The sequence below is a fragment of the Pseudomonas sp. HUK17 genome (genome assembly GCF_001566765.1).
This window is the reverse complement of sequence record NZ_LSMW01000008.1, coordinates 1-55,058: the sequence shown is the minus strand read 5'-3', so window position 1 is coordinate 55,058 and position 55,058 is coordinate 1. Positions and strand designations below refer to the sequence as shown.

57 protein-coding genes (1 of these 57 running past the window's edge) are annotated in these 55,058 nt (G+C 65.7%); 16 read left to right on the top strand and 41 right to left on the bottom strand.

From position 1 onward, the window contains the following. The 5 genes from AX284_RS04745 to AX284_RS04725 form a co-directional block, all read right to left on the bottom strand. Positions 1–1,767: the 5' portion of a transglutaminase TgpA family protein gene (locus tag AX284_RS04745; protein ID WP_068383822.1), read on the bottom strand. Its footprint begins 243 nt before the window's first position; 1,767 of the gene's 2,010 nt are visible here — the first part of the coding sequence; the start codon lies at positions 1,765–1,767; the stop codon falls past the left edge of the window. Continuing rightward, positions 1,764–2,747 (bottom strand): DUF58 domain-containing protein, encoded by a 984-nt coding sequence (locus AX284_RS04740; RefSeq protein WP_068383820.1) that lies wholly within the window; start codon positions 2,745–2,747, stop codon positions 1,764–1,766. The genes AX284_RS04745 and AX284_RS04740 overlap by 4 nt, the downstream gene beginning before the upstream one ends. After that, on the bottom strand, positions 2,717–3,634 hold the full coding sequence (locus AX284_RS04735; protein ID WP_026083939.1) for an AAA family ATPase: 918 nt from the start codon (positions 3,632–3,634) through the stop codon (positions 2,717–2,719). The genes AX284_RS04740 and AX284_RS04735 overlap by 31 nt, the downstream gene beginning before the upstream one ends. Positions 3,635–3,737: 103 nt before the next feature. Beyond that, positions 3,738–4,436, bottom strand: coding sequence for an orotidine-5'-phosphate decarboxylase (gene pyrF, locus AX284_RS04730; protein WP_064307442.1), 699 nt, complete (start codon positions 4,434–4,436; stop codon positions 3,738–3,740). Between the two features lie 90 nt (positions 4,437–4,526). Then, positions 4,527–5,402 carry a LysR family transcriptional regulator gene (locus AX284_RS04725; RefSeq protein ID WP_017641900.1) on the bottom strand — a complete coding sequence of 292 codons (876 nt, stop codon included), beginning with the start codon at positions 5,400–5,402 and terminating at the stop codon, positions 4,527–4,529. A gap of 82 nt (positions 5,403–5,484) precedes the next feature. On the opposite strand from AX284_RS04725, the gene AX284_RS04720 reads away from it, so the two are divergent. Together AX284_RS04720 and AX284_RS11695 are read left to right on the top strand one after the other, a co-directional pair. Next, positions 5,485–5,940 (top strand): multidrug/biocide efflux PACE transporter, encoded by a 456-nt coding sequence (locus AX284_RS04720; RefSeq protein WP_068383818.1) that lies wholly within the window; start codon positions 5,485–5,487, stop codon positions 5,938–5,940. Positions 5,941–5,988: 48 nt separating this feature from the next. Continuing rightward, positions 5,989–6,156 carry a DUF2897 family protein gene (locus AX284_RS11695; RefSeq protein ID WP_007160578.1) on the top strand — a complete coding sequence of 56 codons (168 nt, stop codon included), beginning with the start codon at positions 5,989–5,991 and terminating at the stop codon, positions 6,154–6,156. A 60-nt stretch (positions 6,157–6,216) separates the two neighbouring features. Here AX284_RS11695 and AX284_RS04715 read toward each other — a convergent pair whose 3' ends face one another. The 5 genes from AX284_RS04715 to AX284_RS04695 form a co-directional block, all read right to left on the bottom strand. Further along, a complete protein-coding gene (locus AX284_RS04715; RefSeq protein ID WP_068383816.1) occupies positions 6,217–7,326 on the bottom strand; it encodes a Gfo/Idh/MocA family protein in 1,110 nt (369 codons plus the stop codon). Positions 7,327–7,439: 113 nt separating this feature from the next. Continuing rightward, entirely contained in the window at positions 7,440–7,967 is a 528-nt protein-coding gene (locus tag AX284_RS04710) for a hypothetical protein (protein WP_017641896.1), read from the bottom strand. 105 nt (positions 7,968–8,072) lie between these two features. After that, positions 8,073–9,506, bottom strand: coding sequence for an aminotransferase-like domain-containing protein (locus AX284_RS04705; protein WP_017641895.1), 1,434 nt, complete (start codon positions 9,504–9,506; stop codon positions 8,073–8,075). A gap of 217 nt (positions 9,507–9,723) precedes the next feature. Beyond that, positions 9,724–10,653 (bottom strand): electron transfer flavoprotein subunit alpha/FixB family protein, encoded by a 930-nt coding sequence (locus AX284_RS04700; protein ID WP_068383813.1) that lies wholly within the window; start codon positions 10,651–10,653, stop codon positions 9,724–9,726. After that, positions 10,653–11,405 (bottom strand): electron transfer flavoprotein subunit beta/FixA family protein, encoded by a 753-nt coding sequence (locus tag AX284_RS04695; RefSeq protein ID WP_068383811.1) that lies wholly within the window; start codon positions 11,403–11,405, stop codon positions 10,653–10,655. Before AX284_RS04695 ends, AX284_RS04700 begins: the two co-directional genes overlap by 1 nt. 292 nt (positions 11,406–11,697) lie before the next feature. On the opposite strand from AX284_RS04695, the gene AX284_RS04690 reads away from it, so the two are divergent. After that, the gene (locus AX284_RS04690) at positions 11,698–13,347 is read left to right on the top strand and encodes an electron transfer flavoprotein-ubiquinone oxidoreductase (protein WP_064307439.1); all 1,650 of its coding nucleotides are present in this window, start codon (positions 11,698–11,700) and stop codon (positions 13,345–13,347) included. 32 nt (positions 13,348–13,379) lie between these two features. Here AX284_RS04690 and AX284_RS04685 read toward each other — a convergent pair whose 3' ends face one another. The 4 genes from AX284_RS04685 to AX284_RS04670 form a co-directional block, all read right to left on the bottom strand. Next, the gene (locus AX284_RS04685; RefSeq protein WP_068383810.1) at positions 13,380–13,940 is read right to left on the bottom strand and encodes a DUF1285 domain-containing protein; all 561 of its coding nucleotides are present in this window, start codon (positions 13,938–13,940) and stop codon (positions 13,380–13,382) included. An 11-nt stretch (positions 13,941–13,951) separates the two neighbouring features. Beyond that, complete coding sequence (locus AX284_RS04680; RefSeq protein WP_093254574.1) at positions 13,952–14,566, bottom strand: DUF4823 domain-containing protein; 615 nt, start codon at positions 14,564–14,566, stop codon at positions 13,952–13,954. 87 nt (positions 14,567–14,653) lie between these two features. Further along, complete coding sequence (locus AX284_RS04675) at positions 14,654–15,622, bottom strand: GTP 3',8-cyclase MoaA (protein WP_017641889.1); 969 nt, start codon at positions 15,620–15,622, stop codon at positions 14,654–14,656. 64 nt (positions 15,623–15,686) lie between these two features. After that, positions 15,687–16,328 carry a TetR/AcrR family transcriptional regulator gene (locus tag AX284_RS04670; protein ID WP_007160588.1) on the bottom strand — a complete coding sequence of 214 codons (642 nt, stop codon included), beginning with the start codon at positions 16,326–16,328 and terminating at the stop codon, positions 15,687–15,689. Between the two features lie 171 nt (positions 16,329–16,499). On the opposite strand from AX284_RS04670, the gene AX284_RS04665 reads away from it, so the two are divergent. Continuing rightward, complete coding sequence (locus AX284_RS04665; RefSeq protein ID WP_068383808.1) at positions 16,500–17,630, top strand: aminotransferase class V-fold PLP-dependent enzyme; 1,131 nt, start codon at positions 16,500–16,502, stop codon at positions 17,628–17,630. A gap of 215 nt (positions 17,631–17,845) precedes the next feature. Here the strand turns inward: AX284_RS04665 and AX284_RS04660 are convergent, their stop codons facing one another. The 13 genes from AX284_RS04660 to AX284_RS11690 all read right to left on the bottom strand — a co-directional run bounded on the left by AX284_RS04660 (position 17,846) and on the right by AX284_RS11690 (position 27,842). Then, on the bottom strand, positions 17,846–18,628 hold the full coding sequence (locus AX284_RS04660) for a TatD family hydrolase (RefSeq protein WP_017641887.1): 783 nt from the start codon (positions 18,626–18,628) through the stop codon (positions 17,846–17,848). 54 nt (positions 18,629–18,682) lie between these two features. After that, on the bottom strand, positions 18,683–19,039 hold the full coding sequence (locus AX284_RS04655; protein WP_064307436.1) for a PilZ domain-containing protein: 357 nt from the start codon (positions 19,037–19,039) through the stop codon (positions 18,683–18,685). Between the two features lie 39 nt (positions 19,040–19,078). Then, positions 19,079–20,062, bottom strand: a complete 984-nt coding sequence (locus tag AX284_RS04650) for a DNA polymerase III subunit delta' (RefSeq protein WP_068383806.1) — start codon at positions 20,060–20,062, stop codon at positions 19,079–19,081. Further along, on the bottom strand, positions 20,055–20,693 hold the full coding sequence (gene tmk / locus AX284_RS04645; RefSeq protein WP_017641884.1) for a dTMP kinase: 639 nt from the start codon (positions 20,691–20,693) through the stop codon (positions 20,055–20,057). Before tmk ends, AX284_RS04650 begins: the two co-directional genes overlap by 8 nt. Beyond that, the gene (gene mltG / locus AX284_RS04640) at positions 20,690–21,748 is read right to left on the bottom strand and encodes an endolytic transglycosylase MltG (protein WP_064307435.1); all 1,059 of its coding nucleotides are present in this window, start codon (positions 21,746–21,748) and stop codon (positions 20,690–20,692) included. The genes tmk and mltG overlap by 4 nt, the downstream gene beginning before the upstream one ends. Before the next feature lie 3 nt (positions 21,749–21,751). Next, entirely contained in the window at positions 21,752–22,564 is an 813-nt protein-coding gene (pabC, locus tag AX284_RS04635) for an aminodeoxychorismate lyase (RefSeq protein ID WP_177329647.1), read from the bottom strand. After that, entirely contained in the window at positions 22,564–23,808 is a 1,245-nt protein-coding gene (gene fabF, locus AX284_RS04630) for a beta-ketoacyl-ACP synthase II (protein WP_068383802.1), read from the bottom strand. Before fabF ends, pabC begins: the two co-directional genes overlap by 1 nt. A 137-nt stretch (positions 23,809–23,945) precedes the next feature. Next, entirely contained in the window at positions 23,946–24,182 is a 237-nt protein-coding gene (acpP, locus tag AX284_RS04625; protein WP_007160597.1) for an acyl carrier protein, read from the bottom strand. 167 nt (positions 24,183–24,349) lie between these two features. Continuing rightward, positions 24,350–25,093, bottom strand: a complete 744-nt coding sequence (gene fabG / locus AX284_RS04620; RefSeq protein WP_017641880.1) for a 3-oxoacyl-ACP reductase FabG — start codon at positions 25,091–25,093, stop codon at positions 24,350–24,352. 14 nt (positions 25,094–25,107) lie between these two features. Then, a complete protein-coding gene (gene fabD / locus AX284_RS04615; protein ID WP_017641879.1) occupies positions 25,108–26,043 on the bottom strand; it encodes an ACP S-malonyltransferase in 936 nt (311 codons plus the stop codon). Between the two features lie 82 nt (positions 26,044–26,125). Next, on the bottom strand, positions 26,126–27,115 hold the full coding sequence (gene plsX / locus AX284_RS04610) for a phosphate acyltransferase PlsX (RefSeq protein ID WP_346342868.1): 990 nt from the start codon (positions 27,113–27,115) through the stop codon (positions 26,126–26,128). A 6-nt stretch (positions 27,116–27,121) separates the two neighbouring features. Further along, positions 27,122–27,304 carry a 50S ribosomal protein L32 gene (rpmF, locus tag AX284_RS04605; protein ID WP_007160601.1) on the bottom strand — a complete coding sequence of 61 codons (183 nt, stop codon included), beginning with the start codon at positions 27,302–27,304 and terminating at the stop codon, positions 27,122–27,124. Positions 27,305–27,314: 10 nt separating this feature from the next. Beyond that, positions 27,315–27,842 (bottom strand): YceD family protein, encoded by a 528-nt coding sequence (locus tag AX284_RS11690; RefSeq protein ID WP_081594602.1) that lies wholly within the window; start codon positions 27,840–27,842, stop codon positions 27,315–27,317. Positions 27,843–27,941: 99 nt separating this feature from the next. On the opposite strand from AX284_RS11690, the gene AX284_RS04600 reads away from it, so the two are divergent. Beyond that, the gene (locus AX284_RS04600; protein ID WP_068383877.1) at positions 27,942–28,520 is read left to right on the top strand and encodes a Maf family protein; all 579 of its coding nucleotides are present in this window, start codon (positions 27,942–27,944) and stop codon (positions 28,518–28,520) included. Between the two features lie 18 nt (positions 28,521–28,538). On the opposite strand, the gene sppA is transcribed toward AX284_RS04600, so the two are convergent. Genes sppA through rluC form a run of 3 tightly spaced genes read right to left on the bottom strand, consistent with a single transcriptional unit; the run spans position 28,539 to position 31,156 of the window. Next, positions 28,539–29,531: a signal peptide peptidase SppA gene (sppA, locus tag AX284_RS04595; RefSeq protein WP_068383800.1), complete on the bottom strand. Its 993-nt coding sequence runs from the start codon at positions 29,529–29,531 to the stop codon at positions 28,539–28,541. After that, positions 29,524–30,210: an HAD-IIIA family hydrolase gene (locus AX284_RS04590; RefSeq protein WP_068383798.1), complete on the bottom strand. Its 687-nt coding sequence runs from the start codon at positions 30,208–30,210 to the stop codon at positions 29,524–29,526. The genes sppA and AX284_RS04590 overlap by 8 nt, the downstream gene beginning before the upstream one ends. Further along, complete coding sequence (rluC, locus tag AX284_RS04585) at positions 30,203–31,156, bottom strand: 23S rRNA pseudouridine(955/2504/2580) synthase RluC (RefSeq protein WP_017641874.1); 954 nt, start codon at positions 31,154–31,156, stop codon at positions 30,203–30,205. The genes AX284_RS04590 and rluC overlap by 8 nt, the downstream gene beginning before the upstream one ends. 705 nt (positions 31,157–31,861) lie before the next feature. Here rluC and rne point away from each other — a divergent pair. Continuing rightward, positions 31,862–35,164: a ribonuclease E gene (gene rne, locus AX284_RS04580; RefSeq protein WP_082731509.1), complete on the top strand. Its 3,303-nt coding sequence runs from the start codon at positions 31,862–31,864 to the stop codon at positions 35,162–35,164. A 510-nt stretch (positions 35,165–35,674) separates the two neighbouring features. Here rne and rpsI read toward each other — a convergent pair. The 6 genes from rpsI to AX284_RS04550 form a co-directional block, all read right to left on the bottom strand. Beyond that, positions 35,675–36,067 (bottom strand): 30S ribosomal protein S9, encoded by a 393-nt coding sequence (gene rpsI / locus AX284_RS04575; RefSeq protein ID WP_017640910.1) that lies wholly within the window; start codon positions 36,065–36,067, stop codon positions 35,675–35,677. Between the two features lie 15 nt (positions 36,068–36,082). Next, positions 36,083–36,511, bottom strand: a complete 429-nt coding sequence (gene rplM, locus AX284_RS04570; RefSeq protein ID WP_007160609.1) for a 50S ribosomal protein L13 — start codon at positions 36,509–36,511, stop codon at positions 36,083–36,085. A 207-nt stretch (positions 36,512–36,718) separates the two neighbouring features. Next, complete coding sequence (nfi, locus tag AX284_RS04565; protein WP_017640911.1) at positions 36,719–37,420, bottom strand: deoxyribonuclease V; 702 nt, start codon at positions 37,418–37,420, stop codon at positions 36,719–36,721. 54 nt (positions 37,421–37,474) lie between these two features. Next, complete coding sequence (gene zapE / locus AX284_RS04560; RefSeq protein ID WP_017640912.1) at positions 37,475–38,569, bottom strand: cell division protein ZapE; 1,095 nt, start codon at positions 38,567–38,569, stop codon at positions 37,475–37,477. Between the two features lie 86 nt (positions 38,570–38,655). After that, on the bottom strand, positions 38,656–40,002 hold the full coding sequence (locus AX284_RS04555; RefSeq protein ID WP_068383794.1) for a tryptophan--tRNA ligase: 1,347 nt from the start codon (positions 40,000–40,002) through the stop codon (positions 38,656–38,658). Between the two features lie 33 nt (positions 40,003–40,035). Next, a complete protein-coding gene (locus AX284_RS04550) occupies positions 40,036–40,671 on the bottom strand; it encodes an alpha/beta hydrolase (protein ID WP_026083826.1) in 636 nt (211 codons plus the stop codon). Between the two features lie 185 nt (positions 40,672–40,856). Between AX284_RS04550 and AX284_RS04545 the strand changes: the two genes are divergently transcribed. The 5 genes from AX284_RS04545 to AX284_RS04525 all read left to right on the top strand — a co-directional run bounded on the left by AX284_RS04545 (position 40,857) and on the right by AX284_RS04525 (position 44,553). After that, complete coding sequence (locus AX284_RS04545; RefSeq protein ID WP_007160614.1) at positions 40,857–41,297, top strand: YhcB family protein; 441 nt, start codon at positions 40,857–40,859, stop codon at positions 41,295–41,297. Between the two features lie 131 nt (positions 41,298–41,428). Continuing rightward, positions 41,429–41,791, top strand: a complete 363-nt coding sequence (locus AX284_RS04540; protein WP_007160615.1) for an ArsC family reductase — start codon at positions 41,429–41,431, stop codon at positions 41,789–41,791. Positions 41,792–41,864: 73 nt separating this feature from the next. After that, the gene (dapD, locus tag AX284_RS04535) at positions 41,865–42,899 is read left to right on the top strand and encodes a 2,3,4,5-tetrahydropyridine-2,6-dicarboxylate N-succinyltransferase (RefSeq protein ID WP_042137936.1); all 1,035 of its coding nucleotides are present in this window, start codon (positions 41,865–41,867) and stop codon (positions 42,897–42,899) included. Between the two features lie 50 nt (positions 42,900–42,949). After that, positions 42,950–44,158, top strand: a complete 1,209-nt coding sequence (locus tag AX284_RS04530) for an aminotransferase class V-fold PLP-dependent enzyme (protein ID WP_064307426.1) — start codon at positions 42,950–42,952, stop codon at positions 44,156–44,158. Then, positions 44,155–44,553 carry a SufE family protein gene (locus AX284_RS04525; RefSeq protein ID WP_007160618.1) on the top strand — a complete coding sequence of 133 codons (399 nt, stop codon included), beginning with the start codon at positions 44,155–44,157 and terminating at the stop codon, positions 44,551–44,553. Before AX284_RS04530 ends, AX284_RS04525 begins: the two co-directional genes overlap by 4 nt. On the opposite strand, the gene tadA is transcribed toward AX284_RS04525, so the two are convergent. Further along, positions 44,550–45,053: a tRNA adenosine(34) deaminase TadA gene (gene tadA, locus AX284_RS04520; RefSeq protein WP_017640004.1), complete on the bottom strand. Its 504-nt coding sequence runs from the start codon at positions 45,051–45,053 to the stop codon at positions 44,550–44,552. The genes AX284_RS04525 and tadA overlap by 4 nt on opposite strands. 253 nt (positions 45,054–45,306) lie before the next feature. On the opposite strand from tadA, the gene AX284_RS04515 reads away from it, so the two are divergent. Beyond that, positions 45,307–47,529 (top strand): ATP-binding protein, encoded by a 2,223-nt coding sequence (locus AX284_RS04515; protein ID WP_068383792.1) that lies wholly within the window; start codon positions 45,307–45,309, stop codon positions 47,527–47,529. A 207-nt stretch (positions 47,530–47,736) separates the two neighbouring features. Further along, a complete protein-coding gene (locus tag AX284_RS04510; protein ID WP_068383875.1) occupies positions 47,737–48,324 on the top strand; it encodes a LysE family translocator in 588 nt (195 codons plus the stop codon). Here the strand turns inward: AX284_RS04510 and AX284_RS04505 are convergent. Further along, the gene (locus AX284_RS04505) at positions 48,304–49,128 is read right to left on the bottom strand and encodes an AraC family transcriptional regulator (RefSeq protein ID WP_068383790.1); all 825 of its coding nucleotides are present in this window, start codon (positions 49,126–49,128) and stop codon (positions 48,304–48,306) included. The two genes, AX284_RS04510 and AX284_RS04505, sit on opposite strands and share 21 nt — an antisense overlap. A 441-nt stretch (positions 49,129–49,569) precedes the next feature. Between AX284_RS04505 and AX284_RS04500 the strand changes: the two genes are divergently transcribed. The 3 genes from AX284_RS04500 to mqo all read left to right on the top strand — a co-directional run bounded on the left by AX284_RS04500 (position 49,570) and on the right by mqo (position 52,503). Further along, positions 49,570–50,478, top strand: coding sequence for an AEC family transporter (locus AX284_RS04500; protein WP_017640008.1), 909 nt, complete (start codon positions 49,570–49,572; stop codon positions 50,476–50,478). 97 nt (positions 50,479–50,575) lie between these two features. Next, positions 50,576–50,971, top strand: coding sequence for a cupin domain-containing protein (locus tag AX284_RS04495; protein WP_017640009.1), 396 nt, complete (start codon positions 50,576–50,578; stop codon positions 50,969–50,971). Positions 50,972–50,997: 26 nt separating this feature from the next. After that, positions 50,998–52,503 (top strand): malate dehydrogenase (quinone), encoded by a 1,506-nt coding sequence (mqo, locus tag AX284_RS04490; protein ID WP_371099776.1) that lies wholly within the window; start codon positions 50,998–51,000, stop codon positions 52,501–52,503. 33 nt (positions 52,504–52,536) lie between these two features. On the opposite strand, the gene AX284_RS04485 is transcribed toward mqo, so the two are convergent. From AX284_RS04485 to AX284_RS04475, 3 genes are all read right to left on the bottom strand, one after another. Next, entirely contained in the window at positions 52,537–53,418 is an 882-nt protein-coding gene (locus tag AX284_RS04485; protein ID WP_068383788.1) for an NAD(P)-dependent oxidoreductase, read from the bottom strand. A gap of 201 nt (positions 53,419–53,619) precedes the next feature. Next, the gene (locus tag AX284_RS04480; RefSeq protein ID WP_068383786.1) at positions 53,620–54,375 is read right to left on the bottom strand and encodes a molybdopterin-dependent oxidoreductase; all 756 of its coding nucleotides are present in this window, start codon (positions 54,373–54,375) and stop codon (positions 53,620–53,622) included. Then, positions 54,362–54,988, bottom strand: a complete 627-nt coding sequence (locus tag AX284_RS04475; RefSeq protein ID WP_017640013.1) for a cytochrome b/b6 domain-containing protein — start codon at positions 54,986–54,988, stop codon at positions 54,362–54,364. The genes AX284_RS04480 and AX284_RS04475 overlap by 14 nt, the downstream gene beginning before the upstream one ends. Between the last annotated feature and the right edge of the window lie 70 nt (positions 54,989–55,058).

Genomic DNA, 55,058 nt, shown 5'->3' with positions numbered 1-55,058 from the left:
GCGTGCCAGCAAGGGATCCCGGGTCCGCTGCCAGGGCTTGAGCACCAGCAGCGTCATCACCCCGAGCACGCCCAATACCAGCAGCGCCAGGAGCAGCCCCAGCCGTTGCAATGAGCCCTCGCCGAGCAACCGCTTGAGCAATTCGCCCTGGGTATCCTCTTGGTAGTTGAGCACCCAGCGCTGCCAGCCGTAGTTGATCCGGTCCCAGCCCAGACGCAGCTCATTGAGCCAGGCCAAGTCGCGATAGCGATTGGCGGCGAAGGGGTTGTCCGCGAGGAATTCACTGGCCGCGCCCTGGGCCGCCAGAGCCTCCTGCAAGCCGCGCTCCACCCGCTCGGGCGCCACCTGGGCAGTAGGATCGACGCTGATCCAGCCCCGCCCCGGCAGCCAGTACTCCACCCAGGCATGGGCATCGAATTGCTGCACTAGCAGATAGCCACCCGCGGCATTGAATTCGCCACCTTGGTAGCCCGCCACCACCCGCGCCGGGATACCCGCCACCCGCAAGGCGAAGGTCATGGCGCCGGCATAGTGGGCGCAGAAACCGCGACGGTTATCGAAGAGAAAAGCGTCGATGGCATCGACGCTGGCCGTGGGCGGCTGCAGGGTGTAGACGAAGGGCTGCTGGCGGAAATAGGCCAGGATCGCCTGGGCAAGGGCTTCAGGGGTCGGCGCACGCGCCTTGAGCCCGGTCACCCAGGCGCGGGTGCGCGGCTCGCCGCCGCTGGGCAGCTGCAGCGCCCGGCGCTGGCTGGACGCGGACAGCCGCTCCGCCTCGCGGGTCGCCTGTGGCCAACTGGATACCCGATAGAGCAACGCCTGGTCCACCGGACGGCGGCGCTGCAGATGGAAGTCGCTGGCCAGGCGCACGTCACGCTGATCGCTGCGCGCCACGTCCAGGCCATAGAGCCAGGGTCGACCGCTCGGCTCCATCACCACCTGATAGTCCAGCCGGGGTCCAACGGGCGTCCAGGCCGGCTCCGGACTCCAGGCCGTGTCGGGGTCGACCGACCAGCGCGCGCCGTCGAAGCGCTCGTAGGTGGTGGCCCGCCAGTAGAGGTCGCGCTGCGCCGGCCGCTCGCCGTCGAAGCTCACCCTGAACACCCGCTCGGCGGACTGCGACAGCTGGGCGATCTCCCCGGGCGCCATGCTGTCGCCCAGCCCGGTGCGCGCCTGGTCGCCCGGTTGCGGCAGCGACCACAGCGGACCGATACGGGGAAACACCAGGAACAGCAGCAGCATCAGGGGCACCGCCTGCAGCAGCAGCGTGCCGGCGACCCTGAGAGTCGCCAGCGGGCGGCTGGCCAGGGTGCTCTGCTGCAGCCCGATCAACGCCGCCACCAGGGCGGTCACCGGCAGCAGGCTGTAGAGCGCGGCGAGCAGGCCGTCCTCGAACAGGTAGGCGATCACCACGGAAAAGAAACCCAGGTAGATCACCACCAGGGCATCGCGGCGACTGTGCATCTCGATCAGCTTGAGGGCGAAGGTCACCAGCAGCAGCACGGCGCCGGCGTCCAGGCCGATGAAGGAGCCGCGCGACAGCCAGATGCCGCCCATGGTCAAGAGCAGCAGGCCGCCCTTTTCGATCCGCGTCGGCGCCCGCACCCTCATGCGAAACAGCAGCACCCGCCAGCCGGCGCAAAAGGCCCAGAGCAGCCCGACCCAGGGCGGCAGATGGGTGAGGTGCGGCAGGATCACCAGGGCCTGGGCCACTAGCAGCCAGATCAGGGCGATGCGCGGAATGGGTTGCGGCACGGCGCCACTCATGCCGGCCGCCCGAACAGGGCCAGAGCCTGCAGCGCCGCGTCGCGATGGCTTTCGCCGCTAGCCGGCGGCAGCTCTACCCCGGGCACCCTCAGGCCGAAGCGCAGCTGGCGGGCGCTGCAATCGAGCACCGCCTGGCACAGCCAGGACAGCCGCGTCTCGGTGTCGCCATCGAGCACGCTGAAATCCAGCCAGAGTTCGCTACCGGCCAGGGCGGTGAAGTCCTTGACCAGCAGGCCCTGGCCCCGGGAAAAGGCCTTCCAGTCCAGCCGCCGGCGCGAATCGCCCGGCTGATAGGGCCGCAGCCCCTGGAAGTCGTCGGCGCCCTGCCCCGTCTGGCGCTGGCCCTCTTCGCTTCCGGCAGCCTGGCCACTGCGCAGCGGCGTCGTGGTCGCCAGTGGCTGCGGGTAGACCAGGGCGCGTACATCCAGGTCCAGCCAGCTCCAGGCGACGAACAGGCCAAGGGGGAAACGGCTCTCCACCCGCAGTCGCCCGGGCCTCAGCCAGCCACGGCTCGGCGCCGGATGAAAGACCTGCAGGGCGACGCTCTCCCCCGCTGGTACGTCGCTGAGCATCAGCGGCTCGTTGCGCCAGCCCAGGGCGATCCCCTGGTGCGCGCGGCGATCGCTCTCCAAGCGCAGGCGAAAGCCGGCGGCCTCTCCGGCGAACACCGGGCTGGCGCCGTCACTGGCCAGTTGCAGGCCGGCCAGGTTGCGATAGGTGTGCAACATGGCCACCAGCGCCAGGGAAAACAGCAGGAAGGTCAGGCCATAGGCCAGGCTGTTCTGGTAGTTGATGCCGGCCAGCAGCATCAGCAGCAGGGCGATGGCGAAGGCGCCGCCCTGGCGGGTGGGCAGAATGAAGATGCGCCGCTGATCGAGGGTGATGCGCGTGGCCGGGGGAATCCGTCGGGCCAGCCAGCCGTCTCGATAGCGCTGCCAGGCGCCGCCGGTCACAGCGCCGGGACTTCGCGCAGCAGCCATTGCACCAGGGCGCCGCCACCGTGCCCGGCGGGATCGGCGATGTCGCGCAGCCGATGCCCGGCCACCGCTGGCAGCACCGTCTGGACATCCTCGGGCAGCACATGGTCACGGCCCGCCAGCAGCGCCCAAGCCCGCGCCGCGGCCAGCAGCGCCAGGCTGCCGCGGGGCGACAGGCCGAGGGCGAAGGAGGTCTGGGTGCGGGTGGCTTCCACCAGGCGCAGTACATAGTCCACCACCGCCTCGCTGGCATGGATGCGCGGCACCTCGGCCTGGATCAGCCGCAGCTGGGCGTGATCCAGCAGGGGCTCCAGCCGCGGCAGCTGGTCGCGTCCGGAGCCGCCGAGCAGCAGCGCCCGTTCCGCGGCGCGACCGGGATAGCCGAGCGACAGCCGCATCAGGAAGCGATCGAGCTGGGATTCCGGCAGGGCGAAGGTGCCGCCCTGGGAGACCGGATTCTGGGTGGCGATGACGAAGAAGGGATCGGGCAAGGGCCGGGTGGCGCCCTCAATGGTCACCTGTCCCTCTTCCATGGCTTCCAGCAGCGCGCTCTGGCTCTTGGGCGTGGCGCGATTGATCTCATCGGCCAGCAGCAACTCGGCGAACACCGGCCCGGGATGGAAGACGAACTGGCCGCTGTCGCGATCGAACACCGAGGTGCCGAGGATATCGCCGGGCAAGAGATCCGAGGTGAACTGGATACGCTGGAAGGACAGCCCCAACACCTTGGCCAGGGCATGGCTGAGGGTGGTTTTGCCCATGCCGGGCAGGTCTTCGATCAGCAGGTGCCCCCGTGCCAGCAGGCAGGCCAGCGCCAGCCTGACCTGGGTTTCCTTGCCCAACAAAACGCCGTCTACCGCCTTGAGACAGGCGTTCAACCTATCGTGCATACCCTGAGGTCTCTCGCCTTGCGCCGACGCGAGAAGGCGTCGGCCTGCAGAACGAGAATAGCAGCACCTTTTGCTGGCGACCGCCGCCCTGGAGGTTTACCGCTTATTTCAGGGTGGCGAGGATGTCTTCCACGGCGCGCGCCGGATCGGCGGCACGGGCGATGGGTCGACCGATCACCAGGTAGTCGGAGCCGGCGTCCAGCGCCTCGCGCGGAGTCAGGATGCGACGCTGGTCGTCCAGGGCGCTGCCGGCCGGGCGGATGCCGGGAGTGACCAGTTGCAGCGCCGGTTGCGCGGCCTTGAGCGCCGAGGCCTCCTGGGCCGAGCACACCAGGCCGTCCATTCCCGCGCGGGCGGCGAGGCCGGCCAGGCGCAAGACCTGCTCCTGGGGATCCACGTCCAGGCCGATGTCGGCCAGGTCCTCACGCTCCATGCTGGTCAGCACGGTGACACCGATCAGCAGCGGCTTTGGGCCCTGGAAGGCCTCCAGGGTCTCGCGACAGGCGGTCATCATGCGCAGGCCACCCGAGCAGTGGACATTGACCATCCAGACGCCCATTTCCGCCGCGGCCTTGACCGCCATGGCGGTGGTATTGGGAATGTCGTGGAATTTCAGGTCGAGAAATACTTCGAAGCCGCGCGTGCGCAGGGCTTCCACCACCCCGGCGGCGCTGGCGGTGAACAGCTCCTTGCCAACCTTGACCCGGCAGCTGGCGGGGTCGAGGCGGTCGGCCAGCGCCAGGGCGGCGGACGACGAAGGGAAATCCAGGGCGACGATGATAGGAGACGGGCAGGCGGACATGGGCGCTCTCGGCAAAACGGCAAAGGCCGGCATTTTCGCAGAAAAGCGCCGCGTCGGCACTTGGCCGCTGTCTGCATGCACTCCCCTCCTTCAACTTGGCTTGAGCAATCGCTCGCGCAGCCAGTTGCCCGCCGGACCCAGCGGCCGCCGCCGCGACCAGACCACGTCCACCGCCACCCGTTGCGGCCAGCCCGGCACGGCCAGCTCCACCAGGCGGCCCTGGCCGAAGGTCGTCACCAGCCACAGCGGCAACTCGGCCCAGCCGAAGCCCTGCACCGCCATGTCCAGTAGCAGCAGATAGTCCGGGGCCGACCAGCAGCGGCCACGGGTATCCGGCAGACGGCTGACCTGCTGGGAGGCCTCGGTCACGGTGCTCAGACGGAGCAACCGGTAGGGTGCCAGGTCAGCCGGTGTGACCCGCTCCAGCGCGGCCAGCGGATGATCGGCAGCGACATAGAGGCCAAAGGTCACCAGGCCATCCAGGGTCGCCGCTTCGATATCCGCCGGATAGGGTGGCTGACCCGCCAGCAGGCCCAAGTCCGCCCGCCCCTGTACCAAGTTGAGCACATCGGCGTCCTCAGCGATCAGGCATTCGAATTCGAGATCCGGATAGCGCTGGTCAAGCTCCGTCAGCAGCGCCTCATACCGGGTGGGCTGATAGGTATCGGAGATCACCAGGGTCAGGCGTGGCTCCACCCCGGCCGCCAGCTGGGTGGCGCGATTGGCCAGGCGATCGTGAGCCGACAGCACGGCGCGGGCCTGGTCGAGCAGTTGCTCGCCGGCCGCCGTGAGCAGGGGATAGCGGCCCTGGCGATCGAACAGCAGCACACCCAGTTCGTCTTCCAGCCGGGCAATGCTCTCGCTGATACTGGACTGGCGCTTGCCTAGCACCCGCGCTGCCGCACTGAAGGAGCCTGCCGCAGCGGCCTCGACGAAGGCCTCCAGAGCTTCGGCATTGGGATACATATCGGCTCAGCCTATGGATACCATTTTGATCTCCCTAGCTTAACCGATGAGACTGAAGGCCTGTCCATCGTGGAGGCATCTCATGTCCAGCCCGCTCACCCAGCGTCCCGTCAGCGCCCGCATCCTGCACGCCCTGCTGTTCGAGGGAATCGCGGTACTGCTTGCCACCCCAACCCTGGCCTGGCTGCTGGATCGGTCTCTGGGGCACATGGGCCTGCTAACCGCAGCCTTTTCCGCCATCGCCATGCTCTGGAACCTGGTGTTCAATCTGGGCTTCGATCGGCTGCAACAGCGCCTGGGCTTCACCCGTGGCCTGGGTGTACGGCTGCTGCACGCCCTCGGCTTCGAAGGTGGCTTGATCCTGGTGCTGGTGCCCCTGGCGGCCTGGTGGCTGTCCATCAGCCTGTGGCAGGCCCTGCTGCTGGACCTGGGACTGATCCTGTTCTTCCTGCCCTATACCTTGGCGTTCAACTGGCTCTACGACCTGGGTTATGCCGCCTGGCTGAAGCGTACGAACACGACTTGCCGGGCGCACTGATAAGCTCTCCCGTGGTCGAAGCCTTACAGCCACTCAAGGAGAAGAAAGATGCCCTGGTATGCCTGGTTGATCCTGCTGGTCGCCATAGGCTCGGTGGTCGGCAGCCTGCTCATGCTCAAGGACACGGCCCGCAAGGTGCCCTTGACCGACGAACAGAAAACCAAGATCCGGCAGCGCAATGCCGAGATGGATGCCAAGGAGGCCCAGGACCGCTAAGCGCACCCTGGCTCCCAGACAAGGCCCTGCCGCACCAGCGTGCCGCAGGGCCTTGCTTCGTCAGGATTCCAACGGCGCCTTGGTGTTGACGTACTCTGGCACCTGCGCCAGCGGCAGGCTGCGTACCTGCTCACGGGTCGGTCCCTGGCGTTTGGGTAGCGGGTCCAGGCGTTGCGGCTGACCGCTTTCCAGGGCGCGCTCGATGGCCGCCAGCACGCGCACGTCGCGCCAGCCCTCCTCCCCATCCATTTCCGGCTGCCGATCCTGCAGGATGCAATCGGAGAAATAGGCCGTCTCGCCGCCGAAGTGATCCACCACCGGCGCCTTGTGCTCCTGGGTTTCGCCCTCCACGGTCAGGCGGTAGCCAATGGCGACGCCCTCCCCGAATCCAAAGCACGGCGAGGCCTCGATCTCGCCCTTGCGGCCCACCAGCTGGAAACGCTCGGTATTGGGACCACTGAAGCTGACGGTAAAGCTCGCCAGCCGCTCTTCGGGGAAGCGCCGGGTCACGGCCACGGCATCCCAGGTCGTGACATCGCGCCCGGGTGTTTGCACGCCCACCGCACTGACTTCGATGGGTTCGTCGGCAAAGAGCGCCCGCACGGCATTGAGCGGATAGGGCCCCATGTCGGTGACCGGGCCGGCCCAGAAGCCGCTCTGCGCGCGGTGGTTGGCCGTATCGACCGGCTGGGTGAAGGTCGCGGTGAACAGGCGCGGATCGCCGATCTCGCCCTTGCGTACCCGCTCGATCATCTCCACCGTGCCCGGCTCACAGTGCAGGCGGTAGGCGATCATCAGCTTGGCTCCGGAGCGTTCTGCCGCGGCATTGATCGCCTGGCATTCTTCCTCGCTGATCGCCATGGGCTTTTCCAGCAGGACGTGAATGCCGGCGTCCAGCGCCGGTACGGCGAATTCCAGATGGCGGAAATTGGGCGTGGCCAAGTAAATGGCATCGATCTCGCCGGATGACAGCAGCGCCGGGAATTCTTCGTAGCTGTAGCTCTTGAGGCCGTACTTGGCGGCCAGGTCCCGCGCCTTGATGGGATCGCCGGTGACCAGGGCGGTCATCTCGGAATTGCCGGTCTGGCCGACCCCAGGCATGAAGGCGCCCTGGGAAATCCAGCCACCGCCTACTACCGCATAACGAATCTTGCCTGTCGCACTGGGCATGGAACGCTCCCGAATCCAGGCGGACGTTGTGTCCGCCACCTGAACTGTCGGCAAGCGTCGTGGCGAGTAAGTTCCGGACCGCTGTTCAACAACGGCAGGCCGCCCTCATCGGATTAACGGCGAAAGCGCAACTCGACTTCCGCGCCTTCGAAATCGTCGCTGCGATCCCGGCTGATCACTCGACCGCCCAGTTCGAAACGACCAGGGTCGTCCTCCTTGCGAAACAGCTGCGGCAGCAGACCTGCTTCGGCCACGCTGTTTTCAACCCGTTTGGCAGCCCCGGGATGCGATCTCAAGGCCTGAGGCGTATCGGCCTCACTGGGTACGCTGAGGTCGAGCGGATGGGCCGGCGTCGGCGTGGCCTTGGGCACGGCAGGTTTCTTGAGTTGACTGTTCTTGGCCAGGTCCCGCTTTTTCGGCGGCGGCGCAGGCAGCACCAAGGCCTTGGCCGGGAGCGGATCCAGCCGATACGCGCGCAGATCGGCGGCAGTGGCGGGTGGCGCTTTGCTCACCGGCGACTGGGCCATCGGCGCAGGCGTTGGTGCGGAAGAGGTCTTGGCCGTCGTTGGCGGCGAATCATTGTCGCAACCCACCAGCAGCAGGGGCACTGCCAGCGCCATCATCGCCAGGTATTCACGCATGGGCCCACCACTCAAGGCATCGCGCCTGGACCGGAGCGGCAGACGCGACAGGAGTCAGTCACTACAACCGACCCTCCTGCCCGGCGGCGGGTTCCGAGGGCGCCGCTAGGCGGCCAGGGTTTCCTGGCAGAGCTGACGGGCGAGCAGGCCCAGGGTCATCAGCGCCCGCTGGGCATCACGCCCCCAGGGCAGTCCGCAATTGAGGCGGATGCAGTGGTTGAATTGGTCGGTGTTGCTGAAGATCATGCCCGGGGCGATGCTCACCCCCTGATCCAGCGCCCGCTGGTGCAGCAGGCGGGTATCCACCCGCATCGGCAGGCTGACCCAAAGGATGAAGCCACCCTTGGGCCGACTCATCTGGGTACCCTCCGGGAAGTGCTCCTGGATCGCCAGCTGGAAGGCGGTCATGTTGCGCCGGTATTCCTGGCGAATGGCGCGCAGGTGGCGATCATAGCCACCGTTCTCCAGATAGGCCGAGACGCCCATCTGGGTCACGCTGCAAGCGGAATGGGTGGTAAAGGTCTGCAGCCGGCAGATGTCTTCCTGATAGGGTCCGGCCACCACCCAACCGATGCGCACCCCGGGTGAGAGGGTCTTGGAAAAGCTCGAGCAGTAGATGACGCGCCCCTGCTTGTCGAGAGCCTTGAGCGCCTTGGAGCCGCTCTCATAGGTCAGTTCGCCGTAGATGTCGTCCTCGACGATGGCGATGTTGCGCTCGGCCGCCAGCCTGAGCAGCTGCTTCTGCCGTGCCTCGGGCATGCTGCCACCTAGGGGATTGCTCAGGCGCGCGGTGACTACCAGGGCCTTGACCGGCCATTGGCTGGCCGCCAGTTGCAGCGCCTCGACGCTGAGCCCGGTCTCGGGGTCGCAGGGGATCTCGATCACCTTGAGACCGAGCACCTCGGCCAGTTGCAACAGGCCATAGTAGGACGGTGACTCGGTGGCGATCAGATCGCCCGGCTTGGTCAGCACCCGCAGCGACATCTGCAGGGCATCCACGCAGCCATGGGTGATCACCACCTCCTCCGGCCCCACCACCACCCCGGCGTCGCGCAGACGGATCGCCACCTGACGGCGCAGGGGCTCGAAGCCCGGACTGTGCAGATAGGAGAAAGCCGCACGGGCCTGGAAGCGGGTGACCTTGGACAGTTGCTGGTGCAGCGCCCGCAGCGGCAGGTAATCGGTCTGGGGCACGGCCATGCCCAGGGGCACCACCCCTTCGCGCCGGGATTCGGCGAGGACCTGGCTGATGATGCCGGCGCGGGTCACCAGGCTCGGTCGCTCCACCGTGGCGATATCCGGCGTCGGCGCGGTCAGCGCCGGGGTCTGGTGCACATAGAAGCCCGACTGCGGTCGAGCGCGGATCAGCCCCTGATCTTCCAGGGTGGCATAGGCCTGCAGGACGCTGGCGTGGCTCACGCCCAGCTGCTGACTCAACTTGCGCACCGACGGCACCCGCTCGCCGGGTTTGTAGACGCCCGTGCGGATATCGTTCGCCAATTGCTGGGCGATGCGCTGATAGAGCAACAGGTTGGTCATGGCGTCTTCCTGGACGAGAGCGGAACAGTAGCAGGCTATTCTGGAGGTATACCGGTACAGCTAGCCTCGACCTTAACGCTTCCCTTCCCGGGGCGGCAATGTCCAAAAACGACAAGGAACCGGCGTACCCCTCCATGACGCCTGAGGCTCTGCCGAGAGGCTTGCCGCGCCCATGAAAAAGCCCGCCAAAGGGCGGGCTCTTGGCTGACGCAAGGCCTCAGATGGCCTTTTCCAGCTCCGGGATCAATTCGAACAGATCGCCCACCAGGCCATAGTCGGCCACCTGGAAGATCGGCGCCTCCTCGTCCTTGTTGATGGCGACGATCACCTTGGAATCCTTCATGCCCGCCAGGTGCTGGATGGCACCGGAGATGCCGACGGCGATGTACAGCTGCGGCGCGACGATCTTGCCGGTCTGACCGACCTGCATGTCGTTGGGCACGAAGCCGGCGTCCACCGCGGCGCGCGAGGCACCTACCGCCGCGCCCAGCTTGTCGGCCAGGGCGTAGAGGATCTTGAAGTTGTCGCCGTTCTGCAGACCGCGGCCACCGGAGACCACCACCTTGGCGGCGCCCAGCTCGGGACGATCGGACTTGGCCAGCTCTTCGCCGACGAAGCTGGAAATGCCAGCGTCCTTGACCAGGCTCACGGCTTCGATGGCGGCGGAACCACCTTCGGCGGCGACCGGGTCGAAACCGGTGGCGCGCACGGTGATCACCTTGACCGGGGCCGTGGAGCGCACGGTGGCGATGGCGTTACCGGCATAGATCGGCCGCTTGAAGGTGTCGGCGGATTCGACGGCGATGATCTCAGAGATCTGGTCGACGTCCAGCAGCGCGGCCACGCGCGGCAGGAAGTTCTTGCCATTGGTGCTGGCGGCGGCCAGCACGTGGCTGTAGTTGGCGGCCAGCTCGACCACCAGCGGCGCGACGTTTTCCGGCAGCTGATGGGCATAGGCGGCGTTGTCGGCCAGGAGCACCTTGCTGACGCCAGCGATCTTGGCGGCGGCCTCGGCGACCGGCTGGGCATTCTGGCCGGCGACTAGTACATGGATATCGCCGCCGATGGCCTGGGCCGCGGCCACGGTATTCAGGGTGGCGCCAAAGAGGTTGGCGTTGTCGTGGTCGGCAATGACGAGAATGGCCATCAGATCACCTTCGCTTCGTTCTTGAGTTTTTCGACCAGTTCGGCCACGGACTTGACCTTGATGCCCGCCTGACGGCCTGCCGGCGCTTCTACCTTGACCACCTCGTAGGAGGCGTTCACCGCCACGCCCAGGGCGTCCGGGGCCAGGGTTTCCAGCGGCTTCTTCTTGGCCTTCATGATGTTGGGCAGCGAGGCGTAGCGCGGCTCGTTCAGGCGCAGGTCGGTGGTCACCACCGCCGGCAGCTTGAGCGATACCGTCTGCAGACCGCCATCGATCTCGCGGGTCACGTTGAGGCCGTCACCCGCCTGCTCCACCTTGGAGGCGAAGGTGCCCTGGGCGAAGCCGGTCAGGGCGGCCAGCATCTGGCCGGTCTGGTTGTTGTCGCTGTCGATGGCCTGTTTGCCAAGGATCACCAGCTGCGGCTGTTCCTTGTCGACCACCGCCTTGAGCAGCTTGGCCGTGGTGAGCGACGACAGCTCGGCGGTACCGGTGTCGATCAGCACGGCGCGATCGGCGCCCAGTGCCAGGGCGGTACGCAGTTGTTCCTGCGCCTGGGCGGGACCCGCGGTCACCACCACGATCTCGCTGGCGATACCCTTTTCCTTCAGGCGCACCGCTTCTTCCACGGCGATCTCGCAGAAGGGGTTCATGGACATCTTGACGTTGGCCAGGTCGACACCGCTCTGGTCGGCCTTGACGCGGACCTTGACGTTGTAGTCCACCACGCGTTTGACAGCTACGAGAACCTTCATGAATCCCTCGATTTATTCTGGTGAATAAACAGGACGCCAAGGCGGCCTTACGTTGGACACGACCCCTGCCGATCCAACCTTGTTGCAAATCTTTCCTATGTTGACCTCCACGGCAGCAGGGGTCAACGCGACAGTCCGTCAGGGGCCAGTAACTCCCGAGTCTAACAGGCTTGCAGAAAATTTAAACAAACGTTTGAATGGGTGTCAGGGAGCACGCCGGATATAATGAAGTCTTTTGTTGCACCCCTACATAAATAACCAGATCGTGAGTTTTGCCTGAGGAGAGTGAGCGGTGGAACGCGAATACATGGAATTCGACGTGGTGATCGTCGGGGCCGGCCCCGCGGGCCTGTCCGCGGCCTGTCGCCTCAAGCAGCAGGCGGCCGAGCAGGGCCAGGAGATCAGCGTCTGCGTGGTCGAGAAAGGCTCCGAGGTCGGTGCCCATATCCTCTCCGGCGCCGTCTTCGAGCCCCGTGCCCTGGACGAGCTCTTTCCCAACTGGAAGGAGCTGGGCGCGCCGCTCAACACCCCGGTCAAGCGTGACGACATCTATCTGCTCAAGGACGATCGTCAGGCGACCAAGGTGCCGAATTTCTTCGTGCCCAAGCCCATGCACAACGAGGGCAACTACATCATTTCCCTGGGCAACCTGTGCCGCTGGCTCGGCCAGCAGGCCGAAGCCCTGGGCGTGGAGATCTATCCGGGCTTCGCCGCCCAGGAACCGCTGATCGATGACCAGGGCGTGGTGCGCGGCATCATCACCGGTGACCTGGGCGTGGATCGCGAAGGCCAGCCCAAGGAGGGGGTCTACACCCCCGGCATGGAGCTGCGCGGCAAGTACACCCTGTTCGCCGAAGGCTGCCGTGGCCATCTGGGCAAGCAGCTGGGCCAGAAATTCAAGCTTGGCGAAGGTGCCGATCCGCAGCACTACGGCATCGGCATCAAGGAGCTGTGGGAGATCGATCCGGCCAAGCACGAGCAGGGCCTGGTGATCCATACCTCCGGCTGGCCGTTGGACAAGGAGAATCCGGGTGGTTCCTTCCTCTATCACCTGGAAGACAACCAGGTGGTGGTTGGTCTGATCGTCGACCTGGCCTACAGCAATCCGCACCTCTCGCCCTACGACGAATTCCAGCGCTACAAGCACCACCCGGTGGTGGCCCAGTACCTGGAAGGCGGCAAGCGCGTCTCCTATGGCGCCCGTGCCCTGGTCAAGGGTGGCCTGAATTCCCTGCCGAAGATGGTCTTTCCCGGTGGCGCCCTGATCGGTTGCGACCTGGGCACCCTCAACCCGGCCAAGATCAAGGGCAGCCACACCGCCATGAAGTCCGGCATGCTCGCCGCCGACGCCATCGTCGCCGCCCTGGCGGCCGGTCGCGAGGGTGACGAACTCCAGGGTTACGTGGATGGCTTCAAGGGCAGCTGGGTGCAGGAAGAACTCCATGCCAGCCGCAACTTCGGTCCGGCCATGCACAAGTTCGGTCCGCTGCTGGGCCCGGCCTTCGCCTTCGTCGAGCACAACCTGCTGGGTGGCGCCCTGCCCTTCACCCTGCACGACCGGCGCATGGACCACACCTGCCTGAAGAAGGCCGACGAGGCGCCACGCATCAGCTATCCCAAGCCGGATGGCAAGCTGAGCTTCGACAAGCTGTCCTCGGTGTTCCTCTCCAACACCAACCACGAGGAAGACCAGCCGGTTCACCTGAAGCTCAAGGACCCGTCGATTCCCATCGCGCAGAATCTGCCGTTGTACGACGAACCGGCGCAGCGCTATTGCCCGGCCGGGGTCTACGAGGTGGTCCGCGATGGCGGCGAGCCGCGCTTCCAGATCAATGCCCAGAACTGCGTCCACTGCAAGACCTGCGACATCAAGGATCCGGCGCAGAACATCACCTGGGTGGCGCCGGAAGGCAGCGGTGGTCCCAACTACCCCAACATGTAAGCGTAAAAAAAGGGCCCTTCGGGGCCCTTTCTCTATTCAGCGGGCGCGACGGGAAAGAAGCTGCCGCGACTCCAGAGGCCGAGCCAGGCCCGGCCCTCGTGGGTGCCCTCCTCGACCTTCTCCATCAACCGGTAGAACACCGCCCGATTGAGCCGCGCGTCCAGCCCGCCACGCACCCGTACATAGGGTGCCGGCTGGTCATCCTGTTCTTCGAAGCGCAGCGGATGCTCGGCAGCGACGGCGACCCTGTCGCCCACGTTGGTGACCAGATCCAGGGCCTGCGCCTTGCCACTGCCACTCCACTCGACGTCCACGGCCAGGAAGGGCACGTCTTCCACCTGGATGCCCACGCATTCCACGGGCGTCACCAGTACATAGCGCTCGGGATCGCGACGCAGGATGGTAGAGAACAGGCGCACCATGGCCGGGCGGGTGATGGGCGTACCCTGGTGGTACCATGTCCCATCACGGGCGATGCGCATGTCGATGTCGCCACAGAAGGGCGGATGCCAGAGGTCCACGGGCGGCAGACTGCCCTCTTCGCCCGTCGGCAGTTGCGCCAACAGGTTGCGCGTCACATCGGCCTGGCTCACGTCTTTTTCCTCTAGCGACTGCCCAACCCTAGCAGGCGTTGGGCGTATTGATTGAGCGCTGGTCCGAGCAGGTCTTCCGGGCGCTCGTCATAGAACGTCAGGAAACCGCCACGACTACGGATCCGCGCGGTGTCCACCAAGCGAAAGGTGGCGGTCTCCACCAGCATCATCTGCACGACGCTGCGATCGCGACCGACCCGCCCGATATCGTCCTGATCTTCCCACTCCTCCCAGGTGCCGATGCGATCGTCTGCGCCGGCGAAGCGGGTATAGAGCACATAGTGGGCGCCCAGTTGCCGGGCCTTGGCCATGGCTTCATCGAAGCCCTCGGGCTTGTCCGCGCGCCTTACCCGCGGGAAAAACTCCACGAAGCCCTTGAAGGCCTCTTCGGCTACCACGTTGGGTCGAGCATAAGGATGGCCGATGGGTACGAAGGCGCCCTGGGCTATGTAGATATAGGAGTCGGCCTGCAAGCGAAAGTTGTTCAGCCGCTGGGTCTTGCTGTAGTCGAGCAGCCCCGCGTCGCGCAGGTGGTACTCGACACCGGACGCCATGTCGCTGACGTTCATGCAGCCACCCAGGCAGGCCAGCAGCACGGAAATGAAGAGAAAACGCAGTTTGACCATGAAAAGCAGACCCCTGTCCGGCGCCAAGTTGTCGTCGATACAGGGGCCTTAGCAGCTTTCGCGCCAGCTCCAGGCGCAACGGGTGAATCAGCCGCCGATGATCTTCATGACGGTCACGCCGCCCGAGAAGGCCACATCCTGCTTGTCGCCCAAGGCCTTGACCAGCAACCGCTGCAACGCCGGCAGGGCCAGATGACGCGGCTTGTCCAGCAGATCGCCGACATAGTGGCGGTTGCTCGACGACAGGCAGCCATGCAGCCAGCCGGTGGACGACAGGCGCAGCCGCGAGCAGGTCCGGCAGAAGGGCACGCTTTCATTGGCGATGATGCCGAAGTGACCGCCCGACTCGACGCGATAGCGCAGCGCGGTGGAATCCACCGGTGCATCGGCCTGCACATAGGCATGGCGCGAACCGATGATCTCCAGCAATTCGGCAAGGGGCACCAGCTGGTTATTGAAGGTCGCGGGATTCTTGGCCAGGTGCCCCATGCGCATCAGCTCGATGAATCTGAGCTCGAAACCGCGCTCCAGGCAGTAGTCCAGCAACGGTAGCACCTGGTCGAGATTCTGGCCACGCAGGGGCACCATGTTGAGCTTGATCTTGAGTCCGGCAGCACGCGCCGCTTCGAGTCCGGCCAGCACCGTGGCCAGGTCACCACCGCGCGCCAGACGGGGAAAGGCCTCGGCGTCGAGGGTATCGAGCGAGACGTTGAGGCGCCGGATGCCGTGATCGATGAGGAAGTCCAGCTTGCGTGGCAGCAGCTGACCATTGGTGGTCAGGCTAATGTCCTTGAGACCGAGCTGGGAGACACGGGCGAGAAAGGGCTCCAGCCGCGGCGTGACCAGGGGTTCGCCCCCGGTGATGCGCAGCCGTTCGATGCCGGCGGCATCGATGAGGTATTCCACGCCCCGGGCCATGGTCTCGGCACTGAGTTCGTCCTGCGCCGCTACGAGCCGCTTGCCGTTGGGCACGCAGTACGTACAGGCATAGTTGCAGGCCGCCGTGAGGCTGATCCGCAAGTTGCGAAACGCCCTACCCTGGCGGTCGACGATCATCTTGGGGTACTCCACTAGAACAAGAGAAAAGGGATGATGCGGCATCCCTTGCCTCTATCGGACCCTAGGATCGGACAGGCGTTTCGACGTCTCGCTTGCGCCGGTTGCCCATGCGCACGCCGATCTCCATGAGGAACTGGAAGAAACCTTCCTGATCCTCCAGCACGTCGCGCCAGAACGGCGAATGGTAAAGGGCCACGGCCCCGTGCACCAGCGCCCAGGCGGCGCAGTAATGGAAATAGGGCGGGACGTCCTCGAGCTTGCCTTCGTCGATCCGACCTTCGATCAGGCTGGTCAGCCGCTGGAAATTGGAGGTGCGGATGCTGTGCAGCTGCTCGACCAGTTCGGGCACCTGACGCGTCTTGACCACCTTTTCCTCGAGTCGATCGAACAGGCGATAGCGCTGCGGATCGCTCATGCGGAATTCGAAATAGGCGCGGGAGAGCGCTTCGCGATCCCGGGCGACGTTGTCCGACTGGAACAGCTCGGCCAGGTCCCGCTCGTAATCCAGCATCAGGCGCAGATAGATCTCGGCCTTGGAATTGAAGTGCTTGTAGATGGTGCCTTTGCCGATACCGACCGCCTCGGCGATCATCTCGACGGTAACGCTGTCTTCTCCTTCGGAGAGAAACAATTGCAGAGCGGTATCGAGGATTTCCTGTTCGCGGCGACGGAACTCGCGGACTTTGCGGGATTCTTTCTGCATGGCAGCCCACTTGTTGTTTTGAAAAGGGATAGGGCCTTCGAATCGCCAGTTGCCCCTCGGCATACCGGCACTTCGTCACACCTTGGGCGAGCTCCACCGAAAGCATCGGTGAACCGCACGGGCGCGCCCCTTATTATGCCCCATCACACCCAGATTGTACGGATCGAGTCAATGTCTTCCTGGAAGCACGAATTCCCTCAGGCCTACGCCATGAGATACCTCAACCACGCGGCCGTGGCCCCGTGGCCCAAGCGCGCCGCGCAGGCCGTCACCGAATTCGCCGCCGAGAACTGCCAGTATGGTGCGCGCAACTATCCGACCTGGCTGGTCCTGGAGCAGCGCCTACGTGATCGCCTGACCCGCCTGCTCAATGCGCCTTCCAGTAGTGACATCGCCCTGGTGAAGAACACCTCCGAGGCCCTCTCCTTCGTGGCCTTTGGCCTGGACTGGCAGAGTGGCGACCAGGTGGTGATCAGCGACGAGGAGTTCCCCTCCAATCGGGTGGTCTGGGAAGCCCTGGCACGCTTTGGCGTCGAGGTGGTGGAAGTCAGCCTGGGTGACACCCCCGAGGCCAATCTGCTGGCGGCCTGCGGTCCGCGCACCCGACTCATGGCCATCAGCGCCGTGCAGTACGCCAGCGGCCTGCGCCTGGACTTGCCCCAGCTGGGCCAGGGCTGCGAGGCCAAGGGCGTGCTGCTGTGCGTCGATGCCATCCAGCAACTGGGCGCCCTGCCCTTCGATGCCCAGGCCTGCAACTGCGCCTTCGCCATGGCCGACGGCCACAAGTGGATGCTCGGCCCGGAAGGCCTGGGGGTGTTCTACTGCCGCGCCGATCTGCGCGAGCAATTGAAACTGCACGAGTACGGCTGGCACATGCTGGACAACGCCGGCGACTACAGCCAGCGCGAATGGCAACCGGCCAAGACGGCGATGCGCTTCGAGTGCGGCAGCCCCAACATGCTGGGTGCCGTAGCCCTGGAGGCGAGTCTGTCACTGCTGGAAGATGCCGGCATGGAGCAGGTCGGCAAGGACTTGCTGGCGCGGATCGAGCTGCTCGACAGCTATATCCGTCGCCTGCCCGGCGCGATCCTGCATTCGCCGGTCAATGCCGAGCGCCGCTCAGGCATCCTCACCTTCTCGCTCGAAGGCTGGGACAACCGCCAACTGTTCGAACGCCTCAAGACCGCCGACGTGGTCTGCGCCCAGCGAGGTCCGGGCATTCGCCTATCGCCGCACTTCTATACCAGCGAGCACGTGCTGGAGCAGACCCTGGATCTGGTGGGCGCGCTGGCGCGCTTCTAATGGTCGAAAGGCACGGGATAGCCAGTGTTGGGGCAGCGCTATTCCAAAACTGTTTAAAAAACGTCCAATCCCGACTGGACCTTTCCCCGCGCTGGCCAATACTCAAGTGACTGGCCGCGTCGACCCCCGCGGCGCGGGCCAGGGAGGCGGTTCTCTGTCTTGGCGATCCGCTGGTCCGGCCCGGGTATCCCAGGATACCCGGGCCATTTTTTTGCCTAGAGGGCAGCGCGGGGAAACAGCCGGCGGAAGTTGGCGGTGGTCTGCTCGGCAAGGGTTGCCAAGCTCACCCCTCGCACGTCGGCCAGGCATTGGGCGACCTCCACCACGAATTGCGGCAGATTGGCCTTGCCGCGGTGAGGTACCGGGGCCAGATAGGGCGAATCGGTTTCCACCAGCAGGCGATCGGCCGGCACCTGGCGCGCGACGTCGCGCAGCTCGGCGGCATTGCGAAAGGTCAGGATGCCGGAAAAGGAGATGTAGAAGCCCAGGTCCAGAGCGGCCTTGGCCGTTGCCCAGTCCTCGGTGAAGCAGTGCAGCACCCCGGCGCCCGGCAAGTCGGCGGCGCCCAGCATCGCCAGGGTGTCGGCGCGCGCTTCCCGGGTATGGATCACCAGGGGCAGCGCCGTGCGGCGGGCTGCTTCGAGGTGCAGGGCGAAGGACTGCTGCTGGATCTCGGCGGTGTCGGGCTGGTAGTGATAGTCGAGGCCGGTCTCGCCGATGGCGGCGACGCGCGGATGGGCCAGCCGCTCCAGCAGCCAGTCGAGATCGATGGCGCTGCCCTGGGCGGCATCCAGCGGGTGAATGCCCACCGCGCAGTGGACATCGGCATAGCGTTCGGCCAGGGCCTGCACCGTGGGCGCGTTGCCGGCATCGACGCCGATGCAGAGGAACTGGCTGACGCCCCGAGCGCGCGCAGCATCCAGCGCTGCATCCAGGGAGCCGTCATGAAGGGAAAGATCGAGTCGATCCAGGTGACAGTGGGAGTCGACGAAGTGCACGAGAAATAGCCTTGAATCAGGAGAGGCCCCGCCCCGAGCGGGACGGCGACAGTCTCACATGGTATGGGTGGGACGGTCCGACTTCAGCGAGCCGGCCAGATAGGTTTCGATCTTGTTGCGCGCGGTATTGTCGCCTTCGTTGAACTGCACGCCGACTCCGGCGGCTTTATTGCCCTGGGCGCCCTTAGGGGTGATCCAAACCACCTTGCCGGCAACCGGAATCTTGTCCGGCTCGTCCATCAGGTTGAGCAGCATGAAGACCTCGTCGCCGAGCTTGTAGGTCTTGCCCGTGGGAATGAACAGGCCACCGTTGCGGATGAAGGGCATGTAGGCGGCATAGAGCACCGACTTGTCCTTGATGGTGAGGGACAGGATGCCATTACGGGGGCCCAGGTTCTGCGGCAAACTCATGAGATTCTCTCGAGACAGGCAAGACGAACGCGCGGATCGCTAGCGTCCTGGCACCAGGCCGGCCCAGCGGATCAACAGCGATTCCAGCAACAATACGCGGTTGAGGTTGGCTTTGCCCAGCACCTTCTGCCGCTCGGCATGCAGCCATTCCTGCAGGGCCAGCACCTCGTGCGGCACGCTCTTCTCAGCCAGGTAACCCAGCACCTTGGCCATGTCCGGCGCGGCTTCGGCATCGGCGCCGCCCCACTGCTGACGCAGCACGCCATGGGTCCATTCGCAGAACCAGTCGAGCAGCAGCGGCAGGGGTACGGCGTTCCAGCTCTCGGCCAGTTGACTGGGTGCTGCCTGGCGCTTGAGCAGGCGCTTCACCCCTTCCACCACCAGGGCCCGGCGGGCGAGCACGTCCTCGCCGTGCAGGCGCAGGGCCGCCAGCGGCGAGCCGCCGGCCAGCACCAGCAACTGGATGCGGATCTCCGCCTCGAGGTCCGGCAGACGCTCGCCCAGCCAGGCGAGACTTTCGCCCCGCGAGGGCACCGGACAGGCCTGCTGCACGCAGCGGCTGCGCACGGTGGGCAGCAGGCGACTCGGCTGGTGACTCACCAGCAGCAGCACCGTTGCGCCCGAGGGCTCCTCCAGACTCTTGAGCAGGGCGTTGGCGGCATTGAGGTTCATCGCCTCGACCGGCTCCAGCAGGATCAGCTTGCGCCCGCCCAGCTGGGCGGTCTGGGAGACGAAGTCCACCAGGCCGCGGATCTGATCGACACGGATGGGCTTCTCGGCCTCTTCCGGCTGGATCACGCAGTAATCGGGATGGGTCCCGGCCCTGAGCAGGGAACAGGCCTTGCATTGGCCGCAGGCGGCATCGCCCTGGGGCGCCTGGCAGAGCAGCAACGCGGCCAGGCGCTCGGCCAGGTCGCGCTTGCCGATGCCGCGGGAACCATGCAGCAGATACGCATGAGCATGCTGCCGCCGGGACGAGATCCGCGCCCAGAGCGCCTGCTGCCAGGGATAGACGTCAGCCACCTGACGTCGGCTCCAGGGTAGCGACCAGGGCGCGCAGCTCCGCCTGTACCTCGGCCAGGCTACGCGAGGCATCGATCAGGCGATAACGCGCCGGCACGGCCTGGGCGCGGTCCAGATAGGTCTGGCGCACCGCTTCGAAAAAGGCGCGCTGCTCCTGTTCGAATCTGTCCAGGGCACCACGGCGGGCCGCCCGGGCCAGGCCGATCTCCACCGGCAGATCGAATACCAGAGTCAGGTCGGGTTGCAGATCGCCCAGCACGAAGGCTTCCAGCGTGGCGATGCGCTCCACGGGGACACCGCGACCGCCGCCCTGGTAGGCATAGGTCGCATCGACGAAGCGATCGCAGAGTACCAGGGCACCCCGCGCCAGGGCGGGCCGGACGACCTGGGCCAGATGCTGGGCACGGGCGGCGAACATCAGCAGCAGTTCGGTATCCACGGCCATGGGCTCGGCGGCCGGCGCCAGCAGGATCTCGCGGATCCGCTCGGCCAGCGGCGTGCCACCCGGCTCGCGGGTCAGCACCACTTCACGCCCACTGGCGCCGAGAAGTTCGGCGAGATAGTCGCGGTTGGTGCTCTTGCCCGCGCCCTCGGGGCCTTCGAGGGTGATGAACAGGCCGTTTGCCGTCATGGGGTTTCCTTGGTTTCGGGCGTCTGCGGAGCGGGACTGGAGCGATAGTCGGAGCGCCGCTTGAGCTGGAAGTCGCGGACCGCCTGATTGTGCGCCTCCAGGTCCTTGGAAAAGACATGGCTGCCATCGCCACGGGCGACGAAATACAGGCTGTCGCCATCCTTGGGATGCAGCGCCGCATGGATGGCTTCGCGTCCCGGCATGGCGATCGGCGTCGGCGGCAATCCCGCGTTGAGATAGGTGTTGTAGGGCGAGGGCTCGCGCAGATCGGCGCGGGTGATCCGGCCGTTGTAGCGCTCGCCCATGCCGTAGATCACCGTGGGATCGGTCTGCAGCAGCATGCCGGCCGCCAGGCGCCGGACGAAGACGCCGGCGATCTCGTCGCGCTCCTCGGGCACGCCGGTCTCCTTCTCTACCAGCGACGCCATGATCAGGGCCTGGTAGGCGTCCTTGTAGGGCACTGCGGGATCGCGCGCCTGCCATTCCTGGTCGAGCACCGCCTGCAGGCGCTGATTGGCCTGGCGCAACAGATCCGACTCGCGCTGGCCCTTCACATAGCGATAGGTATCGGGAAAGAAGCGCCCCTCGGGATGCTGGCCCTCCAGCCCCAGGCGTTTCATCAGGGCGGCATCGTCCAGCTCGGCGGTATCGTGTTCGAGCTTGGGCTGCCGCGCCAGGGCAGCGCGCACCTGCCGGAAATTCCAGCCTTCCACCAGGGTGAGGCCGTACTGCACCACCTCGCCCTTGCGCCAGAGGCCGAACAGCTGCTCCACGGTCATGCCTGGGGTCAGGCGGTATTCACCGCTATGCAGCGTCTGCCCGGCCAGATTGAAGCGCCAGTACAGGCGTAGCCAGAAGGCGCCGTCGAGCACCCCCTGCTCTTCCAGGCGCAGCAGACTGCCGCCTGGGGTCGCCCCCTTGGGGATCTCGATCAGTTGCTCGCCGTCGACCTTCAGCGGCTGAATCAGCGCCTGGTGCTGGCGCCAACCGGCCAGGACCAGCAGCAGGCCGCCAGTGGCCAGCAGCGCCGTAAGCAGAGCTCTCGCCTTGCGCATCGGCTATTCCAGAATCTCGTTTATCGAACCTTGCAGTTTACGGGTCACCGGTCCCACGGACCAGTTCGCGGCTGCGTACCGGCGCACGGGCCAGATACCATATTGGCTGTTGCAGAGGAAAACTTCGTCGGCACCGAGCAGGTCATCCCGCGACAGCGATAGCACCTCGGTCGGGATGCCCTCCGCGGCGGCGATGTCGAGCAGCAGGCCACGCATCACGCCGGCCACGCCACAATCATCGAGCGCGGGGGTCAGCAGCCGCCCCGCGCGAACCAGGAACAGATTGCTGAATACCCCTTCGATCGGCCTGCCGTCCTGAGCCAGCATCAGGCCTTCGGCATACTCGGTGCTACTCCACTCCCCACGCGCCAGCACCTGTTCGAGTCGATTCAGGTGCTTGAGTCCGGCCAGCAGCGGCTGGTGCGCCAGGCGTGTGGTGCATGGATAGAGGGCGATGCCCTCGGTGGCATGGACTGCCGGATAGGCCGGTGCCGGGGAGCCCAGCAACAGCCGTCGCACCTCGGGCTCGGCCGGCGGGGCATAACCGCGCAGGCCATCACCACGGGTGAGCAGCAGCTTGGCGACGCCCTCTCCCAGCAGCGTCGCATAGGCGCGGATCTCGGCGTCCAGCTGCGCGATGTCGCCGGGAATACGCAGCCGCTGGCAACCCGTGGCCAGCCGCTGCAGGTGACGGTCCAACAGACGTGGCTGGCCCCGGCGTACCGCGATGGTCTCGAACAGCCCATCGCCATAGGCCAGACCCCGGTCGCGTTGCAGGCCGGGATCCAGCGGTTGGCCATTGAGCCAGTCCTGGATCAAGCGTCGAAGCGCCGGAACACCAGACTACCGTTGGTGCCACCAAAGCCGAACGAATTGGACAGGGCCACTTCGATGGGCCGCTGCCGCGCCTCGTGGGGCACGAAGTCCAGATCGCAGCCGTCGCTGGGATGGTCCAGGTTGATGGTGGGCGGCGCCACCTGATCGCGCAGGGCGAGTACCGTGAAGATGGCCTCCACCGCACCGGCAGCACCCAGCAGGTGACCGGTCATGGACTTGGTGGAACTCACGCTCAGACGCTTGGCCTGCTCACCGAACACCTGCTTCAAGGCAGCCACCTCAGCCAGGTCGCCGGCTGGCGTGGAGGTGCCATGGGCGTTGACGTAGTCGACCGCTTCCGGCGCGATGCCGGCGTCCTTGAGGGTCGCTCTCATGCAGCGCGCGGCACCCGCGCCGTCTTCCGGCGGTGCGGTCATGTGGAAGGCGTCCGCGCTCATGCCGAAACCAATCAGCTCGGCATAGATGCGGGCGCCCCGCGCCTTGGCGTGCTCGTACTCTTCCAGCACCAGGGCGCCGGCGCCATCGGACAGCACGAAGCCATCACGGTCGCGATCCCAGGGCCGGCTGGCGCGGGTCGGATCGTCGTTGCGGGTCGACAGGGCACGCGCCGCGCCGAAGCCACCCAGCCCCAGACCCGAGGTCGCCATCTCCGAACCACCGGCGACCATGACATCGGCCTCGTCGTAGGCGATGTTGCGCGCCGCCATGCCGATGCAATGCGTCGCCGTGGTGCAGGCGGTGGCGATGGCATAGTTGGGACCCTGCAGACCCAGATGGATCGACAGGAAACCGGACACCATGTTGATGATGGAGCCCGGGACGAAAAAGGGGGAAATACGGCGTGGACCCTGGGCGAGCAGCGACTGGCAATTCGCCTCGATATTGGTCAGTCCGCCGATGCCGGAACCCATGGCGACACCCATGCGCTCGCGATTGCCATCGTTGACCTCGATACTGCTGTCACGCATGGCCTGGAAGCTGGCAGCGAGACCGTATTGGATGAACAGATCCAGCTTGCGGGCTTCCTTCGCGGACAGGTACTGCTCCACGTCGAATCCCTTGACCGATCCGCCGATCCGCGTGCTGAAGGCAGAGACGTCCATATGCTCGATCGGCGCGATACCGCTGCGACCGGCCAGGATGCCTTCCCAGCTGCTCGCCACATCGGCGCCAAGCGGCGATACCATGCCCATACCCGTGATCACGACACGTCTACGCGACACACCCAACTCCTCTTGTCCTTCCGGGGCGGCCACCCCTCTTAAAAAAAGCCGATTCCAGCGATCTTGACCTTGGACCTAAAGAAAAGCCGCACGCCCTACAGGACGTGCGGCTTCTTGTGTCCGAAACTGGCGACTACTTATTGCTGGTGAGCAACGATGTAGTCGATAGCTTCCTGGACGGTGGTGATCTTCTCAGCCTGCTCGTCCGGGATTTCGGTCTCGAATTCCTCTTCCAGAGCCATCACCAGTTCGACGGTGTCAAGGGAGTCGGCGCCCAGATCCTCGACGAAGGAAGCGCTGTTGGTAACTTCCTCTTCCTTCACGCCGAGCTGCTCAGCGACGATCTTCTTAACGCGTTCTTCGATGGTGCTCATACCGTGTTCTCACTCCTAAAGGAAAAATCCGCACAACGGATTGCGCGTAAGTGTATAGAAAGGGATTTCCGTATTTCAAGCTGACGCGACATCAAGACGTATGCACGGCCATTGCTGGTCCGACAGTTTACCAGCTTAGCGCAATAGCCGCGCGGGGGTAACGCCGGTCAGCTCATGTACATTCCGCCGTTCACGGGGATCGTGGCGCCGGTCACATAGGCCGCGCCCTCGCCGGCCAGGAAGCCGACCACCTTGGCGATCTCGTCGGCCTGGCCGAGGCGGCCGGCCGGGATCTGGGTCAGCAGCGCGGTGCGCTGGGCTTCCGGCAGTTCACGGGTCATGTCGGTGTCGATGAAGCCAGGCGCAACGGCGTTGACGGTGATGTTGCGCGAACCCACCTCGCGAGCCAGCGCCCGGGTGAAGCCCTCGAGACCGGCCTTGGCGGCGGCGTAGTTGGCTTGGCCGGCATTGCCCATGGCTCCCACCACCGAGCCGATGCTGACGATGCGACCCCAGCGCCCCTTGGTCATGCCCTTGAGCACAGCCTTGGACAGGCGGAACAGGCTGTTGAGGTTGGTATCGATCACGTCGAACCACTCGTCGTCCTTCATCCGCAGCATCAGGTTGTCGCGGGTGATGCCGGCGTTGTTGACCAGGATCGACGGGGCGCCGAATTGTGCCTGGACCTGCTCGAGGGCAGCCGCGACGGAGGCGTTGTCGGAGACGTTGAGCACCAGACCGGTGCCTTCGATACCGTTGGCCTTGAGCGACTCGGCGATGCGCTGGGCGCCCGCCTCACTGGTCGCGGTGCCGATCACAGTGGCGCCCAGGCGGCCCAGTTCCAGGGCGATGGCTTGACCGATACCACGGGTGGCGCCCGTGACCAGGGCGACCTTACCTTGCAGACTCATCTCGTTTCCTCGATTCAAAAAGCCGCGCGCGCGGCGGCGAAGGCGTCGGGGGTGTCCAGGGCCAGCGTTTCCACGCCCTTGACGCATCTCTTGTTCAGACCGGCCAGCACCTTGCCGGGGCCGCACTCCACCAGGTGGGTGACGCCCTGGGCAGCCAGGTACTGCACGGATTCGACCCAGCGCACCGGACTGTAGAGCTGGGCCAGCAGATCCTGCTGGAGGCTGTCCAGGTCGGTGTTGACGCCGGCATTGACGTTTTGCACCACCGGAATCTCCGGCTGGCTCCAGGTGCAGCCGCGTACGTCCTCGGCGAACCGCTCGGCCGCCGGGCGCATCAGCTCGCAGTGGGACGGCACGCTGACCGGCAGGGCCACGGCGCGCTTGGCACCCAGCGCCTTGCAAGCCTCGATGGCGCGCGCTACCGCGGCGGCGGCACCGGCGATCACCACCTGACCCGGGGCATTGAAATTGACGGCGCTCACGACCTCGCCCTGGGCGGCTTCGGCACAGGCGGCCAGCACCTGGGCATCTTCCAGACCCAGGATGGCGGCCATGCCACCCTGCCCGGCCGGCACGGCCTGCTGCATCAGCTCACCGCGACGCGCCACCAGGCGTACCGCCTCGGCGAACGGCAGGCTGCCCGCGGCAACCAGCGCCGAGTACTCGCCCAGGCTGTGACCGGCGACATAGGCCGGCTTGGTGCCGCCTTCGGCCAGCCACAGACGCCACAACGCGATGGAGGCGGTCAGGATGGCGGGCTGGGTACGGTCGGTCTGGTTGAGCGACTCCTGGGGGCCCTGCTGGGTCAGCGCCCAGAGGTCGTAGCCGAGGACGGCGGAGGCTTCGGCGAAGGTTTCGCCGATCAGCGCATGGTGCGTGGCCAACTCACCCAGCATGCCCAGGGCCTGGGAACCCTGACCGGGAAAGACGAAAGCGAGAGAGGCGGACATAGGCAGGTCTCTTGTAGGTCCATTGCTGGCGAAACCGCGATTCCGCCACTGACAGACTGAGATGTCGGTGTCGACCGGTCGGTCACACCGCTTTCAGAGCCGCCAAGTTTAACCGGATACGGCCAGGCAGATCAGTCTCCACGTCGCGCAGAGCGCGCTCGATGGCCTGAACGAGACCGACTTCGCCTGCCGCGCCATGGCTCTTCACCACCACCGCGTTCAAGCCGAGAAAGCTCGCGCCATTGTGCAGCTCCGGATTCCAATGACGGAAACGGCGGGCCAGCCAGGGTTGCAGCAACCGACGTTCGAGCCAGGAGGCCGTGCCACTGCGCTCGACCAACAGGCGCAGCAGCGCCTCGCCGGACTTGAGCACGGCGTTGCCGGTGAAGCCATCGCAGACCACCACGTCGGCTGCGGCGGCATAGAGATCGCTGCCTTCGACGAAGCCGATGAAATCGAAGGCCTGACTCTGAGCGAGGCGCCGGGCGGCGTCCTGGATCACTGGCGTGCCCTTGCCCGGTTCGCGCCCGACGTTCAGTAGCGCGACCCTTGGCCGCACCAGACCCCGCGCCTGGGCCGCCCCCGCGCCCAGATAGGCGAACTGCACCAGCTGTTCGGCCGAGGTGTCGAGGTTGGCGCCGAGATCCAGCAGCAGCGTCTGATGCCTGTCCCGCCCGGGCAGCGCCGATACCATGGCGGGTCGATCGATGTCCGGCAGCGTCCCGAGCAGCTGTCGCGCGAGCGCCATCCAGGCCCCGGTATTGCCGGCACTCAGGCAGCCCTGGGCACGCCCCTGCTGGACCGCTTCGAGGGCGGCATGCATGGAGGTCCGGGTGCGACTTCGTACCACAGCAGCGGGTCGCTCATCGGGCCCGACGAGGGCATCGACGTATTCGAACTGCAGGCGGTTGGCGAGGGAGGCAGGCGGTGACCAGGCCGACAGGGCGTCGCGCTGACCACAGAGGAGAAGCTGTAAGGCGGGGAAACGCTCGAGAGCGTCGAGTGCAGCAGGAACAATGCAGCGGGGACCGAAGTCCCCGCCCATTGCATCGATCGCGATGACGATTTCGATCGAGGATTACTCGTCGGAACCCTTGTCGATCACTTTGCGACCGCGGTAGAAACCGTCGGGCGACACGTGGTGGCGCAGGTGAACTTCACCGGTGCTCTTTTCCACGGACAGAGCGTTCGCTTCGAGGGCGTCGTGCGAACGACGCATGTCGCGAGCGGAACGGGATTTTTTGTTCTGCTGAACAGCCATGATTTAACTCCTAAACGTTTGGGTCACGCTTCAACTGCGCAAGTACACTGAACGGGTTGGGTCGCTTTTCCTCGTCCGCCGGCTCTTCGGGCGCCTCGAAACCTTCCGGATGTTGGCAAGCACCTTCCGGATGCACAGGGATGATCGGCAGAGCGAGCAACAGCTCTTCTTCGATCAGGCTATGCAGATCCAGGGGTTCTTCACCAACCTCCAGGGCATCGTAACCCTGTGGCAAGGCATCGGCCGACTTCCCTTCCCAGAGCACGGCGAAATCGAATTCGCTGCTAATGGGAAGCACTGCCGGCTCCAGACAACGCTGGCAAATCATCTCGACCGCGGTATCCAGGACACCATGGATGACGAATTGCTTTTGTTGATCACGCCCGAAGTCGAGGACGACGGCTACCGCGCCTTCGGACTTCACGAGCTGCTCGCCGACACGCCGCATGTTCGCGAGAGGCAGCTCACCCTTGAGGGTTACGCCGCGATCCGCCAATTTGCGAGGATCGACCTGAGGTGGAATTGGCCCATTCAACATAAGCGCGCCATTATAGGGACGGCCTTACGGCTGTCAAAGGAAATTAACCCCGAAGCGATTCCGACCGACCTCTGGTCGACCGCGCCCGAGAACAAACCGATGCCTCTCATTCTACTCGCTTCCAGCTCACCTTACCGCCGCCAATTGCTGGAAAGGTTGCACCTGCCCTTCGCCCACCAGTCGCCGGACATCGACGAGACGCCGCTACCCGGCGAAAGCCCCCGGGCGCTGGTGGAGCGACTGGCGCGGGCCAAGGCTGCCGCCCTGGCCGACCAGCCCGCGCCCACGCTCATCATCGGCTCGGATCAGACAACCGCCATTGATGGCGAGATTCTCGGCAAGCCCTTGACGCATGAACGGGCCCACCAGCAACTGGCCCGCGCCAGTGGCCAGACGCTGGTATTCCATACCGGACTCGCCCTGCTGGACAGTCGCACCGGCGAGTGCCGTAGCGAGGTGGTGGATTTCCAGGTGCGCTTTCGCCCGCTCGACGCGGCGACGATCGACCGCTACCTGTTGGCGGAACAGCCCTATGACTGCGCCGGCAGCTTCAAGGCCGAGGGCCTCGGCATCGCGCTCTTCGACGCCATGCAGGGAGAGGATCCGACCAGTCTGATCGGCCTCCCCCTCATTCGGCTCGCCGCGCTGCTGCGCGAGGCAGGACTGCAGGTCCCCTGAGACCTGCTGGACGCTGCCCTAGCGCAGCGTCGGACCCTGCCAGCCCATATAGAGGGCCAGACGCTCGGCGACGCTGGCGCCCAGGCGCTTGGCGAAGCGATCAAAGGGCGAATCTTCCTGGGTATAGTCCACCAGCCGCTCTTGCTTGATCACATCCCGCGCCACGTAGCTGGCACTGCCCAGGCCATCGATCAGTCCCAGGGTCAGGGCTTGCTCGCCGGACCAGACCAATCCGGAGAACAACTCGGGATGACCCTCGACCTTGAGCCGGTCGCCACGCCCTTTCTTGACGCTGTCGATGAACTGCTGATGGGTGGTATCCAGCACCTGCTGCCAGAAGCGGGTTTCCTCGGGCTTCTGCGGCTGGAAGGGATCGAGGAAAGCCTTGTGCTCGCCAGAGGTGTAGACGCGCCGCTCCACACCCAGCTTTTCCATGGTGCCGACGAAGCCGAAGGAAGCCGCGGTCACGCCGATGGAGCCGACCAGGCTGGCCTTGTCGGCATAGATGGCATCGGCCGCACTGGCCACATAGTAGGCGCCCGAGGCACCCAGGTCGGTGATCACCGCGTACAGCTTGATGTCCGGATGCAGGCCGCGCAGGCGCTTGATCTCGTCATAGATGTAGCCGGATTGCACCGGACTGCCGCCTGGGCTGTTGATGCGCAGTACCACGCCACGGGTGTTGCTGTCGTCGAAGGCCTTGCGCAGGGCCGTAACTACATTGTCGGCACTGGCCTTCTCGTCGTCGGCGATCACGCCCTTGAGCTCGATGAGCGCGGTATGGGCACCGGACTCGGTCACCCCACCCTTCTTGCCCAACGACAGCAGCGGCGTGAACAGCACCAGCATGACGATCAGGTAGGCGAAGGTCAGCAGCTTGAAAAAGATGCCCCAGCGCCGCGCCCGCCGCTGCTCGCGCACACTGGCGAGCATGGTCTTCTCGATCAGGGCCCAGGTCTTGTCGTCCGCCGGACGCGCACGCCCATTGTCTTCCTTCCACTCGTCAGCCATGCCCTACCTCACTCCTGCCCACAACGTTGTCACCCAGCCACAGCGCCAGGTCCGCGAAAGCTTCGATCACCAGGCGCGGTCCGAAATCCCTCAGCACCTCGGCCGGCTGGGCACCATAGGCGACCCCGACCGCAGCGACCCCGGCACGCCGGGCCATTTCCAGGTCGAACACCGCATCTCCCACCAGCAGGGCACGCTCCGGGGCGACACCGCAATGGGCGAGGATCTCCTGCACCATCTGCGGATCGGGCTTGCCAGCTGTCTCGTCGGCGCAACGGGTGATATCGAAGAACTCGCTCAGGCCATGCTGCTGCAGCGAGCGGGCCAGCCCACGCCGGCTCTTTCCGGTCGCCACGGCCAGTTGGTAACCCTGGGCGCGAAAGCGCTGCAGCCCACTCATCACCTCCGGAAACAGCGGCGATGCCTCCTGCTCGCGGCGGACGAACTCGGCGCTGTAGGCATCGCGAAAGCCCTCGATCTGCGCCGGAGTCACCAGCTGCGGATAGAGGGTCTGGATGGCCGCGACCAGCTCCAGGCCGATGATGCCCTTGATGGCCACGTCGCTACGCGGCGGCAGCCCCAGCTGTTCGGCCGCCACGTGCATCACCTCGACGATCCGGCCGATGGAATCTGCCAGGGTGCCGTCCCAGTCGAAGATCAGCAGCTGGTAGTCAGGCATCCAGCCGCTCCAGCGTCTGGCTCCAGGTGCCGTCGACCGGCGCTTCCAGGCGCAGCTCACCACCTTCGGGCAAGGGGATCACCAGACTCGCCGAGTGCAGGAACAGCCGCTTGCCGCCCAGCTCGCGAATCTCCTGGGAGAAGTCTTCATCACCGTATTTGGGATCACCGGCGATGGCGTGCCCGGCGTGACGGGCATGGACGCGGATCTGATGGGTACGACCGGTCACCGGCCGCGCCTCGACCAGGGTGGCGAATTCCCCATAGCGCCGCAGCACGCGGAATTCGGTGAGCGCTTCCTTGCCTTCGTCGTTGACCTCGACCATGCGCTCGCCGGATCTGAGGGTGTTCTTCAGCAGCGGCGCATTGATTTTCTTCTTGGCCGCCGGCCAATGGCCGCGCACCAGGGCGTGATAGCGCTTGTCGACGCCATCGCCACGCAAGGCCTCGTGCAGGAAACGCAGCATGCTGCGTTTCTTGGCGATCATCAGCAGGCCCGAGGTATCCCGGTCGAGGCGATGGACCAGCTCGATGTCGCGGGCCTCGGGACGCAGCTGGCGAAAGACCTCGATGACCCCGCCGGTCAGGCCACTGCCGCCGTGTACGGCGATCCCGGCCGGCTTGTTGATGACGATGAGGGCCTTGTCCTCGTGGACGATGGACTCTTCCAGCCGCTCGAGCAGCCCCTTGGCCAGGGGTGCCGGCTCGCCGGGCTCGGACAGCCGCAGCGGCGGTACGCGAATCTGGTCGCCGGCCTGTAGACGATAGTCGGGCTTGATGCGCCCCTTGTTCACCCGCACTTCGCCCTTGCGCAGGATGCGATAGATGAGGGTCTTGGGCGCGCCCTTGAGTTGGGTACGCAGGAAGTTGTCGATACGCTGGCCGGCATAGTCGGCGGGCACATCGAGCAGTTGAACGCCGGTGCTGGGAGAAGGAGGCTTAGTCATCGGCAGATGATAGCAATTTTCCCTTATTTGAAGCACTTAAAGCTTGCTGCTATAGTCCGGAGGCGGTTATCAGTCCTGTCTGGATGGCACCGCTCGCGAGGCCGTCGATTCCGCCCGCGAATAATAGGCTGCAAATGCAATAGTCACTGGACGTCTGGCCGTCCAGCAGACCGCCGACTCTGCCCAAGGGGGTGAGTGGCGAGCTGCGATCCGCCTGGTAACCAAGGCAGCGGCACCCAGGGTGCCAGCTGTAAAACGACAACCGCTCCGGACCTTGCGGGCGGCACCAGATTCCTGAAGATTGTGTGCAGGATGGAGATGCACAACCAGCGTATCGCGTAGCCTGACAGTACGCCTGCAGCCCGCTTCGCGCCCAGCTTCGGCCAAGGTGACGATCGCAGGTGGAAGCCTCAAGGCCAACGGCCGATGCTCCAACCGCGACACCTGACACGAATCCCGCGACGACCCGGCTGCCCGAGCCTTTCGGCTGTCACGCCCGCACCATGCCTGGTTGATTCCTCCTTCTGCGGAGCTGCAAAGGCAGTCGCTCAAGCGCCTGCAGGAGACGTAGTCGCGGCACGCCCCCGGGCCTGCTGCTGGACACGAAGACCGGAGCTACTCCGGTTTCGATACGACCCCGTGCACCCTTCTCCTGAATCCTGTTGCCACCACGCGGGCCGAGAGCCTGGAACGTAGTGGTATTACATGAAGAGAATGCTCATCAACGCGACCCAGCCCGAGGAATTGCGGGTTGCCTTGGTCGACGGTCAACGCCTGTTCGATCTGGACATCGAGTCCGGAGCCCGCGAACAGAAAAAGGCCAACATCTACAAAGGCCGCATCACCCGCATCGAACCCAGCCTGGAAGCCGCCTTCGTCGACTTCGGGGCCGATCGCCACGGCTTCCTGCCGCTGAAGGAAATCTCCCGGGAATACTTCAAGAAGAACCCGGAAGGCCGCGTCAACATCAAGGAAGTGCTCTCCGAAGGCCAGGAAGTAGTCGTCCAGGTCGAAAAGGAAGAGCGCGGCAACAAGGGCGCCGCCCTGACCACCTTCATCAGCCTTGCCGGTCGCTACCTGGTGCTGATGCCCAACAATCCCCGCGCGGGCGGCATCTCCCGTCGCATCGAGGGTGAAGAGCGCAACGAACTGCGCGAAGCCCTGAACGGCCTGAACGCTCCGGGCGACATGGGCCTGATCGTGCGCACCGCAGGCCTGGGCCGCAGCACCGAAGAGCTGCAGTGGGACCTCGATTACCTGCTGCAACTCTGGTCCGCCATCAACGAAGCCTCGGGCGAGCGCAAGGGTCCCTTCCTGATCTATCAGGAAAGCAACGTCATCATTCGCGCCATCCGCGACTACCTGCGCCAGGACATCGGCGAGGTCCTGGTCGACAGCGTCGAAGCCCAGGAAGAGGCCCTGAGCTTCATCCGCCAGGTGATGCCGCAGTACGCCAGCAAGATCAAGCTGTACCAGGACAGCGTCCCGCTGTTCAATCGCTTCCAGATCGAAAGCCAGATCGAGACCGCCTTCCAGCGCGAAGTGAAGCTGCCGTCGGGTGGCTCCATCGTCATCGACCCCACCGAAGCCCTGGTGTCCATCGACATCAACTCGGCGCGCGCCACCAAGGGTGGCGACATCGAAGAAACCGCCCTGCAGACCAACCTGGAAGCGGCTGAGGAAATCGCCCGCCAGCTGCGCCTGCGCGACATCGGCGGCCTGATCGTCATCGACTTCATCGACATGACCCCGGTCAAGAACCAGCGCGCCGTGGAAGATCGTGTCCGCGAAGCCCTGGAAGCCGACCGCGCCCGCGTGCAGATCGGTCGCATCTCGCGCTTCGGCCTGCTGGAAATGTCCCGTCAGCGCCTGCGCCCTTCCCTGCGGGAAACCAGCGGCATCGTCTGCCCCCGTTGCAACGGCCAGGGCATCATCCGCGATGTGGAATCCCTGTCGCTGGCCATCCTGCGCCTGATCGAGGAAGAAGCCCTCAAGGATCGCACCGCCGAGGTCCGTGCCCACGTACCCATCCAGGTCGCGTCCTTCCTGCTCAACGAGAAGCGCAACAGCATCACCAAGATCGAGTTGCGTACCCGCGTGCGCATCATCATCCTGCCGGACGATCACATCGAGACCCCGCACTTCGAAGTGCAGCGTCTGCGTGACGACAATCCCGAGCTGCTGAACAGCCAGTCCAGCTACGAGATGGCCAATACCGAAGCCGAAGAGGTGCAACCGGTCAGCTCCACCCGCACCCTGGTGCGCCAGGAAGCGGCGGTGAAGGTCGCGCCCGAGCGCGCGCCGGCCCCTACTCCGGTCACCGCCGAAGTGGTGGCGCCCGCCGCCCCCGCAGCCAAGGCCACTGCCGAGCCGAACCTGTTCAAGGGCCTGGTGAAGTCCCTGGTCAGCCTGTTCGCCGGCAAGACCGAAGAGCAGCCGATGGCCGATAAGGCCGTTGCCGCGCCGGTCGCCGCCAAGAGCAGCGACGAGCAGCGCAGCCAGGACGAGCGCCGCAACGGTCGCCAGCAGAATCGCCGCCGCGAAGGCCGTCGTGACGACGAGCGCAAGCCGCGTGAAGAGCGTCAGCCCCGCGCCGACCGTGGCGAGCGTAGCGAGCGCCCGGCCCGCGAAGAGCGCAAGCCGCGTGAAGAGCGTCAGCCCCGCGAAGAGCGTCAGGCCCGTGAAGATCGTCCGGCTCGCGAGGAGCGTCAGCCCCGTGAAGAGCGCGCCAACCGCGAAGAGCGTCAACCGCGTGAAGAACGCCAGCCCCGCGAGGAGCGTCAGCCGCGCGAAGAGCGTCAGCCCCGTGAGGAGCGCGCCAATCGCGAAGAGCGCCAGCCGCGTGAAGAGCGTCAGTCCCGCGAAGAGCGCCAACCTCGTGAGGAGCGTCAGCCGCGCGAAGAGCGCGTGAGTGCCGAAGAGCGTCCGGCTCGCGAAGAGCGCAAGCCGCGTGAAGAGCGTCAACCGCGCGAAGAACGCAAGGTGCGCGAAGAGCGTCAGGAAGCGGCCAGTGCCGAAGAGCTGAACGAAGAAGAGGTACTGGACGGCAACGAGGAGCTGGAAGAAGGCGAAGAGCGTCCGCGTCGCCGTTCCCGCGGTCAGCGTCGTCGCAGCAACCGTCGCGAGCGTCAGCGTGATGCCAACGGCAACTTCATCGAAGACGAAGAGCAGAGTACTGCAGCCACCGATGCCCCTGTCGCGCCGGCCGCGGTCGCCCTGGGTACCGCCGTCGTGGTCAGCGAAAGCGTGACCGCCATTGCTACCCAGGAAGAGGTTCGTGACGTTCGCCAGCAGGAACCGACATTCGCTGCCGACACCACTCCTGCCGCCGCCGAAGCGACTCAGGAAGCTGCGCTGGAGCAGCCTGCCGCCGACGCCCCTGCCCAGCCGGAGATCCTCACCCCCCAGGTGAGCCAGCTGCAGGACGAGCGTGCACCGCATCAGGAAGTGGAAATCGCCGCACCGGTCGCCGAGCAGGTCGCTCCGGTAACTGCAACCGCGCCCATCCCCACAGCACCGGTCGAGACCGACGCGGCAGAATCGGCTGCAGGTCGCGCCTCCAATGATCCGCGCGAGCGTCGTCGCCGTGAGCGCCTGGCCCGTGAAGCTGAGGCTGCCCGTGCCAAGCAGGCCGAGCAGGCCGAGCAGGCCGAGCAGGCCGAGCAGGATGCGCAAGCCCCTGCCCTGGGCGCCATCGCGGAAACCGAGGAAACCTTCGCTACCGCAGCGGTAGGGACCGTAGAGCCGCAGCAGGCACCCGAGGCTCAGCCCGTCCAGGCCGCCGAAGAGCTGCCCGCCGCTGAAGCCGAGTCCGCGCCAATCGTGGTGGAAGAGCCCGTCGAAGTCGTGCCTAGCCCTGCCCAGGAAGAAGCGGCCAACGTCGCCCTGACCGGTGAGCACGATAGCTCCGCCGAAGCCCCCAAGGCCGACACGGTGCAGGCAGATGAAGCCGCTCAGGCCGAGATCGACCGCAAGCGTAACGAGTCGCGGGAAAACCACACCCGCTGATTCTGGCGGTAGATGAAAAAGGGCGCCTTGGCGCCCTTTTTCATGCCCGGAATTCAAGGAGGTGCCAGGGCCTGCGGTAGCTGGTAAGCCCCACCCACGCCGCCCGGATACATCCCCACGGGTTGGCGCTGAGCGTAGCAAAGCCCAATGCTAGCAGGGATGCATTGCCTGTTGGGCTTCGACGATAGAGCCGTATCAGCCCAACCTACGTTGCCTGGGTAACCCCCCGTAGGTTGGCGCTGAGCGTAGCAAAGCCCAATGCCAGCAGGGATGCATTGCTTGCTTGCTGGGCTTCGACGATAGAGCCGTCTCAGCCCAACCTACGTTGCCCAGGCATACTCCCGTAGGTTGGCGCTGAGCGTAGCGAAGCCCAACGCCTCAAGGTACGGTCGCTGCCGGACTTCGGCGGTGGAGCTGCCTCAGCCCAACCTACGACATCCCTGCTGGAAAAATGCCGGGCATAAAAAAACCCAGCCGCTTGGCTGGGTTTTTCGAGCGTATCCCGAAGGATTAACGCTTGGAGTACTGCGGACGCTTACGCGCTTTGCGCAGACCGACTTTCTTACGCTCGACTTCACGGGCGTCACGAGTGACGTAACCGGCTTTGCGCAGGGAGCTGCGGTAGCCTTCGTCATACTCGATCAGAGCGCGGGTGATGCCGTGACGGATAGCACCGGCCTGACCGCTCACACCACCGCCAGCGACGGTAACGTAGATGTCGAACTTCTCCAGGGTCTCGGTCAGCTCGAGGGGCTGACGCACGACCATGCGCGCGGTTTCGCGGCCGAAGAAGGTGTCCAGAGCGCGATCGTTGATGGAGATCTTGCCAGTGCCCGGACGGAGGAAGACACGAGCGGTGGCAGTCTTACGACGGCCGGTACCGTAATTTTGAGTTGCCGACATGTTGTACTATCCCGATTAAAACTTGAGTTCTTGGGGCTGCTGAGCGGTGTGCGGATGGTTCGCACCCTTGTACACCTTGAGCTTGCGATACATGTCGCGGCCCAGCGGGTTCTTCGGCAGCATACCCTTGACGGCGGTCTCGATGACGCGCTCGGGAGCACGGGCGATCAGCTTTTCGAAGTTGATCGACTTGATGCCACCCGGGAAACCGGAGTGATGGTAGTACATCTTGTCGGTAGTCTTGGCACCGGTCACACGAACCTGCTCGGCGTTGATGACGACGATGTAGTCGCCGGTGTCAACGTGAGGAGTGTATTCGGGCTTGTGCTTGCCACGCAGGCGAGTGGCGATTTCAGTAGCCAGACGACCCAGAGTCTGGCCAGCAGCGTCGACGACGTACCAGTCGCGCTTAACGGTTTCCGGTTTTGCGGTGAAAGTTTTCATTCTCTATGGCCTCAGAGGCCGCCCTGGTAAAAAGACGGCAAATTCTACACAACAGTGCAACCCCAGACAAGTCAGGGGCAGCCGGAAACAGACGCTCTTCGGGGGCTCGGGTCGGCGTCCGCTACGGCGATCTCGGCAGGCTTAGGCATCCCCCGCCAAGAAAGCTGCGGCATGATACCCGCTCAGGGTAAAAAAGCAAGCAGAGAATCAGAAGGAAAAGAGCGCCTGGGTAGCCGCCGAGCCCTGACGGCGTGAGGCCAGGTGGTCTGCCAGCCGTGTGGGTTCCGGCAGGCGGTGGCGTCTGACGCAGGCCATGACCAGCGCGGGCGCGGTGGCCAGACTGACCCGGTGGCCGGGCGAGACGATCAGCGGCTTGACCCGATCCTTGCTGCGCAGCACCGTACCTATCACCCCACCCTCGCGATTCAGCAAGTCGACCTGGCTGCCGCGCGTCTCGGCGAGTTCGCCGTGGTGGCCAGTGAGGATTTTCTTGGCCACGCCAATCGTCGGCAGACCGGTGACCACGCCCAGATGGGCGGCAATACCCAATCGGCGTGGATGGGCGATGCCGTGGCCATCGCAGAACACCAGCTCGGGGGTCTCTGGCAATTCCGCCAAGGCCTGGAGCAACGCCGGCAGTTCGCGAAAGGACAGCAAGCCTGGCACATAGGGCATCACGGTGGGGATGCGGGCGACGGCATGGGCCAGCGGCTGCAAGGTCTCGGCATCCAGCAGAACGGCGACCGCGCGGGTGATCTCGCCGCCCTCCTCGAAGCCTACATCGACACCGGCATAACGCCGCGGCGAGCCGAAGTCGTCGTGCAACAGGACCTGCTTGGCCAGTTGCTTTTGCAGGATGCGCGCCTGGGTAGGCGAGCCATCCCAATCGGCGAAGGGGTCAGAATTCACACGTACCTCCCGAAAACCTGGGTCAAAGGATTGATCCTTCAACCCAGCCAGGGTTCAGGGCTTGTGCGGTCGAGCGAGGTACTCGTGGGACTGCATTTCCAGCAGACGGCTGAGGGTGCGCTGGAATTCGAACTCCAGGCGGCCACCCGAATAGAGGTCCTTGAGTTCGACCTCGGCGGACAGGATCAGCTTGACCTGGCGATCGTAGAATTCGTCGACCAGGTTGATGAAGCGCCGCGCCATGTCGTCCTTGAGCGCATCCATCTGCTCGACGTTGCTGACCAGCACCGTCTGGAAGATCTTGCCCAGCTCGATGTAGTCGTTCTGGCTGCGCGGACCGTCGCAGAGGGCGCGGAAATCGAACCAGGCGACGTCTTCGCAGGTGCGGCGGGCGCGAATCTCGCGATTCTCGATCATCAGCGGCACGTCTTCGCAGAGGTCGTTGCACTCGACGGTGAGCGAACGGAAGCTCTTGGCCATCGCGGCCTCGACCTCCTCACTCAGCGGATAGTGAAAGAGCTGGGCCTGCTCCAGGGCGCGCAGGCGATAGTCCACGCCGCTGTCGACGTTGACGATCTCGGTGTGCTCCTTGAGCAAGGCGATGGCCGGCAGGAAGCGCGCGCGCTGCAGACCGTCCTTGTAGAGGCCGTCGGGGACGATGTTCGAGGTGGCGACCAGACTCACGCCGTTCTTGAACAGCTCTTCGAGCAGCGTCGCCAGGATCATGGCATCGGTGATGTCGGAGACGAAGAATTCGTCGAAGCAGATCACCCGCGCCTCGTCGGCGAAGCGCCGGGCGATGATGGTCAGGGGATTCTTCTCGCCCTTGAGGGTGCGCAACTCTTCATGCACGCGCTTCATGAAGCGATGGAAGTGAGTGCGCATCTTCTGCTTGAACGGCAGGGCGTCATAAAAGGTATCGACCAGATAGGTCTTGCCGCGCCCTACCCCACCCCAGAAATACAGCCCCTTGACCGGCGTGACCGTCTTGCGCCCGAGCAGCTTGCCGAACAGGCCGCCCTTGGCCGCGGGCTCGGCGAGCAATTCATCATAGAGGCGCTGCAGATGGCGGACGGCCTCTTCCTGGGCAGCATCGTAGAAAAACTCCGGGCGCTTGAGGTCGGCCTGGTAACGCTCGAGGGGGGTCATGGCGGCTTCTGGTCGGGTGGGAAAAAAGGGTGGTCACTGTAATGGCGGTCCCTGGCGTTGACAACGCCGGGGACCGCGGGTGCCCTTTAGGCTTCGGCCAATTGCGCCAGGGCGGCGCGGGTGCGCTCGACAAGGGCGTCACGGGTGGCGGGGGAATCGCTGGCGACGCCTTCGGCCACCACCTGATCGTCCAGCAGCAGCTGGAAGCCATTGCCGTCTCCCGCCACGACACTGGCCGGCGTCGCGACCAGCTGCTTGCTGGTGATGCCGGCGGTCTTGGCTTCGGCGAAGGGGATCGACAGCGCCAGTTCGGTGCCGTCGGTGTCGAGCAGGCGGAAACGGAAGCTATCGCCTTCACGGAAGCTGACGAAGCGGGCGGTCTTGTTGGTCTTCTTCTTGGTGCTGCCGACGGCGACCTGGGTCTTGAGCGAGCGCAGGCCCACGGCTTCGCGCAGTTCGCCGAGGAAGGGCGTGGCATCGCGGCGGGCCTTGGCGGCGCCGGCCAGCAGGATGTCTTCCAGATCGTCGGGACGGGCGATCAGCGCCGCATAGCGCTCGCGGGCCTCGCCCAGCTCGGCGTCAAGCAGCTCGAACAGCTGGCCCTTGGCTTCGCCCCAGGCCAGGCCGTCCTGCAGGGCCGCGCGGAAGGCCGCGCTCTGCTCGGGGGTGGCAAAGGCCTGGTAGAGGGTGAAGAGATGGGCGCTGTCGGGGTCCTTGGGCTCGCCGGGCAGGCGCGAGTCGGTGACGATGCGGGCGATGGCGTCCTTGAGCTGCTTGGCGCTGCCGAACAGCGGGATGGTGTTGTCGTAGCTCTTCGACATCTTGCGGCCATCGAGACCGGGCAAGGTGGAGACGCTTTCCTCGATCACCGCCTCGGGCAGCGCGAAGTAGTCGCGCCCGTTGCCGAACAGGTGGTTGAAGCGCTGACCGATGTCGCGAGCCATCTCCACGTGCTGGATCTGGTCGCGCCCGACCGGCACGCGCCGGGCGTTGAACATGAGGATGTCCGCGGCCATCAGCACCGGATAGCTGTAGAGCCCCATGGTGACCCCGGCATCGGGATCCTCGCCCTGCTCCAGGTTGCGGTCGACCGCGGCCTTGTAGGCATGGGCGCGATTGAGCAGGCCCTTACCGGCGACGCAGGTGAGCAGCCAGGTCAGTTCGGGGATCTCGGGGATGTCGGACTGGCGATAGAAGGTCACCCGCTGCGGATCCAGGCCGCTGGCCAGCCAGGTGGCGGCGATCTCCAGGCGCGAACGCTGGATGCGCGCCGGGTCGTCGCACTTGATCAGGGCATGGTAGTCGGCGAGGAAATAGAAGGAGTCGGCATCGTCGGCCAGGCTGGCGCGGATGGCGGGACGGATGGCCCCGGCATAGTTGCCCAGGTGCGGGGTACCGGTGGTGGTGATGCCAGTGAGGATGCGAGTGGTCATGGAGGCGCTGGAAATCCGAGAGACTAACGAGGGTCAGGCCTGCAGGCGGGGCAGGACCAGATCTTTGAGTTCGACGAGTTTGCCATGGAAGAAATGGCTGCAGTCGGCGACGCGGAGCAATTCGTGCGGCTGTTCGAGCGCGGCGGACCAGGCATAGACCCGCTCGGGGGTCACCACCTCGTCGGCCTCGGGCTGGATCACGGTGAGGCGCGCCCGTTGCGGCAGGCGGCCGTCGACCGCGAAACGCTCCACCGGCGGCGCCAGCATGAACAGCCGTTCCACCGCCACGCCCTCGCCTTCCAGGCGCCCGCCGAGGCAGGCGGCGACGCAGGAGCCGAAGGAGAAGCCGCAGAGGGTCAGGGGCAGGTCGGGATGGCGCTCGCGCAACCAGGCCAGGGCGGCCGCGGCATCGTCGATCTCGCCTTCGCCACCGGCATGCACGCCGGTGCTGGCGCCGACGCCGCGAAAGTTGAATCTGAGGGTGGCCTGGCCGGCATCCCGGGCGATGCGCTGCAGGGTGGCGACCACCTTGTTCTGCATGGCGCCGCCATGGAGCGGATGGGGATGACAGAGCAGGACCGCGCCGGTGGGGGCTTCAGGGCTCTGGTACAGCGCTTCCAGAGTGCCCGCGGGGCCCTCCAGCAGCAGGGGTTGTTCACGGGCTGACACGCTTGACTCCGTGATCCCGGACGAACAGTGCTCATCCAAGGAGTTGATTTTGATAGGGTCGATCCTGCGCGATGCCTGACTGCGGGGTATGATGACGCCCAGCGAATGGCAGAAGACGCAACCCAGTGTACAGGCTCGCCGGTCTGCCGTTACCGTAAAGCAAAGCCGCTCATAGAGGAAGTTTCGTGGAACAGTCGCTCACTACCTGGTTGTTGCCCCTGGTCGCGCTGCTGATCGGGGTCGGGATAGGTTTTCTGCTGGCACGCCTGGTGCCGGGTGCCGCGCCGAGCCGGGTGCAGCGCCAGCTGGATGATCTGCAGAAGAAGTTCGACGACTACCAGCACGAGGTCACCAGCCACTTCAGTACCACCGCCGGCCTGGTGCGCAAGCTCACCCAGACCTACCAGGACATGCAGTCGCACCTGTCCGAAGGCGCCGAGCGTCTGGCTCAGGACGAACTGACCCGTCAGCACCTGCTGGCCTCGCTGCACAGCGCCGAGCAGCGTTACCCGTCCAGTCGCGAGCGCATCGACGGTCCGACCGAAGCGCCGCGGGACTACGCGCCCAAGGGTGACGGTACCCCCGGCACCCTCGACGAAACCTACGGCGTGAAAAGCCGCGGTTGATCGCCAAGGCCGGGGACTCCCCGGCCTTCTGCTTTCCGGCCTCCACCCTCTTCACTCAGGGCGCGACGCCCGGCCCTTTTCCGGCCCGTCATGGCATAATCTGCGGTTGCAGTCTTTCGCAGGAGAACGCCATGCCCGCAGCGGCCAGTGGCCTGAGCCTCTACGGCATCAAGGCCTGTGACACCATGAAGAAGGCCCGCCTATGGCTCGACGAGCATGGCCAGGCCTATCACTTCCATGACTACAAGCAGAGCGGCATCGACCGCGAACGGCTGGCGGCCTGGTGCGCGGAACATGGCTGGGACAAGGTGCTCAATCGCGCCGGCACCACCTTCCGCAAACTCGACGACGCCCAGAAGGCCGACCTCGATACCGCCAAGGCCATCGACCTGATGCTGGCGCAACCCTCGATGATCAAGCGACCCGTGCTCGATCTCGGCGACCGTACCCTGCTGGGCTTCAAGCCCGAGCTCTATGCCGCGGCCCTGAACTGACCCCGCGGCCTCCGCCCCTACTACCGAACATCTCGCACCGACCGGATCGGTGCCTCTGCACAGGAACAGTCATATGTCGAATGCCCTCTTCAGTATCGCCTTCGGTGTCGGCACCCAGAATCGCCAGGACGCCTGGCTGGAAGTCTTCTATGCCCAGCCCCTGCTGAATCCGCCGGCGGCGCTGGTCGAGGCGGTCGCACCGCTGCTGGACTACCAGGGCGGCAACCAGGCCATCGCCTTCGCGCCCGCCCAGGCGCGTGGCCTGGCCGAAGCCCTCAAGGGCATCGATGCCGTGCAGTCGGCCCTGCTGACCCGCCTGGCGGAAAGCACCAAGCCGCTGGTGGCTACCCTGCTGGCCGAAGACGCCGCCCCCGCCTCCACCCCCGAGGCTTACCTGAAGCTGCATCTGCTGTCCCATCGCCTGGTCAAACCCCATGGCCTGAACCTCAGCGGCATCTTCGCCCTGCTGCCCAACGTGGCCTGGACCAACCAGGGCGCCGTGGACCTGGCCGAGCTGCCGGCCGAGCAGTTGGAAGCGCGTCTGCGCGGCAAGTTGCTGGAAGTCTTCTCGGTGGACAAGTTCCCCAAGATGACCGACTACGTGGTGCCGGCCGGCGTGCGCATCGCCGATACCGCCCGCGTGCGTCTGGGTGCCTATGTGGGTGAAGGCACCACCGTGATGCACGAAGGCTTCGTCAACTTCAACGCCGGTACCGCCGGCCCCGGCATGATCGAAGGCCGCGTTTCCGCGGGCGTCTTCGTCGGCAAGGGCTCGGACCTGGGTGGTGGCTGCTCCACCATGGGCACCCTGTCGGGTGGTGGCAACATCATCATCAGCGTCGGCGAAGGCTGCCTGATCGGCGCCAACGCCGGCATCGGCATCCCACTGGGCGATCGCTGCACCGTGGAATCCGGTCTCTATGTCACCGCCGGGACCAAGGTGGCGGTGCTGGACGACCAGAACCAGCTGGTGCGGGTGGTCAAGGCCCGCGAATTGGCCGGTCAGAGCGATCTGCTGCTGCGCCGCAATTCGGAAACCGGCGCGGTCGAATGCAAGACCAACAAGACCGCCATCGAACTCAACGAAGCGCTGCACGCGCACAACTGAGTCCACAACCGGGCAGCCCGCGCCATGCGGGCTACCCCGGAGCTGTCGCCATGTCGCTACCCTCCCCTTGGAGAGCCGAATTTCCGGCTTTCACCGCGTTCGCCGCCGATGGCATCACCTATCTCGACAGCGCCGCCACGGCGCAGAAGCCCCAGGTGGTGCTGGATGCCCTGCTGGCCAGCTACCGCTTGGGCGCGGCCAATGTGCACCGGGCCCAGCACTGGGCGGCCGAGCGCACCACCGCTGCCTACGAAGGCGCCCGGGGGCGGATCGCCGCCTGGCTGGGCGCCGCCTCGCCGCACGAGGTGGTGCTGACCCGCGGTGCCACCGAGGCGCTCAACCTGCTGGCCTATGGTCTGGAAGACGCCCTTGCCGCCGGGGATGAGATCCTCATCAGTGCCCTGGAACATCACGCCAACCTGCTGCCCTGGCAGCAGTTGGCCCGGCGCAAGGGACTGCAGCTCAGGGTTATCCCCCTGACCCCGAGCGGTCATCTGGATCTGGAAGCCGCCGAGCGGTTGCTGGGGCCGAGAACGCGCGTGGTCGCAGTCAGCCAGCTGTCCAATGTCCTTGGCACCTGGCAGCCGCTGGCGGAGCTCGCCGCCCTGGTACGGGCATGCTCGCCGGCCTGGCTGGTGGTGGACGGCGCCCAGGGCGCGGTCCACGGACGTCATCGCCCAGGCGACTTCGACGCCGATTTCTATGTCTTTTCCGGCCACAAGCTCTATGCGCCCGAGGCCATCGGCGTGCTCTGGGGCAAGGCCGACTGCCTGGCGCAGCTCAAGCCCTGGCAATTCGGTGGCGAGATGGTGCAGCACACCTCCTTCACCGACGCCCGCTTTCACGCTGCCCCCACGGGCTTCGAGGCGGGGACGCCGCCCATAGGGGCGGCCATCGCCCTGGGCGCGGCGGTCGACTGGCTTCAGGGCCAGGATGAGACGCTGATCCGCGGTCACGAGCAGGCCCTGAGTCTGAAGCTGCTGGCCGGGCTGGCCGCCCGCGAGGGCGTCCGGGTGCTGGGCGAGCCGCAGATCGCCCTGGCCAGTTTCCAGGTAGCTGGCGTCGATGTCGGCGATCTTTCCCACCTGCTGGGTGAACAGGGCATCGCGGTGCGTGCCGGTCAGCACTGCGCCATGCCGCTGTTCCAGACCCTGCAGACGCCGGGTGCATTGCGGGTGTCCCTGGGCCTGTACAACGATGCCGAAGACCTGCAGCGCTTTTTCACTGCCCTGGACAACGCCCTGGAGCTGCTGCGATGAATCTGCTTCCCGATGCCGCGGAAGCCCGCCGCGCCTTCGTCATCGCCAAGGGCTGGGAAGCGCGCTCGCGACTGCTGCTGCAGTGGGCCGAGCGCCTGCCGGCGGTGCTCGAGGAGCGCGACGAGGATCTGGTGCAGGGCTGCGAGAGTCGGGTGCGGCTGACCCATGAAGCCCAGGGTGATCGCCACTTCTTTCGCGCCAGCAGCGAATCCCGGGTGCTCAAGGGGCTGCTCGCCGTGGTGCTGGTGCGCGCCAACGGCCTGACCCGCGAAGAACTGGGTCGCCTCGACATCCACGGCTGGCTGGGCGAACTCGGACTGGAACGGCAGCTGTCGCAATCGCGCAGCAACGGCCTGAACGCCGTGCTCACGCGGATGCGCGAACTGGCGGCCTAGCCTTCGCTGACCGCGGGATTGCGCCGCACGCGGAAGAATTCGGTCAGCACCTGGCCACAGGCCTCGGCCAGCACCCCGCCTTCCACCAGGACTCGGTGATTGAGAAAGTCCTGCTCGAAGAAGCGCCCGCGACTCTGGGCCATGCCGGCGCGCGGCTCGCTGGCGCCATAGACCAGCCGCTGGATGCGACTGTGGACGATGAGGCCGGCGCACATGCTGCAGGGTTCAAGCGTCACATAGAGGGTCGCCCCCGGCAGCCGGTAGTTGGCCAGACGCGCGGCGGCATCGCGAATGGCCTCCATCTCGGCATGGGCGCTGGGATCGTGGGCACCGATGGGCCGATTGAAACCGCGGCCGACGACCTCGCCGTCGAGTACCACCACGGCCCCGACCGGCACCTCGCCCTGCCCGGCGCCCTGCTCCGCCAGGGCCAGGGCCTCACGCATGAATAGGTCATCCCGGCTGCGGTCGATGATGGGCAAGGGACGGAAGCGGGCCATGTCGGGACTCTGGGCAAAAGCCCATGATACCGCCGTCAGGCAGGGAGGCCAGCCAGGACATCTTAGGTCAGTCCAAGAACCCTTCGTCCGAAAGAGAAGCGCAATAATCGTTATCGGCTACTGCGAATGCGAAACTAGTGCAACGGATGCTGAAACTGCGTGACCGGCATCACATTCACAGCCATTCGGTGCTAAAGCTTTAACAGGATCGCCCTGGAGCGGTCCTATTCAAGAGTTCATTTGAGACAGTCGCATGATTGCTGCACCTTCCGGTCAGTCGCTGCAAAGCTGCGAAAGCGAGCCGATCCGCATTCCAGGCGCTATCCAGGCACATGGCTATCTCATCGCTTTCGAGGAGGTGGAGGGGCTGGTCAAGCATGTCAGTCACAACCTGCCCGAGTTGCTGGGCAAGCCGCAGGTGGAGTTGCTGGGTCGGCCGCTGCAGCAGGTCCTGCCCGTCGATCTGTTGGAACAGGTGCGACAGGCGCTGACGCTGGAACATCTGGAAGAAGCCAATCCGTTGAGCTGGACGCGCCCGATTCGCGACATGGACGTGATCCTGCATCGCAATCATGGGCTGGTGTTCCTGGAATTCGAGCCGGATGACCACGGCGGTGTCGAGCCGGCGGGCCTGGCCCGCGCCCTGGCGCGTCTGCAACAGGCGCGCACCCTGCCCGAGCTGTGCGAAGGCGCGGTACGGGAAGTGCGGGCACTGACCGGCTTCGACCGGGTGGTGGTCTATCGTTTCGACGACGGTGGCGATGGTCAGGTGGTGGCCGAGGACCGCGTCGAGGATATCGACAGCTATCTGGGCATGCACTTCCCAGCAGCCGACATTCCTGCCCAGGCGCGGGCGCTCTATCATGAGAACTGGATCCGCAACATTCCCGACGCCCAGTACCAGGCAGTGCCCCTGGTGCCGGCCTTTCTACACGGCAGCGAGCGGGATCCGATCGACCTGACCCACGCCGTGCTGCGCAGCGTGTCGCCCATCCATTGCCAGTACGTGCGCAACCAGGGTCTGCGTGCCTCCATGAGCGTTTCGCTGATCAGCGACGACAAGCTCTGGGGGCTGATCAGCTGTGGCCATCGCGAGCCGCTGTACCTGCCCTATCGCACCCGGATGGCCTGCCGCTCGGTCGGGGTGCTGGTGTCCCTGATGATCCGCGCGCTGGAGAATCGCCAGGTCCAGCGCGAGATTGATGCCCGCGAGGCGCAATTGGCCGCGCTGATCCAGGGGATGTGCGACAGCCGCGGCGAGGTGCTCAGCGGCCTGTGCGAGCGGGCCACGGATCTGCTGGAGCTGGTGGATGCCACCGGTGTCGCGGTGCTGGTGGAGGACGAGCTCTGCAGCCTGGGCGAATGCCCCAGCGCGGAAGACATCCGTATCCTCGCCGCCTGGGTCACCGCCGAGATGGACGCCTCGGGCATCTATGCGACGCGCTGCCTGGCCGACGAACTGCCCGATGCCCGTCGCTACAGCGACCGGGCCAGCGGCGTCCTGGCGCTGGCGCTCCCCAAACCGGTACGTAACCTGGTGCTCTGGTTCCGCCCGGAGATCGTGACCACCGTGGTCTGGAGCGGTAATCCGGCCAAGCTGGAGCCCACGGCGCCCGTCTCGGGTCCTGGCCTCAACTATCCCCATCCACGGCGCTCCTTCGACGCCTGGAAGGAACTGGTACAGCTGCGCTCCCAGCGCTGGCGGCCATCCGACCTGTTCGCCGCCAAGGACCTGCGCCGTTCGGCCATCGAGCTGGACCTGGCGCGTCAGGTCGAGCGTGAGCGCCAGGCGGTACGCCTGCGCGACGAGATCGTCGCGGCGGTCTCCCACGACCTGCGCAGCCCCATCACCATTATCCTGATGAAGGTCGGGATGCTGCAGCGCCAGCTGGAAAAGCTGGCGCTGGGCGATGACCGCCTGCCCAGTTCGCTGGAGGTGATAGAGACCGCGGCCAACCGCATGAATGCCTTGATCAGCGACCTGCTGGACCTGTCGAAGATCGAATCCGATCGCCTGGCGCTGGATCTGAAGCAGGCGCGTCTGGCCGACGTCTGTGCGCAACCCATCCTGCTGTCGCGACCGCTGGCGGAGATCAAGAACATCAGCCTGGAATACGCGGCCGATCAGGATATTCAGGTGCTGGTGGAAGCCGAGCGCATCTTCCAGGTGCTGATGAATCTGCTGGGCAATGCCATCAAATTCACCGCGCCGGGTGGTCTGGTCCAACTGAGCATGCAGCGGGTCGGTCCCATGGCCCAGATCAGTGTGAGCGACAACGGTCGTGGCATGAGCCAGGCGCAGCAGGCGCGGGTCTTCGAGCGTTTCTGGCATGTGCAGGAAGACAACCCCACCGGCCATGGGCTGGGGCTGTATATCGCCAAGGGCATCGTCGAGGCCCATGGTGGCGAGCTGAGCGTCACCAGTACCCTGGGCGAGGGCAGTACCTTCACCTTCACCCTGCCCATCGCGCCCTAGCCGTCAGGACGTGAAAGAAGAAAGCCCCGGTGGCCGACAGCGACGTTGAAACCACCGGGGGAGCGCTCGGCTCGCTGTAATGGACGTCAATGCAACGCCGCGAATTCCTGCCTTTCGTCGGGCTCGAAGAGTCATTTTCTTCAATACGGCGGACGGTCACGCTCGCTAGGGTCAGGTCTGCGCAATCGACGAGACCTAGCGATGACCCTGACCCTGATCCTGTCCATGGCCACCTTTGCCCTGGTGGCTTCCCTTTCGCCCGGCCCGGTCAACCTGGTGGGCTTCAACACCGGCCTGACCCATGGCTGGCGCCCGGCCCTGTGGCATGTCGCGGGCGCCACCCTTGGCTTCGTGGTGTTGCTGGTGGCGGTCGGCCTTGGCCTGCATGGGGTGCTGGCGGCCTGGCCGATGCTGCTCTGGGTCTTGCGCGCGGCCGGCGCGCTCTTTCTGCTGTACCTGGCGTGGAAACTGGCGAGGGCCTCCGGGGACCTGGGCACCGGCCAGCTGCGGCACTGTCCGGGCTTTCATGATGGTGCCTTGTTGCAGTGGCTCAATCCCAAGGCCTGGCTCGCCGCCGCGGCCGGGGTGGCCCTGTTCGTCGGCGAGGATCGCGGGCGCCTGGCGCTATTCGCCGTCCTCTATCTGGTGATCTGCTTCGCCTCGCTCGCCTGCTGGGCGGTGGCCGGCGAATGGCTGCGCGGTCGCGCCCTGGCGGCGCCCCGCCTGCGCCTGCTCAATCGCGGCCTGGCGGTGCTGCTGGTGCTGTGCGCCGCCTCACTGCTGTGGGAGGGTTGAAGCGGCGCGGTACTGGCCAGGGGTAGCTGCCACCAGGCGCTTGAAGGTGCGCTGCAGATGCGCCTGGTCGGCGAAGCCGGTGGCCAGGGCGACCTCCGCCAACTCCTCGCCCTGGCGCAGTCGTTGCCGCGCCAGCCGGATGCGGCGGTCGATCAGATAGGCGTGGGGCGTCAGGCCATAGCGCCGGCGAAAGCTGCGAATCAGCTGAGTGGGCGAGAGATCCGCCACCTGGCTGAGCTGGTCGAGACTGACGCCCTCGCCGCAGTGGGCATCGAGAAACTCGGCGGCGCGACGCAGGCGGCGATCCTCGCGCCTTAGCGACATCGCAACGGGCGTGCGACCCAGGCGCGCCAGCACGGCTTCGAAGTACAGCAGCGCCCGGCTCTGGCGCTGCAGTGTGGTGCTGTCGGGGGCGACCAGGCAGGCATGCAGGGCCTCCAGGCCAGCGTAGAGGGTGACATCCCCGGACAGCTGCACGGCCAGCGGCTGGAAGTCGTCGGCGCCCGGACGCTGCAGCCCGGCCAGCCAGGTGGCGTCCACGTGCAGCATGCGATAGCGCCAGGCGTCCTCGCCCTGGGGATTGCAGGCATGGACGTCGCCGGGATTCATCAGCACCAGGGTGCCCGCCCCCACCAGTTCGCGGGTCGGGCCATTGCGATAGCGGCTACGACCGCCCAGCACGGTGCCGATGGAAAAGCTCTCGTGGGAATGGGGCGCATAGCAGAGCGCGCGACCGTCCTGGATGGATCGGGCTTCGAGAAAGGGCAGCGCGGGATCGCGCCAGAAACTCGGGGTGGTGGTCATCATCCTTCTCCCCGCAAGGACCGCCAGTGCCCGGGTAGCCCCGGGAATCCAGCCGGTAGCTTAGAGGAAGGGCAACGCTCCCGCATCCAGGATGCGACCGGCGCTGCGCGCGGAAGCGCAGCCGCGCGAAGAGCGAGAGGTGAAATCACAAGAAGGCAAGCACGGGAATCCGACCAAGGACTAGATGCGACAATTTGCCGCACACAATCTGTAAACAAAAGTTTCTAAACACCGTCAACAGGAGAGCAAAGCCGCCTTCCAGAGCGCTTCAGGCGAGGCCACCACCTCCGCCGTAGGGCACGCCTGGAGCGACACCTTGTCGATCCCAGCTCAGGAGTTTCGGATGAACCGTCGTACCGCCGACATCCCCGCGCGACTCACCTGCCAACCACCTTCAGCCGCTGCCCCTGGCGCCCTCGTCATCCCTGGGAGGGCGCGGCCATGATCGAGATCATCGCCCAGGCCCTTGCGCCCATCGTCTTCGTCACCGCCCTCGGCTGGTGTGCCGGTCGCTGGCGAGTCATGCCTGCGGAGGCGAGCAAGATCCTCGCCGCCTTCGTAGTCACCTTCGCCCTGCCCATCAGCCTCTTTCTCGCTGCCGCCAAGACCCGGCCCGAACAGATCCTCAACCTGCCCTATGTGGCGACCCTGGCAACCGGCCTGATCGGTATCTGGCTACTGGGCCTGGCGCTGGGTCGCGTGCGCGGCGGACACAACTGGCGCGAGGCGACCCTGCGTGGCATCACCGTGGCCTTTCCCAACATGGCCTACTGCGGGCCGCCGGTCCTGCTCGCGGCGGTCGGCCCGTCCGCCCTGTTGGCGGTGATCGTCGGCAACCTGATCGTCACCCTGGTGATCATTCCCTTGTCGCTGGTGCTCTTGAGCAGTGGCGGGGCCGCCCAGGCGCTCGCCAAGGCCGTGCGCCAGCCGCTGGTGCTGCTGCCCTTGCTGGGACTGGCCTGCGCCCTGCTCGGCCTGCGGCCCCCGGCATTGCTGGTGGCGGCGACGGACGAAATCGGCCGGGCGGCAGGCGGCGTCGCCCTGTTCACCCTGGGCCTGATCCTGGCCAGCATCCGCCCAAGCTTCGACCGGGACATCCTCGGCAACCTGCTGCTGAAGAATCTGCTGCAGCCGCTAGTGCTGCTGGGTATGGGTCTGGCGCTGGGCCTGCACGGCGAGCTGCTCCAGCAGGTGTTCCTGCTCGGCCTGCTGCCATCGGCCACCGCGGCGCCCAGCCTGGCCATGGCCCAGGGCGTCTATGCCGAGGAAGCAGCGCGCAGCGTGTTGTTCAGCACCCTGCTCGCCATTCCCGGAATAGCCCTGGGCATCGTACTGGCGGCCAGCCTGTAAGAGGCCGGCCCTCACGTGAACCGGGGCCCGGCGGGTGCCCCGTTGCCTTGGTGAAACCCGCGCCGCAAGCAACCTACCGATGTTTCAGGAGACAGAAATGGCCATTCGATGTGTACGGCTCTGGACCGGCAACGACGGTAATTCGTTGTTCGAGGAAGGGCAGTTGGAACTGGGCGAAGGCCTGCATGGCAAGGCCTCAGGCCTGCCCATCGCGGTAAACGAGCTGTCCTTCCAGGAAACCACGGCGGGAGGTGCCTTCGAATGGCACCAAGACCCGCAGCCCCAGTTCGTCATCACCCTGAGCGGCACCCTGGAGTTCGAGGTCAAGTCGGGCAAGACCTTCGTGCTGCGGCCCGGCGACGTCCTGCTGGCCCAGGACGACACTGGCTCCGGGCACCGCTGGAAGCTGCTCGGCGACGAGCCCTGGCGGCGTGCCTACGTCATCTACGAGCCCAACGCGAACCTGCGCTTCGTTCCCAACCAGCCGGCGTAATGCCTGAGGAAACTGTCATGTCGTCATTGTCTTCCACGGATTCGCCCGACGTCGTGTTGATCGGCGCCGGCATCATGAGCGCTACCCTGGGTACCCTGCTCAAGGAACTCGACCCCAGCCTCAGCGTGACGCTGTTCGAGAGCCTGCACGATTGCGCCCAGGAGAGTTCCCAGGGCTGGAACAACGCCGGTACCGGCCATGCCGCCAACTGCGAGCTGAACTACACGCCGCAGCGCAATGACGGCAGCGTCGACATCGCCAAGGCGCTCAAGGTGAATACCCAGTTCGATCTCTCGCGCCAGCTCTGGGCCTACCTGGTCCGCAAGGGTGCGATCCCGGACCCGCAGGCTTTCATCCACGCCTGCCCCCATATGAGCTTCGTCTGGGGTGCGGACAACGTCGCCTTCCTCCGCGAACGCTATCGGACGATGAGCGCCCATCACTGCTATCACGGCATGGAATACAGCGAGGACCGCACGCAGATCGCTCAGTGGGCACCGCTGATCATGGAAGGACGCGGTGCCGACGAACCGGTTGCCGCCACGCGCATGGTGACCGGCACCGACGTCGACTATGGCGCCCTCACCCACCTGCTGGTGCGTCAGCTCAGCCAGCAATCGGGCTTCGCCGTGCACTATCACCAACGGGTGGTGGACTTGGCGCGTACCGACAGTGGTCACTGGCGGGTGACGGTGGAGGACGTCGAGCACGGTGGGCGCACGGAGGTCACCGCCAAGTTCGTCTTCATCGGTGCCGGTGGCGGCTCGCTGCCGTTACTGCAGAAGTCCGGCATCCCCGAAGGGCACGGTTTCGGCGGTTTTCCCATCTCCGGCATCTGGCTGCGCTGCGACGTCCCGGCGCTGGCCGAACGGCATCAGGCCAAGGTCTATGGCAAGGCGCCCTCGGGTTCGCCGCCCATGTCGGTCCCACACCTGGACACCCGCATCGTCGGCGGCCAGCGCTCGCTGCTGTTCGGACCCTATGCGGGCTTTTCCTCGCGCTTCCTCAAACACGGCGCCCTGACCGATCTCTTCACCTCGCTGCGTCATGACAACATCCTGCCGCTGCTGAACGTGGCCAAGGACAACCTGGACCTGACCGAATACCTGATCGGGCAGATCTTCCAGAGCTCCAGCCAGCAATTCGCCATGCTGCAGCAGTTCTTCCCCCTGGCGAAGAAGCGCGACTGGCAGGAAGCGGTGGCCGGGCAACGGGTGCAGACCATCAAGCCCACCGGCCAGCATGGCCTGCTGAGCAAGAAGGGCGAACTGGAATTCGGCACTGAACTGGTGAGCGCCGCGGATCGCTCCATCGCCGCGCTGCTCGGCGCCTCACCGGGTGCTTCGACAGCCGCAGCCATCGCTCTGGAGGTGCTGGAAACCTGCTTCCCGGAGCGTCTCACCGAAGACGCCTGGCTGCCGGCGTTGCGGCGCATCCTGCCGACCTACGGCCTCGACTTGAAGACCGACGCGGCAGCCTGCCGGCAGAGTCGTGCCGAGACCGCCAAGGTCTTGGGGATCGCCGACGTGTGAGGCTCCTCATGCACGGGCATGCGGCCATCCCCCTTACCGGGTAGCGGCGTCTTCGGCTTCTTCCAACAGGATATCGGCGGTGATGACGTAGTCGGCGTCCGGATGCAGCTCGGCGCCCAGGGCCAGTTGCTGCGCCGCGGCGGCCAGGGTCGGCGCGCCCTGGAAGGTGGCATTGAGTTCGGCCAGCAGGAGGCCCATGTCCTTGTGCATCAGCGCCGCCGGGAATTGCGCGGCGAAGTCGCCCTCGCGCAGGGCGGCCAGCTTGCGCTGGTGGTGGGGCGAGAGCACCGCCAGGTCACCGAACACCTCGAACAGCACCTCGGCATCGAGACCGGCACGGGTGGCATAGGCCAGGGCTTCGGCCAGGGCGGCGAGACCCGCGCCCATCAGGCCGTTGATGGCCAGCTTGATGGCCGCGCCTTGCCCGGTCGGACCGACGTGATGCACGGTCTTGCTCAGGGTTTCGAGGATCGGCCGCGCACGCTCCACGGCCTCGGGTTCGCCGCCGGCCAGGACCACCAGTTGCGCCAGTTCCGCCTCGGGGGTGCTGCCGGACACCGGCGCCTCGACCACGGCGATGCCACGGGCGCGACCGGCCGCTTCCAGGCGCAGCGACAGCGTGGGCGAATTGGTGCTGGTATTGATCAGCAGGCGCCCGCTTTCCAGACGGGCGAGGACGCCATCGGCACCGAGCAGCACCTGTTCGAGGATGGCGTCATTGGGCAGAGAAACGATCACCACTTCCGCCTGGGGCAGCAGGGTCGCCAGGGACTCCATGGGCGTGCCGTGGCGCTCGCCGTCCTGCTGGTGTTCGGCGTAGGCGCGGACCGGATAACCGGCCTCGCGCAGGTTGGCGCCCATGCGCTGGGCCATGGCGCCAAAGCCGATGAAACCGATCGAGGGATGAGCGGACATGAGGGGAGCTCCCGGTAGAGGATGGTGGTATCTCGACTCTACCTCCGGGCCGGGGTTCCGCCATCAAAAGCTTAGGCAAAGTCTCGCGAGCTAGAGCCAAACAAGGCGAAAAGACCTGAGGAAGCGCAGTTTACGAGTGGTAAATGAGCATTCCGAAGGTCTTTTCAACGCAGTTCGGCCGACGCGCAGCAGACGTTGCGCCTAGATCCCGCTGAACCAGTTGTAGCCCTGGTCCTCCCAGTACCCGCCGGGATAGTCGTTGGTCACGAACAGGGCCTGGATGTGCTTGGGATTCTTGAAGCCGAGCTTGGTGGGCACCCGCAGGCGCAGCGGATAGCCGTAGTCCGGAGGCAGCGCGACCTGGCCGAAGTCCAGCGCCAGCAGGGTCTGGGGGTGCAGCGCCGAGGCCATGTCGATGCTGGAGTAGTAGCGGTCGGCGCACTTGAAGCCGACGTACTTGGCCGTGGTGTCGGCGCCGATGCGTTCGAGGAAGGTACGCAAGGGCACCCCACCCCACTGGCCGATGGCGCTCCAGCCTTCGATGCAGATGAAGCGGGTGATGTCGGCGCGCTGCGGCAGGCGGCGCAGGTCTTCCAGGGTCCAGGCCTGCTTGTTGGCGACCAGGCCGGAGACCTCCAGGCGGTAATCGCTCAGGTCGACTTCCGGAACGTTGTATTCGGGATAGAAGGCGTTGAAGGGAAAGGGATCGGTGATCTGGCTGGCGGCATAGGTCGCCGCCAAGCGTTCGCGGCCGAACAGCCAGGCCTGCACCCGGTCGTTGAAGCGCGACATGGACCAGAGCACCTTGTCGACGCTGTCGCCGTCCTGCAGGTTGCAGCCGCTGAGCATGGCCAGGGCGCCCACCGTCAGGCCCTGCTTGAGCAGCAGGCGTCGCTGCAGATTCTCCACCTGCCGCTGTTGCGCCGGTTCCAGGCGCAGGCGTTCACGCCGACTCATCGTTAACCTCCTCGTGCGCCCGACCGGTGATCATCGGCGGCAGGGTGCGGGGGACCAGGATGACCAGGGCCAGGTGCACGACGACGAAGGCGCCGATGCCGGCCATGGCGAAGAAATGCACGTAGCGAGCGGTGTCGAAGCCGCCGAGCAGGGCCGCCAGCCCCTGCAATTGCACTGGTTTCCAGATCGCCAGGCCGGAGAGCACCACCAGCACGCCGAGGGCCAGTACGCCCCAGTAGAGCAGGCGCTGCACGGCGTTATAGGTGCCGAGGTGATGACCCAGACGCAGGCGCACGGCCGCGGCGAAATCACGGCCGATGGCGCGCGGTGACAGCGGCAGGAAATCCCGCCGGAAGTGGCCGCTGAACAGGCCATAGAGCAGATAGATCAGGCCGTTCGCCAGCAGTAGCCAGAAGACCGCCAGGTGCCAGGCGATGGCGCCGCCCAGCCAACCGCCGAGGGTCGCCCAGGCGGGAAAGGTGAAGGGGAACAGCGGCGAGGCGTTGTAGATCGCCCAGCCGCTCATGAACATGCAGGGCATCGCCAGGGCGTTGAGCCAATGGGTGAGGCGCACCGGCCAGCGGTGCACCAGACGCCGTCGCGAGGTGGTCATGGCATTTCCCTCTTCACCGCGAGATGGAGGCGGTCGCCATCCCAATCAGGCGACCGCGGGGGGGGGGGGG

Coding starts and splice junctions, on each gene's coding strand:
- AX284_RS04695 (WP_068383811.1), bottom strand. CDS start 11,405: ATGAAGGTTCTCGTAGCTGTCAAACGCGTGGTGGACTACAACGTCAAG.
- AX284_RS04740 (WP_068383820.1), bottom strand. CDS start 2,747: ATGGCTGCTGCGCGAAGTCCCGGCGCTGTGACCGGCGGCGCCTGGCAG.
- rplM (WP_007160609.1), bottom strand. CDS start 36,511: ATGAAAACTTTCACCGCAAAACCGGAAACCGTTAAGCGCGACTGGTAC.
- AX284_RS04475 (WP_017640013.1), bottom strand. CDS start 54,988: ATGACCACCTCGCGACGGCGTCTGGTGCACCGCTGGCCGGTGCGCCTC.
- AX284_RS04700 (WP_068383813.1), bottom strand. CDS start 10,653: ATGGCCATTCTCGTCATTGCCGACCACGACAACGCCAACCTCTTTGGC.
- rpmF (WP_007160601.1), bottom strand. CDS start 27,304: ATGGCTGTTCAGCAGAACAAAAAATCCCGTTCCGCTCGCGACATGCGT.
- AX284_RS04590 (WP_068383798.1), bottom strand. CDS start 30,210: ATGCCTGACTACCAGCTGCTGATCTTCGACTGGGACGGCACCCTGGCA.
- AX284_RS04540 (WP_007160615.1), top strand. CDS start 41,429: ATGCCCGCAGCGGCCAGTGGCCTGAGCCTCTACGGCATCAAGGCCTGT.
- zapE (WP_017640912.1), bottom strand. CDS start 38,569: ATGACCCCCCTCGAGCGTTACCAGGCCGACCTCAAGCGCCCGGAGTTT.
- pyrF (WP_064307442.1), bottom strand. CDS start 4,436: ATGTCCGCCTGCCCGTCTCCTATCATCGTCGCCCTGGATTTCCCTTCG.
- dapD (WP_042137936.1), top strand. CDS start 41,865: ATGTCGAATGCCCTCTTCAGTATCGCCTTCGGTGTCGGCACCCAGAAT.
- AX284_RS04485 (WP_068383788.1), bottom strand. CDS start 53,418: ATGTCCGCTCATCCCTCGATCGGTTTCATCGGCTTTGGCGCCATGGCC.
- AX284_RS04495 (WP_017640009.1), top strand. CDS start 50,576: ATGGCCATTCGATGTGTACGGCTCTGGACCGGCAACGACGGTAATTCG.
- fabG (WP_017641880.1), bottom strand. CDS start 25,093: ATGAGTCTGCAAGGTAAGGTCGCCCTGGTCACGGGCGCCACCCGTGGT.
- AX284_RS04480 (WP_068383786.1), bottom strand. CDS start 54,375: ATGAGTCGGCGTGAACGCCTGCGCCTGGAACCGGCGCAACAGCGGCAG.
- sppA (WP_068383800.1), bottom strand. CDS start 29,531: ATGGCTGACGAGTGGAAGGAAGACAATGGGCGTGCGCGTCCGGCGGAC.
- AX284_RS04705 (WP_017641895.1), bottom strand. CDS start 9,506: ATGACCAACCTGTTGCTCTATCAGCGCATCGCCCAGCAATTGGCGAAC.
- AX284_RS04665 (WP_068383808.1), top strand. CDS start 16,500: ATGTCTTCCTGGAAGCACGAATTCCCTCAGGCCTACGCCATGAGATAC.
- fabD (WP_017641879.1), bottom strand. CDS start 26,043: ATGTCCGCCTCTCTCGCTTTCGTCTTTCCCGGTCAGGGTTCCCAGGCC.
- rpsI (WP_017640910.1), bottom strand. CDS start 36,067: ATGTCGGCAACTCAAAATTACGGTACCGGCCGTCGTAAGACTGCCACC.
- AX284_RS04670 (WP_007160588.1), bottom strand. CDS start 16,328: ATGCAGAAAGAATCCCGCAAAGTCCGCGAGTTCCGTCGCCGCGAACAG.
- tadA (WP_017640004.1), bottom strand. CDS start 45,053: ATGGCCCGCTTCCGTCCCTTGCCCATCATCGACCGCAGCCGGGATGAC.
- rluC (WP_017641874.1), bottom strand. CDS start 31,156: ATGACTAAGCCTCCTTCTCCCAGCACCGGCGTTCAACTGCTCGATGTG.
- AX284_RS04715 (WP_068383816.1), bottom strand. CDS start 7,326: ATGCCCAGTGCGACAGGCAAGATTCGTTATGCGGTAGTAGGCGGTGGC.
- AX284_RS04600 (WP_068383877.1), top strand. CDS start 27,942: ATGCCTCTCATTCTACTCGCTTCCAGCTCACCTTACCGCCGCCAATTG.
- acpP (WP_007160597.1), bottom strand. CDS start 24,182: ATGAGCACCATCGAAGAACGCGTTAAGAAGATCGTCGCTGAGCAGCTC.
- AX284_RS04655 (WP_064307436.1), bottom strand. CDS start 19,039: ATGAGTTTGCCGCAGAACCTGGGCCCCCGTAATGGCATCCTGTCCCTC.
- AX284_RS04735 (WP_026083939.1), bottom strand. CDS start 3,634: ATGCACGATAGGTTGAACGCCTGTCTCAAGGCGGTAGACGGCGTTTTG.
- rne (WP_082731509.1), top strand. CDS start 31,862: ATGAAGAGAATGCTCATCAACGCGACCCAGCCCGAGGAATTGCGGGTT.
- AX284_RS04725 (WP_017641900.1), bottom strand. CDS start 5,402: ATGTATCCCAATGCCGAAGCTCTGGAGGCCTTCGTCGAGGCCGCTGCG.
- AX284_RS04710 (WP_017641896.1), bottom strand. CDS start 7,967: ATGCGTGAATACCTGGCGATGATGGCGCTGGCAGTGCCCCTGCTGCTG.
- tmk (WP_017641884.1), bottom strand. CDS start 20,693: ATGACGGCAAACGGCCTGTTCATCACCCTCGAAGGCCCCGAGGGCGCG.
- mltG (WP_064307435.1), bottom strand. CDS start 21,748: ATGCGCAAGGCGAGAGCTCTGCTTACGGCGCTGCTGGCCACTGGCGGC.
- AX284_RS04530 (WP_064307426.1), top strand. CDS start 42,950: ATGTCGCTACCCTCCCCTTGGAGAGCCGAATTTCCGGCTTTCACCGCG.
- AX284_RS04720 (WP_068383818.1), top strand. CDS start 5,485: ATGTCCAGCCCGCTCACCCAGCGTCCCGTCAGCGCCCGCATCCTGCAC.
- AX284_RS04675 (WP_017641889.1), bottom strand. CDS start 15,622: ATGATCGTCGACCGCCAGGGTAGGGCGTTTCGCAACTTGCGGATCAGC.
- AX284_RS04555 (WP_068383794.1), bottom strand. CDS start 40,002: ATGACCACTCGCATCCTCACTGGCATCACCACCACCGGTACCCCGCAC.
- AX284_RS04680 (WP_093254574.1), bottom strand. CDS start 14,566: ATGGTCAAACTGCGTTTTCTCTTCATTTCCGTGCTGCTGGCCTGCCTG.
- AX284_RS11690 (WP_081594602.1), bottom strand. CDS start 27,842: ATGTTGAATGGGCCAATTCCACCTCAGGTCGATCCTCGCAAATTGGCG.
- AX284_RS04515 (WP_068383792.1), top strand. CDS start 45,307: ATGATTGCTGCACCTTCCGGTCAGTCGCTGCAAAGCTGCGAAAGCGAG.
- AX284_RS11695 (WP_007160578.1), top strand. CDS start 5,989: ATGCCCTGGTATGCCTGGTTGATCCTGCTGGTCGCCATAGGCTCGGTG.
- AX284_RS04500 (WP_017640008.1), top strand. CDS start 49,570: ATGATCGAGATCATCGCCCAGGCCCTTGCGCCCATCGTCTTCGTCACC.
- AX284_RS04505 (WP_068383790.1), bottom strand. CDS start 49,128: ATGACCACCACCCCGAGTTTCTGGCGCGATCCCGCGCTGCCCTTTCTC.
- AX284_RS04525 (WP_007160618.1), top strand. CDS start 44,155: ATGAATCTGCTTCCCGATGCCGCGGAAGCCCGCCGCGCCTTCGTCATC.